Annotated in this window: 53 protein-coding genes (1 of these 53 running past the window's edge); 36 read left to right on the top strand and 17 right to left on the bottom strand. The window is 46.5% G+C overall.

Going from position 1 to position 57671, the window contains the following annotated elements:
• From ACODJP_RS04560 to ACODJP_RS04545, 4 genes are all read left to right on the top strand, one after another.
• Window positions 1–230, top strand: partial view of a sensory rhodopsin transducer gene (locus ACODJP_RS04560; protein WP_422478954.1) — the 3' portion only. Its footprint begins 145 nt before the window's first position; the window shows 230 of its 375 coding nt (coding positions 146–375); the start codon falls outside the window, past its left edge; the stop codon is at window positions 228–230.
• Between the two features lie 16 nt (window positions 231–246).
• A complete protein-coding gene (locus ACODJP_RS04555) occupies window positions 247–1038 on the top strand; it encodes an SDR family NAD(P)-dependent oxidoreductase (protein WP_422478952.1) in 792 nt (263 codons plus the stop codon).
• Window positions 1039–1047: 9 nt separating this feature from the next.
• On the top strand, window positions 1048–2112 hold the full coding sequence (locus ACODJP_RS04550) for a zinc-binding dehydrogenase (RefSeq protein ID WP_422478950.1): 1065 nt from the start codon (window positions 1048–1050) through the stop codon (window positions 2110–2112).
• Between the two features lie 120 nt (window positions 2113–2232).
• Window positions 2233–3249: a LacI family DNA-binding transcriptional regulator gene (locus ACODJP_RS04545; RefSeq protein WP_422478948.1), complete on the top strand. Its 1017-nt coding sequence runs from the start codon at window positions 2233–2235 to the stop codon at window positions 3247–3249.
• Here ACODJP_RS04545 and ACODJP_RS04540 read toward each other — a convergent pair.
• Window positions 3227–4243: a LacI family DNA-binding transcriptional regulator gene (locus ACODJP_RS04540; protein WP_422478946.1), complete on the bottom strand. Its 1017-nt coding sequence runs from the start codon at window positions 4241–4243 to the stop codon at window positions 3227–3229. The two genes, ACODJP_RS04545 and ACODJP_RS04540, sit on opposite strands and share 23 nt — an antisense overlap.
• Window positions 4244–4463: 220 nt before the next feature.
• On the opposite strand from ACODJP_RS04540, the gene ACODJP_RS04535 reads away from it, so the two are divergent.
• The 6 genes from ACODJP_RS04535 to ACODJP_RS04510 all read left to right on the top strand — a co-directional run bounded on the left by ACODJP_RS04535 (window position 4464) and on the right by ACODJP_RS04510 (window position 11067).
• Window positions 4464–5420, top strand: coding sequence for a sugar ABC transporter substrate-binding protein (locus ACODJP_RS04535; RefSeq protein WP_422478944.1), 957 nt, complete (start codon window positions 4464–4466; stop codon window positions 5418–5420).
• A gap of 80 nt (window positions 5421–5500) precedes the next feature.
• Complete coding sequence (locus tag ACODJP_RS04530; protein ID WP_422478942.1) at window positions 5501–6982, top strand: sugar ABC transporter ATP-binding protein; 1482 nt, start codon at window positions 5501–5503, stop codon at window positions 6980–6982.
• Between the two features lie 13 nt (window positions 6983–6995).
• Window positions 6996–7946 (top strand): ABC transporter permease, encoded by a 951-nt coding sequence (locus tag ACODJP_RS04525; RefSeq protein WP_422478940.1) that lies wholly within the window; start codon window positions 6996–6998, stop codon window positions 7944–7946.
• A gap of 33 nt (window positions 7947–7979) precedes the next feature.
• Complete coding sequence (locus tag ACODJP_RS04520) at window positions 7980–8651, top strand: D-lyxose/D-mannose family sugar isomerase (RefSeq protein ID WP_422478938.1); 672 nt, start codon at window positions 7980–7982, stop codon at window positions 8649–8651.
• A gap of 12 nt (window positions 8652–8663) precedes the next feature.
• On the top strand, window positions 8664–9560 hold the full coding sequence (locus ACODJP_RS04515; RefSeq protein WP_422478936.1) for a class II fructose-bisphosphate aldolase: 897 nt from the start codon (window positions 8664–8666) through the stop codon (window positions 9558–9560).
• Between the two features lie 4 nt (window positions 9561–9564).
• Window positions 9565–11067 carry an FGGY-family carbohydrate kinase gene (locus tag ACODJP_RS04510; protein ID WP_422478934.1) on the top strand — a complete coding sequence of 501 codons (1503 nt, stop codon included), beginning with the start codon at window positions 9565–9567 and terminating at the stop codon, window positions 11065–11067.
• Between the two features lie 85 nt (window positions 11068–11152).
• Here the strand turns inward: ACODJP_RS04510 and ACODJP_RS04505 are convergent, their stop codons facing one another.
• From ACODJP_RS04505 to ACODJP_RS04495, 3 genes are all read right to left on the bottom strand, one after another.
• The gene (locus tag ACODJP_RS04505; RefSeq protein WP_422478932.1) at window positions 11153–12160 is read right to left on the bottom strand and encodes an ABC transporter permease; all 1008 of its coding nucleotides are present in this window, start codon (window positions 12158–12160) and stop codon (window positions 11153–11155) included.
• A gap of 25 nt (window positions 12161–12185) precedes the next feature.
• Window positions 12186–13685 carry a sugar ABC transporter ATP-binding protein gene (locus ACODJP_RS04500; protein WP_422478930.1) on the bottom strand — a complete coding sequence of 500 codons (1500 nt, stop codon included), beginning with the start codon at window positions 13683–13685 and terminating at the stop codon, window positions 12186–12188.
• A 90-nt stretch (window positions 13686–13775) separates the two neighbouring features.
• The gene (locus ACODJP_RS04495; RefSeq protein WP_422478928.1) at window positions 13776–14711 is read right to left on the bottom strand and encodes a sugar ABC transporter substrate-binding protein; all 936 of its coding nucleotides are present in this window, start codon (window positions 14709–14711) and stop codon (window positions 13776–13778) included.
• 236 nt (window positions 14712–14947) lie between these two features.
• Here ACODJP_RS04495 and ACODJP_RS04490 point away from each other — a divergent pair, with 236 nt between their 5' ends.
• The 5 genes from ACODJP_RS04490 to ACODJP_RS04470 all read left to right on the top strand — a co-directional run bounded on the left by ACODJP_RS04490 (window position 14948) and on the right by ACODJP_RS04470 (window position 19782).
• Window positions 14948–16252, top strand: coding sequence for a sensor histidine kinase (locus ACODJP_RS04490; protein ID WP_422478926.1), 1305 nt, complete (start codon window positions 14948–14950; stop codon window positions 16250–16252).
• A complete protein-coding gene (locus ACODJP_RS04485) occupies window positions 16249–16932 on the top strand; it encodes a response regulator (RefSeq protein WP_422478924.1) in 684 nt (227 codons plus the stop codon). The genes ACODJP_RS04490 and ACODJP_RS04485 overlap by 4 nt, the downstream gene beginning before the upstream one ends.
• Window positions 16925–18274: an ABC transporter substrate-binding protein gene (locus ACODJP_RS04480; RefSeq protein ID WP_422478922.1), complete on the top strand. Its 1350-nt coding sequence runs from the start codon at window positions 16925–16927 to the stop codon at window positions 18272–18274. The genes ACODJP_RS04485 and ACODJP_RS04480 overlap by 8 nt, the downstream gene beginning before the upstream one ends.
• Window positions 18275–18339: 65 nt before the next feature.
• Window positions 18340–19056: a phosphatase PAP2 family protein gene (locus ACODJP_RS04475; protein ID WP_422478920.1), complete on the top strand. Its 717-nt coding sequence runs from the start codon at window positions 18340–18342 to the stop codon at window positions 19054–19056.
• A gap of 30 nt (window positions 19057–19086) precedes the next feature.
• Window positions 19087–19782, top strand: coding sequence for an L-ribulose-5-phosphate 4-epimerase (locus tag ACODJP_RS04470; RefSeq protein WP_422478918.1), 696 nt, complete (start codon window positions 19087–19089; stop codon window positions 19780–19782).
• Between the two features lie 49 nt (window positions 19783–19831).
• Here the strand turns inward: ACODJP_RS04470 and ACODJP_RS04465 are convergent, their stop codons facing one another.
• Together ACODJP_RS04465 and ACODJP_RS04460 are read right to left on the bottom strand one after the other, a co-directional pair.
• Window positions 19832–21016, bottom strand: coding sequence for a nucleoside-diphosphate kinase (locus ACODJP_RS04465; RefSeq protein WP_422479752.1), 1185 nt, complete (start codon window positions 21014–21016; stop codon window positions 19832–19834).
• 64 nt (window positions 21017–21080) lie between these two features.
• Window positions 21081–21986 (bottom strand): DMT family transporter, encoded by a 906-nt coding sequence (locus tag ACODJP_RS04460; protein WP_422478916.1) that lies wholly within the window; start codon window positions 21984–21986, stop codon window positions 21081–21083.
• A 117-nt stretch (window positions 21987–22103) separates the two neighbouring features.
• Here ACODJP_RS04460 and ACODJP_RS04455 point away from each other — a divergent pair, with 117 nt between their 5' ends.
• Both ACODJP_RS04455 and ACODJP_RS04450 read left to right on the top strand, forming a co-directional pair.
• Entirely contained in the window at window positions 22104–23972 is a 1869-nt protein-coding gene (locus ACODJP_RS04455; RefSeq protein WP_422478914.1) for a hypothetical protein, read from the top strand.
• Between the two features lie 71 nt (window positions 23973–24043).
• A complete protein-coding gene (locus ACODJP_RS04450; protein ID WP_422478912.1) occupies window positions 24044–24622 on the top strand; it encodes a DUF1349 domain-containing protein in 579 nt (192 codons plus the stop codon).
• 8 nt (window positions 24623–24630) lie between these two features.
• On the opposite strand, the gene ACODJP_RS04445 is transcribed toward ACODJP_RS04450, so the two are convergent.
• Genes ACODJP_RS04445 through ACODJP_RS04435 form a run of 3 tightly spaced genes read right to left on the bottom strand, consistent with a single transcriptional unit; the run spans window position 24631 to window position 27833 of the window.
• Window positions 24631–25833, bottom strand: a complete 1203-nt coding sequence (locus ACODJP_RS04445; protein WP_422478910.1) for a mannitol-1-phosphate 5-dehydrogenase — start codon at window positions 25831–25833, stop codon at window positions 24631–24633.
• 2 nt (window positions 25834–25835) lie between these two features.
• Window positions 25836–27017 (bottom strand): carbohydrate kinase family protein, encoded by a 1182-nt coding sequence (locus tag ACODJP_RS04440; protein ID WP_422478908.1) that lies wholly within the window; start codon window positions 27015–27017, stop codon window positions 25836–25838.
• Window positions 27018–27071: 54 nt separating this feature from the next.
• Window positions 27072–27833, bottom strand: coding sequence for a fumarylacetoacetate hydrolase family protein (locus tag ACODJP_RS04435; protein ID WP_422478906.1), 762 nt, complete (start codon window positions 27831–27833; stop codon window positions 27072–27074).
• Window positions 27834–27977: 144 nt separating this feature from the next.
• Here ACODJP_RS04435 and ACODJP_RS04430 point away from each other — a divergent pair, with 144 nt between their 5' ends.
• Together ACODJP_RS04430 and ACODJP_RS04425 are read left to right on the top strand one after the other, a co-directional pair.
• Window positions 27978–28457 carry a hypothetical protein gene (locus ACODJP_RS04430; RefSeq protein WP_422478904.1) on the top strand — a complete coding sequence of 160 codons (480 nt, stop codon included), beginning with the start codon at window positions 27978–27980 and terminating at the stop codon, window positions 28455–28457.
• 46 nt (window positions 28458–28503) lie between these two features.
• Window positions 28504–29154, top strand: a complete 651-nt coding sequence (locus ACODJP_RS04425; protein WP_422478902.1) for an HAD-IA family hydrolase — start codon at window positions 28504–28506, stop codon at window positions 29152–29154.
• Here the strand turns inward: ACODJP_RS04425 and ACODJP_RS04420 are convergent.
• Complete coding sequence (locus ACODJP_RS04420; protein WP_422478900.1) at window positions 29145–29645, bottom strand: gamma carbonic anhydrase family protein; 501 nt, start codon at window positions 29643–29645, stop codon at window positions 29145–29147. The two genes, ACODJP_RS04425 and ACODJP_RS04420, sit on opposite strands and share 10 nt — an antisense overlap.
• Window positions 29646–29746: 101 nt before the next feature.
• Here ACODJP_RS04420 and ACODJP_RS04415 point away from each other — a divergent pair, with 101 nt between their 5' ends.
• A complete protein-coding gene (locus ACODJP_RS04415) occupies window positions 29747–30964 on the top strand; it encodes an MFS transporter (RefSeq protein WP_422478898.1) in 1218 nt (405 codons plus the stop codon).
• A 32-nt stretch (window positions 30965–30996) separates the two neighbouring features.
• On the opposite strand, the gene yiaK is transcribed toward ACODJP_RS04415, so the two are convergent.
• Window positions 30997–31995, bottom strand: a complete 999-nt coding sequence (gene yiaK, locus ACODJP_RS04410) for a 3-dehydro-L-gulonate 2-dehydrogenase (protein ID WP_422478896.1) — start codon at window positions 31993–31995, stop codon at window positions 30997–30999.
• Between the two features lie 145 nt (window positions 31996–32140).
• On the opposite strand from yiaK, the gene ACODJP_RS04405 reads away from it, so the two are divergent.
• From ACODJP_RS04405 to udk, 5 genes are all read left to right on the top strand, one after another.
• Window positions 32141–33289, top strand: a complete 1149-nt coding sequence (locus ACODJP_RS04405; protein WP_422478894.1) for a substrate-binding domain-containing protein — start codon at window positions 32141–32143, stop codon at window positions 33287–33289.
• A gap of 22 nt (window positions 33290–33311) precedes the next feature.
• Complete coding sequence (locus tag ACODJP_RS04400) at window positions 33312–34679, top strand: sedoheptulokinase (protein ID WP_422478892.1); 1368 nt, start codon at window positions 33312–33314, stop codon at window positions 34677–34679.
• Between the two features lie 53 nt (window positions 34680–34732).
• Window positions 34733–35017 (top strand): hypothetical protein, encoded by a 285-nt coding sequence (locus ACODJP_RS04395; protein ID WP_422478890.1) that lies wholly within the window; start codon window positions 34733–34735, stop codon window positions 35015–35017.
• A gap of 137 nt (window positions 35018–35154) precedes the next feature.
• Window positions 35155–35553 carry a hypothetical protein gene (locus ACODJP_RS04390; protein WP_422478888.1) on the top strand — a complete coding sequence of 133 codons (399 nt, stop codon included), beginning with the start codon at window positions 35155–35157 and terminating at the stop codon, window positions 35551–35553.
• A 68-nt stretch (window positions 35554–35621) separates the two neighbouring features.
• Window positions 35622–36230, top strand: a complete 609-nt coding sequence (gene udk / locus ACODJP_RS04385; RefSeq protein ID WP_422478886.1) for a uridine kinase — start codon at window positions 35622–35624, stop codon at window positions 36228–36230.
• Between the two features lie 109 nt (window positions 36231–36339).
• Here udk and yidD read toward each other — a convergent pair whose 3' ends face one another.
• Window positions 36340–36666 carry a membrane protein insertion efficiency factor YidD gene (yidD, locus tag ACODJP_RS04380; protein ID WP_422478884.1) on the bottom strand — a complete coding sequence of 109 codons (327 nt, stop codon included), beginning with the start codon at window positions 36664–36666 and terminating at the stop codon, window positions 36340–36342.
• Window positions 36667–36798: 132 nt separating this feature from the next.
• Between yidD and ACODJP_RS04375 the strand changes: the two genes are divergently transcribed.
• The 8 genes from ACODJP_RS04375 (at window position 36799) to ACODJP_RS04340 (ending at window position 48686) form a co-directional block, all read left to right on the top strand.
• Window positions 36799–36969, top strand: coding sequence for a hypothetical protein (locus tag ACODJP_RS04375; RefSeq protein WP_422478882.1), 171 nt, complete (start codon window positions 36799–36801; stop codon window positions 36967–36969).
• Window positions 36970–37078: 109 nt separating this feature from the next.
• Window positions 37079–38332, top strand: a complete 1254-nt coding sequence (locus tag ACODJP_RS04370) for a class I SAM-dependent rRNA methyltransferase (protein ID WP_422478880.1) — start codon at window positions 37079–37081, stop codon at window positions 38330–38332.
• A gap of 127 nt (window positions 38333–38459) precedes the next feature.
• Window positions 38460–42206 carry a 5'-nucleotidase C-terminal domain-containing protein gene (locus tag ACODJP_RS04365; RefSeq protein WP_422478878.1) on the top strand — a complete coding sequence of 1249 codons (3747 nt, stop codon included), beginning with the start codon at window positions 38460–38462 and terminating at the stop codon, window positions 42204–42206.
• Between the two features lie 217 nt (window positions 42207–42423).
• Entirely contained in the window at window positions 42424–42852 is a 429-nt protein-coding gene (locus ACODJP_RS04360; protein ID WP_422478876.1) for a hypothetical protein, read from the top strand.
• Between the two features lie 91 nt (window positions 42853–42943).
• Window positions 42944–44263 carry a TolC family protein gene (locus tag ACODJP_RS04355; protein ID WP_422478874.1) on the top strand — a complete coding sequence of 440 codons (1320 nt, stop codon included), beginning with the start codon at window positions 42944–42946 and terminating at the stop codon, window positions 44261–44263.
• Between the two features lie 23 nt (window positions 44264–44286).
• Complete coding sequence (locus ACODJP_RS04350) at window positions 44287–45234, top strand: efflux RND transporter periplasmic adaptor subunit (RefSeq protein WP_422478872.1); 948 nt, start codon at window positions 44287–44289, stop codon at window positions 45232–45234.
• A 16-nt stretch (window positions 45235–45250) separates the two neighbouring features.
• On the top strand, window positions 45251–48421 hold the full coding sequence (locus ACODJP_RS04345) for an efflux RND transporter permease subunit (protein WP_422478870.1): 3171 nt from the start codon (window positions 45251–45253) through the stop codon (window positions 48419–48421).
• The gene (locus tag ACODJP_RS04340) at window positions 48414–48686 is read left to right on the top strand and encodes a PG0541 family transporter-associated protein (protein ID WP_422478868.1); all 273 of its coding nucleotides are present in this window, start codon (window positions 48414–48416) and stop codon (window positions 48684–48686) included. The genes ACODJP_RS04345 and ACODJP_RS04340 overlap by 8 nt, the downstream gene beginning before the upstream one ends.
• On the opposite strand, the gene speB is transcribed toward ACODJP_RS04340, so the two are convergent.
• From speB to speA, 4 genes are read right to left on the bottom strand one after another with little or no spacing between them, the layout of a single operon-like run.
• Window positions 48640–49554 (bottom strand): agmatinase, encoded by a 915-nt coding sequence (gene speB, locus ACODJP_RS04335; protein WP_422478866.1) that lies wholly within the window; start codon window positions 49552–49554, stop codon window positions 48640–48642. The genes ACODJP_RS04340 and speB overlap by 47 nt on opposite strands.
• A gap of 10 nt (window positions 49555–49564) precedes the next feature.
• Window positions 49565–50704 (bottom strand): carboxynorspermidine decarboxylase, encoded by a 1140-nt coding sequence (gene nspC, locus ACODJP_RS04330; protein WP_422478864.1) that lies wholly within the window; start codon window positions 50702–50704, stop codon window positions 49565–49567.
• Window positions 50705–50707: 3 nt separating this feature from the next.
• Window positions 50708–51916: a saccharopine dehydrogenase family protein gene (locus ACODJP_RS04325; protein WP_422478862.1), complete on the bottom strand. Its 1209-nt coding sequence runs from the start codon at window positions 51914–51916 to the stop codon at window positions 50708–50710.
• An 18-nt stretch (window positions 51917–51934) separates the two neighbouring features.
• Window positions 51935–53854 carry a biosynthetic arginine decarboxylase gene (gene speA / locus ACODJP_RS04320; RefSeq protein WP_422478860.1) on the bottom strand — a complete coding sequence of 640 codons (1920 nt, stop codon included), beginning with the start codon at window positions 53852–53854 and terminating at the stop codon, window positions 51935–51937.
• Window positions 53855–53976: 122 nt separating this feature from the next.
• Between speA and ACODJP_RS04315 the strand changes: the two genes are divergently transcribed.
• Window positions 53977–54540, top strand: coding sequence for a nitroreductase family protein (locus ACODJP_RS04315; RefSeq protein ID WP_422478858.1), 564 nt, complete (start codon window positions 53977–53979; stop codon window positions 54538–54540).
• An 87-nt stretch (window positions 54541–54627) separates the two neighbouring features.
• Here the strand turns inward: ACODJP_RS04315 and ACODJP_RS04310 are convergent, their stop codons facing one another.
• Complete coding sequence (locus ACODJP_RS04310; protein WP_422478856.1) at window positions 54628–55617, bottom strand: tocopherol cyclase family protein; 990 nt, start codon at window positions 55615–55617, stop codon at window positions 54628–54630.
• 570 nt (window positions 55618–56187) lie between these two features.
• On the opposite strand from ACODJP_RS04310, the gene ACODJP_RS04305 reads away from it, so the two are divergent.
• Together ACODJP_RS04305 and ACODJP_RS04300 are read left to right on the top strand one after the other, a co-directional pair.
• Window positions 56188–57315: an aminotransferase class I/II-fold pyridoxal phosphate-dependent enzyme gene (locus tag ACODJP_RS04305; RefSeq protein WP_422478854.1), complete on the top strand. Its 1128-nt coding sequence runs from the start codon at window positions 56188–56190 to the stop codon at window positions 57313–57315.
• Entirely contained in the window at window positions 57299–57604 is a 306-nt protein-coding gene (locus tag ACODJP_RS04300) for a hypothetical protein (RefSeq protein WP_422478852.1), read from the top strand. Before ACODJP_RS04305 ends, ACODJP_RS04300 begins: the two co-directional genes overlap by 17 nt.
• The last annotated feature ends 67 nt before the right edge of the window (window positions 57605–57671 follow it).

Below are 57671 nucleotides of genomic sequence, written 5' to 3'. Positions count from 1 at the left end.
ATGGGACAACTGGCGATTCTCGTGAACTTTCTCCATTTAATGTTTATCCTTTCCAGTCAATGCAATTGAGGATGGATAAATTGGAAAAATGGGGAATTGAGGTTCCAAGAAACTCTCCCTATTCGGCAATTATTAGAAGTTCGCGAAAAGTTGTAGTTGAATATGCTCGATTAAATTGGATTGATGGATTATATCAATCGTTCGGATTAATTCCTTACGGCGAAGATTAATATAGAGGAGTAACATATGACAGGGAAAAGAGTAGCTATAGTCACCGGTGGAACTCGGGGGATGGGGCAGGCAATCAGTCTGAGATTGGCAAAAGACGGAAATATTATTATTGCAGTGTATCGTTCCCATAAAGAACAGGCAGAAAAGACGCTTGAACTATTAAAGAAGGTTTCGCCGGAATCAGGAATTTATAAATGCGATCTCAATGATGAGAAAGCTGCTGCTAGTATGGTAGATGACATTGCCCAACAATTTGGCAGACTCGATATTCTCGTGAATAATGCAGGGATCTTTGACTTTAAGTTTTTAGAGGAGATGGATGGAGTTTATCTTCAAAAGGTCTTGGATGGAAACTTCAAGAGTCAATTCTATATGATGAGGGCTGTGGTTCCACACATGAAAAAGAATCACTATGGGCGAATCGCAAATGCTTCATCGATTTCGGGTAACTTTAGTGATGTAGGCCTGATCGCTTACGCAGCTAGCAAAGCGTGTGTGAATATGATGACCAAGATAAGTTCTGCTGAACTAGCTCCCTACCAAATAACGGTAAATGCGTATGCTCCTGGTATCATACATACCGATATGACAGACGCAATGATTCAAGAGAGAGGAGAAATTCAAGTAAAACAGATATCCTTGAATAGATTTGGAACCGGTGAAGATGTCGCATCTTTAGTCGGGTTTCTGGTCTCTCCAGAAGCAGGCTATGTGACAGGTGAGATTATTGGTGTCGATGGTGGTTTTTTCAAGGTTCAAAATGCTTATCGGGCATATGAATACGTAGAAGAAAATAAGAATAAGTGAGGTGGAAATATGAAAGGAACTATGAAGGCATTACGATCCTATGCCCCTTTTGATTATCGGTATGAGGACGTTCCAATTCCTACAGCTAGGTCTGGTGAAATACTTCTACGCGTGAAAGGTTGTGGAATTTGTGCCGGCGATATCAAATCTTTTCACGGAGGGATCCGAATTTGGGGTACCGATGAAAGCAATCGGTATATTGACGCCCCGGTTATTGGCGGGCATGAGTTTTATGGAGAAGTTGTTGAATTAGGGGAGGGTGTTCAAGATTTTAAAATTGGAGACATGGTAGTTACAGAACAAATTGTTCCCTGTGATGAATGTGAGTTTTGTCGTGCCGGAAAATATTGGATGTGCGTTGGTTCAGCAGTATACGGTTTTAAAGAACATGCTCAAGGTGGCTTTGCCGAGTATGTACTGCTGAACAGTCATAGTCGGACACATAAATTGCCTGATGGATTTTCTCCAGAACAGTCGGTAATGGTTGAACCTATCGCTTGTGGCATGCACGCTGTCGAGCTTGCCCAGATCGCCCATTCCGATGTAGTTGTAATTGCGGGATTAGGAGCAATAGGATCGGCTATTGTAAACATGGCGAAATTGGATCTACCAAAATTGATTATTGGAATCGATATCAAGCAACATAGATTGGATCTAGGAGAAAAATTTGGCGCAGATGTTGTTTTGAATGCTACTGAATGTGATGTAGTCCAAGAGATCAAAAAGCTAACAAATGGGATGGGCTGTGATGTCTATATCGAAGCTTCAGGTAGCCCAAAAAGTGTAACTCAAGGGCTTGAAGCTCTTAAAAATCATGGAAGATTCGTACAAATGGGAGTCTTTGCCGAGGAGGTGAAGGCTGACTGGAATGTTATCGGGGATGGAAAGGAACTACATATTATTGGCTCTCATCTTTCGGCTCTGACCTATCCTGCTGTAATAGAGGGGATTAGGACAGGAATGATCAAAACAGACGGGCTCATCAGCCATTCTTTCGCTATGAAGGACTGGGATAAAGCGTTCGATGAGGCAGAGAAAAACCCTGATGCAATGAAGATTATGTTGGTTCCATAACTTTCACAAGACATCCCAATTGAACGAGTAGACCGTATTAACATAGGAACAATAGGAATACGGTCTACTTTACCTCAGCTTTGATAATAGGGTATTATTGCGTGTTAATAAGGAATTCATGTGGCTGTTATAAAAGATGTAGCGAAACTCGCGGGAGTTTCAACAAGTACGGTATCCAAGTATCTGAATAATCCAAGTTCTTTGCGCGAGAAGAATCGGCTGTCAATCGAAAATGCCATTGAGAAGCTGAACTACTCTCCCAATATTTTTGCACGACATCTTCGTGTACAGAATTCCCACACTATCGCGGTAATTGCTCAAGAGATCACAAACCCTTTTCATGCAAAGTTATATAATTCTATCAGGAAAGTAGCTCTACAAGAGAAATATTCAGTAATACTTTATTCGATTAATGATGTGGATGGCAATTTGACTACACTTCTGGATTCCATGCCAATTAATTACTTCAGCGGGATTATTGTGTGCTATTTCCACGATATGGATAAATCTGTGGATTTTGCTCTCTCGAACAAAGCCCTTCCTTTTGTAATTATGAGTAATGTTCCTTACTATGGCAACTCTTCCAACATCAGGATAGTCTTTGGGGATTTCGGTGTCGGTATAGAAAAGATAACCGACTATATAGTCGGTCTGGGTAAGAAAAGTATAGCATACGTAGGTTGTATGACAAGATTTCCTGAAAATGAGCCGAAATTTTGCGGCTTCAAACGTGCTATGGATAAAGTTGGACTTGAACCCCATAGCGTTGTCAGATTACATAAGGAATATAAGGCCGAAACAGGTTATGAGTCTGCAAGGATAATCATGCAGCAAGAAGTGAAGCCCGATGCAATCTTAGTGGATAATGATATTATGGCGATGGGAGTCTTGCGGTACTTGGAAGATAATAATATAAGGATCCCAGAGGATATAATCGTTACAGGATTTGACGATATATCAATGGCTTCTTATTATTGTCCATCCTTGACGACTGCACACGTTCCTATAGAAGAAATGAGCACGAAAGCATTCAAGCTATTGCTTGATATGATGGAAGGGAAGCCTTCAGATAGTGAGATTCCTAGATTCATTCCCGAAGTAGTAATTCGAGAAACTACGACCTCTTCATCCCAGTAGTGTGACGGACGATCAACTCGGGCTGAACGAAAATCTGTTCAAGAGGTTTTTTAGGTTGTTTGATTCTCTGTAATAATAGGTCTACACTTCTCGAAGCAATCTCTTTGATATCCTGTTTCACTGTTGTTAGCGGCTTTTCTAGCAGCGATGCATACATGACATCGTCATATCCTGCGATGGAAATGTCATTTGGAACAAATAGATTCATATCCTCAGCTGCTTTCTTTGCTCCAAGAGCAAGTACGTCGTTGATAGCAATAATCGCATCAGGTAAATTTTTCTCTTGAAGAATTCTCCGAGAGGTTTGGTATCCTTCAAAAAAGACAGGTTGACTACATCTTGAGATATCCTTCGCATCTGGTTTTAGGTTAGCCTCTGAGAAAGCATCATAGTACCCTTTTAGTCGCTCTTTATTGATTGGAGCTTGTTCGTCGGCTCCTATAAGATAGGTGATTCTTCTATGCCCAAGCTCAAGAAGATATTTTGTTAGCAAATAGCTTCCTTTTGCGTAATCAGTCAATACTCTATCCGAATCAAACTCAGGATAATAGGAAACCGAGAATAATATAGGTACATTGTTTTTTCGATAGGCTTGGAACATTGAGTAATCTTCGGGAATTCTTTGTGTAGGAACGACGATTACACCATCTACCTTTCGGTTCAGAAAGACTTCAAGCGCTTCATTTTCTTTTTCAAAATCATCGTCACTTGTTGAAACAATTAATGAATAGCCTCTGTTCCTTGCTGCAACGCTAATATGGTGTACAAGACTACCAAAAAAGGGGTTTTCGATATCAGTAATCAATAAACCGATTGTACTCGTTTTCTTCAGTGCAAGGCTTCTCGCAATTGAATTTGGGATATACCCCATTTCTTTTGCAATTTTAAGTACTTTCTCGCGGGTGTTTTTATTAACTCCAGGGCGGTTATTTATTACTAATGATACCGTCGCTTCAGAGCATTGGGCTTTTCTAGCAACATCTTTTAATGTCATGTTTAATCCTTAAAATTTAATGCGTTTCAAATTATGAGGAATATTTTTATATCTGTCAATAAAAACTAAAAATAATACTCTAAATTATATTAATGTATGCATTAGCAAATGCCTTCGAAACGTTTCTTATCTCTATCAGAAAGATTTTTATTGACAAATCCATGAGCTGATGGTTCAATAAACTAAAGCGCTTTAAAAGATATCATATAGGAGGTATCAAATGAAAAAAAGGATTCTGTTCGTGTCGTTGATTGTCATAATCTGTTCGCTGTTTCCATTAGCTGCACAAGGTGGAGAAGAGGCTGAGCCTCAAATGCGTTTTGCTTTCTCAATCATGCAATTGGATAACCCGTACTTTATCGCAGTCAAACAAGGATTTGAGGATCGTTGTGAGGAATTGGGAGTTGAATCCATTATCGTGGATGCTCGTTACGACGTAGCTAAGCAGGTGAGCGATGTTGAAAACTTAATCATGCAAGGTGTCGACGGTATGATGATTGCACCGATTGACCAAAATGCACTACAACCATTGGTTGAAACTGCAAAGTCACAAGGGATCGCAGTTGTTGCCGAGGCTCAACCAATCGATAACGCCCACGGCATGCATATTGTCAATGAGTACGAATATGGTGTGGCTATTGGAACCAATGCAGCAAAATGGATTAACGAAAAGCTCGGCGGCAAAGCTGAAGTAATCATAATCAGCCAGGATAATGTAGAACCCGTGATTCAACGTGGAAACGGTATAGAAGACACAATCCTAAAATTGGCACCTAAATCTGTTATCGTAGCCAGACAAGCTGGTGATACACCTGAATTGGGAATGAAGATTGTCGAAAGCGTCCTTCAGACCCATCCAAATGTAAAAGTTATCACCGGAAACAATGATTCGGGCGCATTGGGCGGTTATGAGGCTGTTAAGGCACTAGGAAAAGCCACCGACGACTTCTATGTCGGAGGAGGAGATGCAACGGCAGAGGCATTGGCTAAAATGAAAGAGCCCAATTCTGTCTATAGGGCAACTGTCGACATCCTTCCTTATGAGACTGGTTCTGCTGTCGCCGATATGTTATATAGATTCAAGACAGAAGGTTTCCCGGAAGAACAAGAAGTTGTGTACTTCCCCATGTCACCAGTCTGGCAAGAAGATGTTATCAGTGGTGCTTACAGCAATTAAGTAGTTTCAAACTAATTTGTGCCGGGTGGAGAACGCTCCATCCTGGCACATCGCTTCATTGGTTGGTATGGGGAGAGACTATGGCCCGAGAATTATTGCAAATACAGAATCTAGAAAAAAACTATGGGGGTGTACATGCTCTCAGCGGAGTGTCATTTTCCATCAAGAAAGGGGAGACCCATGCATTAGTGGGAGAAAATGGGGCTGGCAAATCTACCTTGATAAAAATCCTTACTGGTGCGGAAATTCCAACAGCTGGCTCGATAGAATTCGATGGTACAACGTATGGAAGAATGGAACCAAAACAAGCATTGGATTTGGGCATCGTTGCAATTTATCAGGAACTGAATCTTATTCCATTCCTTTCTGTATCTGAAAATATCTTTTTCGGTTGTGAAATGATGAAAGGGTTATTTCGAGATACAGCGTCCATGAAAGCTGAGACAGTGAAATTGTGTTCGGAAATGGGTGTGGAGATTGATCCCGACCGGAAAATCCATGAACTGGGAATGGCTTACAAGCAAATAGTAGAGATTGTAAAAGCCATTTCGAAAAATGCCAAATTACTCATCATGGATGAACCCACGGCTCCTCTTACAGATACGGAGACCGAGGCTCTCTTTGAAATCGTAAGAAAATTGAAAGATCGTGGTGTTACCATCATTTTCATCACCCATAGGTTGGATGAAATCTTTACGGTTTGTGATCGTGTGACTGTGATGCGTGATGGTCTATACATCGATACACTACAGATTGAAGATACTGACAAGAACCATATCATGGAATTGATGGTCGGTAGGGAACTGTTTGATGATTATCCCAAACGGAAAGCTTTAATCGGTAAAGCAGTTCTTGAAGTAGAAGGCCTTTCAAATAGACATGTTGATGATGTCTCCTTCACTTTGCATGCTGGAGAGATATTGGGCTTCGGAGGACTTGTAGGAGCAGGAAGGACTGAAATGGCTTTGGCTCTTTTCGGAGTGGATAAGATTGATAAGGCTGCAATAACATTGAATGGAAAAAAATTATTGATAGATTCGCCAGAAAAAGCTTTAGCCAATGGGATTGGATTGATTCCAGAGGATCGAAAAAATCAAGGATTGGTATTATCCCTTCCCGTTGGAGTCAACATTTCGTTCAGTATCTTAAAACGATTGTCAAAATTATTGATGATTAGGGAATCTGAGGAACAGGAAGTATGCAATTCATTGAAAGACGATCTACAGATCAAAACACCTGATTTAAAGAATTTAGCAAAAAATCTGAGTGGCGGAAATCAACAAAAGGTTGTGCTCGCAAAATATCTCGCTACAGAATGTGAAATCTTGATATTTGACGAACCTACAAGAGGTATTGATGTCGGCGCTAAGCAAGAAATCTATAATCTGATGCGCAAGCTAACTGAAATGAATAAAAGTATCATCATGATTTCTTCAGAGATGCCAGAGCTCATAGGAATGTCTGATCGCATTCTCGTCATGAAGAATGGGAAAATTAATGGTGAATTACAGAAGTCCGAATTCTCACAAAAGAAGATTTTGGCCTATGCGTCACAAGAATAAACAGAGGGTTGAAATGGATAAAAAAACAATACAGCGAATGCTTTCCAATTATGGAATCTTAATGGTCTTGATAGTACTTTTCGTGTTCTTTTCAATTACTTCACCAAATTTTTTAAGACCGATGAATCTATTCAATATTCTGCGCCAAGTTTCGATTGTGGGAATAAGTGCTGTCGGAATGACTATGGTGCTGTTGACTGGTGGAATCGATCTTTCAGTTGGTTCGATAATTGGAGTAGCGGGTGTGGGTACAGCTGAATTGATGTTGATGGGAATCCATCCAGTCTTAGCTTGTTTGGTTATGTTGATTGTAAGTGGTTTGATTGGTATGTTGAATGGATTCTTCATCAATAGGATGGACGTTCCTCCTCTTATCACTACGTTGGGCATGATGACCAGTCTACGAGGATTAGCCTATATCATCACCGGAGGCTTACCGGTTTTCGGTTTTGTCGCCACCTTTGCCAAGTTGGGACAAGGATACGTCTGGATTATTCCCATTCCTGTGATTGTGATGGTAGTAATATTTATCTTTGGTATCTTGTTGCTTGTGAAAACTCGCTTCGGTAGGTATATTTATGGTGTTGGGGGAAACGAAGAGGCAACCCGGTTATCCGGTGTCAATATCAAGCGTGTCAAATACCTTGTCTATGGAATGAGTGGATTCTTGTCTGGACTGGCAGGTATTATCTTGCTCTCAAGGATCAATAGCGGTCAACCGAAAGCTGGGCAGGGGTACGAGATGGATATCATCACAGCGGTCGTTCTTGGTGGTGTCAGTATCAGTGGTGGGGAAGGGCGGTTGAGCATGGTAATCATCGGTGTACTCATCATGGGTGTACTTACAAATGGTATGATAATGATGAATGTCAATGACTATGTGCAACAACTGGTCAAAGGATTGGTGTTGATAGCTGCTGTGTCTTTTGATCGATATCAAGCTAGGAAGAGTATCAATAATTGATTCAAATGATAAAAATTCTTGGAGGAAAATAATATGAAAAGATCAGAAATCAATGCAATTATCGACGATTCGATCGAGTTCATCGAATCCCATGGATTCAAGTTACCCCCATTTGTCCGATGGACTCCAGCGGACTGGGAAAAAATGAAGGCGACAAGCCAGGAGATCAAGGACAATATGCTCGGTTGGGATATCACCGATTTCGGTAGTGGCGAATTCGGACGACGCGGTCTTATTATGTTGACTCTCCGCAATGGGAACCAGCACGATAAGAAAAAATATCCAAAGCCGTACGCAGAGAAGCTGCTTATCTCCGATGAAGATCAGGAGACACCGATCCATTTCCACTGGTCTAAGATGGAAGACATCATCAATAGGGGTGGGGGAGATCTCATCGTAGAGTTGTGGAATTCTGATGCCGATGAGAACAAGATCGATACCGATGTACAGGTGAGTATCGATGGCACGGTACATACCTTCAAAGCGGGTGAGAAAGTGACTATACGTCCGGGTGAGAGCATCAGTTTAGTGCCAGGATTGTACCACCGATTCTATGGCAAGGAAGGTACGGGTCGTGTATTGTTGGGTGAAGTCAGCTCTGTGAACGACGACAATGTCGACAACAGATTCTTTGAGGAATTACCCCGTTTCCCCGAAATAGAAGAAGATGTAGCTGCACGTTATGTGCTTATCACTGAATATTAGGAGTCTTACAGAATGAATGACATCAAAAGAATCATGGAAACCGCTTACGAGAAGCATATCATTATCCCGGCCTTCAATATGCCCCATCTGCCAATGATGAAACCGGTAGTAGAGGCGCTCCGAGAGAAGGATGCCTTCGCCCTTATTGCTGTTGCGAGACTGGAGTGGATGAAATTCTCCTCCAAGAGTATCGAGGCGGTTGCAGAGGAATATGCAAGAGTAGGGGATGCAGCGGTTACCCGACTTCATCTGGATCATGTTCCTGTCATAGACGAAGATCATTTGGAAGTGCCATATATGAGCGATATCAAGCGGGCTATCGATGCTGGATTCCAATCGGTCATGGTCGATGGTTCTCGCTTGAATCTCCAAGATAACATCAATGCAGTTAAAGAAGTCACTACCTATGCGCATAGCAAGGGAGTACCCGTTGAAGCTGAACTTGGAGCAGTGATGGGACACGAAGATGGTCCCATGCCGAGCTACGAGGAATTGTTTTCAACCGGAAAAGGTTTTACCAATGTCGAAGAGGCGAAGACTTTCGTGAAAGAGACCTCCTTGGATTGGCTCAGTGTGGCAGTCGGATCCGTTCATGGCGCAATTAGCCCCTCTGCCCGAGATAAGAAAAAAGTTACCGCACGGTTGCACATGGGGAGGCTAGCGGAGTTGGATGAAGCTCTCGGACTTCCGCTCGTACTGCACGGTGGATCGGGCATCGCTCTCTCCTATCTCTTGGATTCCTTTAAACACGGAATAGCGAAGTTGAATATTGGAACCGATATCCGACAAGCGTATGAATCCAACCTGACCGAATCGGTTGAAGCTGCCCAAAAAGCAGTTTACAAACGAGTGTTGGAAATTGTAGATGAATTGCAAATCGCCAATAGTGCTAGGTTCTTAATAGGGTAATCGTATGAGTTTGATGGGAATAGATATCGGCTCTTCCCGCTGTAAGGCAGCGGTATATACAACTGATGGACAATTGGTTTCAGCAACCGAATCTGCGTACGAGGTGAAGCGGGCAGAGGATGGTAGATTCGAACTCGATTGTTTTGCGGTAGAACATGCGTTATATACAGCAATCAGTGAAGCTGCCGATCGTAGCCGATGGGAACAGCGGTTCGTAGGCGATACCATCCAAGCAATCTCTGTAGGTTCGTTTGGAGAGGCCATGGTTCCTCTCGATCGAGATGGCAATATTCTTGGCCCAAGTATTTTCAGCCATGATCAACGGAGAAAAGAGACAGTATCCCGTCTGGAGGACTTCGGAGTTGACAATTTCTATCGGATAAACGGCAATATCCTCGGTTACAGCTATACCTTTCCAAAACTCGTCTGGTATCAGGAGGATGCTCCTGAGCTGCATGAGAAGATCTGGAAAGTCCTCTCATGGGCAGATTTCCTCGTGTATCGCCTATCCGGTAATGCCGCCACAAACTACTGCCACGCCAATAGGACACTGTTATTCGATCTTTGGAAGGAACGGTGGTCACCTGAATTGTTGGAAGCAGGGGGAATCGATGGCCGTATACTCGCCGAGGTAGTACCTCCGTCGACCGATATGGGGACAATCCTTCCCGATATGGCCACAAAATTAGGGCTGTCGAAGGATGTTCGCATCATCGTCGGTGGTCATGACCAGTGCATCAATGCCGTAGGCGCCGGTGCAGTGCATGGAGGAGATTCGGTAACCGGAATCGGAACAGTGGAGTGTACCACCGTAATATTCGATGGTATTCCCGATCCTCAGATGATGCTCTCACTCAATCTTGGGATAGAGCACCATGTCGTGGAGGGTAAATATGTCGCATTTATCCACAATCAGGCGGGCGCATTACAGACTTGGTTTTTGAAAGCATTCACCACAGAGTTGATGGCAAAAGGACTCTCCGAGAAGCAGATTCTGGATATCCTTACCAATGAGGCTCCAAATGAGCCGACAAATGCGATTTTCCTCCCCTTTGTAGAACCCTCGGGAGCACCTCTCTTCCTGCCTTCAGGAAATGGAGTGTATAGCGGGATTGGTGCAACCACGGGGAGGGGAGAACTCTATCGTGCATTGTTGGAGGGAGAGACCATGTTCTTCCTCGATGCATTCGAAAAACTGCATAAGCACGGGATCGTAATACATGACATTCTTGCTACTGGAGGGGGCAGCCGCTCTGACCTTTGGCTCCAGATTAAGGCCGATATGCTGCAAAGACCAGTCCGCAGGGCTCGTTATAGGGAGTCGGGAACAGCAGGAGCGGCTATAACCGCTGGTATTGCAAGCGGTATCTACTCCTCTGTGGATGAAGCTGTCCAGGCATTCAAAGGTACCGATAGGGACTTCATCCCCAATCCTCAGTTTGCAGCGCGTTACAACTCCTTATTCACACGTTATCGAGAGCTCGTAGAGCGAGTCCTACTCACCTGACTCCAACAGAGATTCTAAGGAGAGCACATAAAAAACAGGACCGGGAGAAAACTCCTAGTCCTGTGCTTTAATAAGTAGCTACGGTTCAGTTGGATTTTTTACCCTTCTTGAGGAAGTCTACATAGACAGCTATGAGGATAACCACACCCTTTACGATGTACTGCCAGAAGGAGTTGATTCCCAAAAGATTCAGTCCATTGCTCAGAACACCGATTATCAGAGCACCTATGACCGTACCACCAATTTTTCCTACACCACCGCTCATACTAGTTCCGCCAAGTACAACAGCTGCGATTGCATCCATTTCAGCACCTTGTCCTGCGGTTGGCTGACCACTGAACATACGGGAGGCTAGAACAATACCGGCAATAGCGGACATGAGCCCACTAAAGAGGTAGGCGAAGAAGAGTACCCGACTATTTTTAATACCGGAGAATTTGGCGGCGACAGGATTGCCTCCGACTGCATAGATATGTCGTCCAAGCCGAGACTTCGACATAATCAATATCGATATGATTACAATAATGATCAGGTAGATGATCGGCATTGGTATCTCACCAACATAACCGGAACCGATGAAGTTGAATGAGTCACTCATGACACGGATGGGTTGTCCACCGGTGTAGACGTATGAGGCTCCACGGGCGATATTCATAGTCGATAGCGTGACGATGAAAGGTGGAATTGTCGTTTTTGAGATCAAAAATCCATTGAAAGCTCCAACAACCACACCAACCAAAATTCCGGCTATTACCGCAACAACCAGTGATTGTCCTGAGAATGCGATCATACCGCCGGTAACTACGCCCGAGAGAGCCATAGTTGATCCAACAGAAAGGTCGATACCACCGAGGATAATAACCATAGTCATCGCACAAGCGATGTAGAGGTTGGTTGCAACCTGACGAAGAACATTCAGGATGTTGTTCTTAGAGAGAAATACCGGGGAGAAGATCGTCAAGATTACACAAAGGATGAGCAATCCAATTAGAATACCCAGATTCTCCCGCCCAAAATTATATAGGGGATTATGTTTTAGATTAAACTTTCTTTCAGCTTTGCTAGACGCTGCAACAGTGGTCTTTTCATTCATGGTCTATGGTCCTCCGCTCTTTGGTTCAGGTTGTGACAAATTGTGTCGCGTGGTGCATGATCTTTTCCTGCGTCAGACCCTCACGGGAGAGACAGCCGGTGATCCTACCGTTACTCATGACAACCACCCTATCGCTCATATTGATGACCTCGGGCAATTCGGATGAGATCATGATGATCGCAACGCCCTCTTTCACCAGTTCATTCATGATGGAATAGATTTCTGCTTTCGCACCGACATCGACACCACGGGTAGGTTCGTCGAGAATCAGAATCTTCGGTTTTGTGGCTAACCATCGGCCAATAACTACCTTCTGTTGATTGCCACCCGATAAATTCCCCACTACCTGTTTGTAAGAAGGGGTTTTTATCGCCATCTTGTCGACATATTCCCGCGTAATCTCATCTTCCTTCGCATTGTCTACACGAATTCCATGGATGAATTCCTCCAAGGCTTTAATGGTGATATTGTATTTCACCGTCTGGTCTAAAAACAAAGCCTCGCGCTTTCGACTCTCGGGAACAAGTGCGATGCCATGTTTCATGGCCTCCTCAGGATTCTTAATAACCACCGGTTCTCCATTGAGGACTATCTCTCCCGATTCGAAGGGGTCGACACCGAATATGCATTTCATTACTTCACTGCGTCCTGCACCAACAAGACCGGCGAAGCCGAGGATCTCACCACTGAACAGGTGGAATGAGACATCCTTGAGCAATCGGCCATCGCTGAGATTCTTAACCTCAAGGACTTTCTCAGTAGGATTACCGAATGTCCTGGTATAGTAATTGGTCAGTTGGCGACCTACCATCATGGCTATTAATTCATCGTTTGTCGTGGCATGGGTATCTTTCGTACCGATATATTCACCATCGCGGATAACCGTGATCTTATCGGCAATCTGCTTGAGTTCACTCATACGGTGTGATATGTAGATGATCCCTACATTTGACTTCTTCAACTTGCGGATATTGTCGAATAGGAAGTCGACATCCTTCTCCGATAGAGAGGAGGTCGGCTCATCCATGACTAGTATCTTCGCATTGAATGAGAGGGCTTTAATGATTTCCACCATCTGTTGCTGGGCGATTGTCAGATTGCTGATTTCCTCGTCCGGTCGAATATCGAGCTCGAACGAATCGAGCAATGCTTTCGCATCGTCGTTCATTTTCTTGAAATCAACAAACCGTCCCGATTTCTTGGGTTCCCTGCCGAGATAGATATTCTCTGCAACAGTCATATGTGGTACCAAGACCAATTCCTGGTGTATGACACTGATACCATACTTCTGCGCATCGTGTACCGAGTTGATATTCACCAACTCTCCATCTATGACGATCTCTCCCTCATCTCTCGTATAAATTCCGCCCAATATCTTGATCAGAGTCGATTTGCCGGCTCCATTCTCACCCAACAATGCATGGACCTCCCCAGCTTTCAGCTGAAGGGAGACATCCTTGAGCGCCAAGACTCCAGGGAATTCTTTACGGATATTTTTCATTTCCAAAAGAATTTGTTCACTCACCTGGGCTAATCCTCCACTAGTAATATTCGTCGAAAGGGGCCGAGTCTAGAATAGCCCGGCCCCATGTGGATTGTACAGTAGTAACTGCTCTTACTGCCAGCCGTCGGTACCATATTCGTCGACATTGTCGGCGTTGATCAGGAAGGTCTGGACAGGAACGCGTTCGTCATAGGGTTCGTCATTGAGGACCTTGTAGGCCAACTTGACGGACTCGACACCAATGCTGATCGGGCTCTGTGCACCGCTACCAACGAATTGGCCACCACTTGCAATCTCAGCCTTTGCTTCAGGAGATCCATCGACACCGTAGATGAGGATTTCGGTGCGGTTTGCTGCCTTACAAGCGGCGAGTGCACCAAGTGCTGTAGGATCGTTTCCACCCATGATTGCGTCAATCTGAGGATGAGCCTGGAGAATGTCTTCTGTGATTCTCATGGAAGTGGGGAGGTCACCCTTTGCATCCTGCTGAGCAAGAATGGTGAAACCCTTACCTTCAATGGCTTCCATGAATCCAGTGATACGGTCATTAACAGAGTTCATGGTAGGACTATCGAGAACAACGATATTTCCGCCATTGGGGAAGCGCTTGACTAAGTCAGCACCACAAACATAACCGGCGTTCTTGTTGTCGGAACCGGCATAAGCGGTGACATATTCCATATCCTTAACTTCTGTGTCGAAGTTAATGATGGGGATGTCAGCATCTTTCAAAGCTACCAATGCGGGGCGGATTCCTTCCCAGTCAACAGGGTTCAGGAAGATCGCGTCGATTCCCTGGGTGATCAAGTCTTCAATCTGGTTGATCTGCTTGATGACATCCATAGCAGGGTCCATGGTGATCAATTTGTCGCCATTAGCTTCAACTTCATCACGAATAGACTGCTCGAGAATGATGAAGAACGGGTTGTTCATCGTCATACAGGTGTAACCGAACGTGTATCCGCTGTCGGCTTCTTTTCCGCCCTGAGCGAATACGGATCCCAATGCGATGATCAGGATCAAGCTTACCATCAATGCTTTTTTCATAGTTCCTCCAATGAAATGGTGATATGGTGAGGGCAAGACTGGTACCGCTGTCTTTCCCTCATCCACATTCTATCCGCTCAAAATTTGGGACGCAAACAGTTTATTGTCACTACTTTTATGACAATTGTCATTATAAGTGATTACGGATGTGATATTCCGATAACACCTACAGTGCAGATCATTTCAGTATTCGTGCTTTACAATGAAACAGTGGTGCGATATCGTACAATACAACCATGGACAAACCTCTCGGATACGTATATGCCAGCATCCTCGTGTTGAATCTCGCCATTGTGAGTCTATTCTCTTTGGTCATGTACCAAACTACGTTCCTTGTTTGTGATGCTGACCAAGCGAGAAATTTTCTTGAACAGGCAAGGTATCTTCCCCACGTACCATGGCATGTTCCTGTCTATGCTATATCGAGTTTTCTCCTGCTGACTTGTTCTGGTTTGGTTAAGAGACGGATTAGTGAGTCGCAACCGGTGTTAACCTTTATGCTCTTCCTTTTGGATATCGCACTTACTTTTTTTATAGCCTATAATCTCAATTTCTCATATAAAGGTCTTTTTCTCTTTCTCGGTGTGGGAGCCTTTTTCTTTATTGCGAATCTTCCACTCAGATATCTAGCCATCGCTTTGGTTATGCTCGGTTATATCTTCAGTGACTTCGATATTATCTCGGTCCGGTGGAACCTCGTCTCTTTACAGGATTATATCGGTTTCTATGGAACCAGTGCCCAAATCCCACTGTATAGTATCCGTAGCACACTCGAATCACTCAATCTCATGATGGTAATCCTCTTTTTTCAGTTCCTTATCCAGAGCAAGATTCGGGAAAACAAAGAGTTCATCAAGGTGAACAATGAACTTTCGGACAAATTGCACCAGCTCGAGATTCTACAGGGAAAACTGGAAGAGTCTGCCCGTCTTAAGGAAAGAAACCGTCTGGCACACGAGATCCATGATATCCTCGGGCATTCACTGACCAGCATCTCCACCGGGCTTGAAGCCTGTATAGAACTCTCTCGTGCAGCAACGGGAGAACTCCATCGACGTCTGGTGAAGATAAAAAGCGTTACTGACAAAGGTCTTACCGATATTCGTCGTTCGGTACGAGAACTTAAAAGCGATGCTATCGAGAAATCCTCATTGCTCAGCGCAGTACAGGATCTTATTAATGATGCGAATGCTCTAGGGGATAGGAGCGTGGGTTTCATTATCATAGGCAATGCGGTAGGTATGGAAGATGATGAGGAGCAGACCGTCTATCGTCTGGTGCAAGAGAGTTTGACCAATTCATTCAAGCATTCTGCAAGCAAGAAGATCGATGTGACACTTCACTATACTAAGCAACAGTTGTCGGTCATTATTGCCGATGACGGAAAAGGTTGTGCAAAGGTTGTCAAACATTTTGGATTGGAACATATCGAAGAACAGATTGCACTTCTTGGTGGGAAGGTCCATTTCGATACAGGGGAGAACCAGGGTTTCAGGACCTTTGCGACCATCCCACTACGCAAAGGAGGGCAACATTCGTGATAACCGTATTGATTGCCGATGATCAGGAGCTTATCAGGGAGAGCTTGGAATTGCTTATCAGCAGCGATAGTCGATTCCAGGTAGTGGGTACGGCCAAGGATGGACGACAAGTGGTTGAAATGGCTCTCCGCCTGAGGCCAAATGTAATTCTCATGGACATCCGTATGCCCGAGATAAATGGCATCGAGTGCGTACGATTGATCAAACAACAGGATTGCTCGATCAAGATCATCATGCTCACCACCTTCGATGATGACCAATATGTCTACGATGCGGTAAAGAACTGTGCCGATGGATTCTTGCTCAAAGGTATTTCCAAGAGCGACCTGTTATCCAGTATTGTGACCGTCCACAGTGGCGGGACCAGTGTAGATCCACAGACTGCCCAGAAGATCTTTAGCCTCTTCGGGCGGTTGGCTAACTCACCATTTTGCACCTTGCAGGAATCGGACGAACAATTCAAATCGCTCTCTAGTCAGGAGTTGAGAATTATGCAACTGATAGGGAAGGGCTATTCGAACAAGGAGATCATGCAAGATGTGAACTTCTCCGAGGGTACAGTGCGTAATTATATCAGTAATATTCTCAAGAAGCTCGATCTCCGCGATCGAACCCAGATTGCGATATTTGCCATTCAATCCGGGCTCATGCTTAAAAATCTGGAGTCCATGGATGTCTGAACAACCTTTCTCCAGAAGATGGAAAATCTGGTTTATCCCTGCCATACTCCTCTTCGCGATACTATTACTCGTAGGGGTTTCCTGCTATAGGAGCAATACGGTAGTCCTAGAGTTGGCACTCTATTCGGGTAATAGCTGGGGCGTTCCTCAGAACTTCGCCTATGCAATCTACGACAAGGCTGTAGAGATGTTTGAAGAACAGTATGCCGATAGAGGCTATCGCGTGGTTCTTCGAACCGGTACCATGTACAAGGATTACTCGGAATGGTTCGCCCAGCTGGTCTTGAAGGGTAAAGAACCCGACATATTCCTCATTATCGAAGAGGATTTTACCACCTATGCGGCTATCGGATTATTGGAACCTTTGGATAAATACATAGAAAAGAGTGACCTCAGTCCCGATGTGTTCTTCAGTAATGCGCTTGAAGCAGGCCAGTACCAGGGATCGCAATATTCTGTCCCTATAGGAATCGTCCCCTCATTTTTAATCGTTAACAATGATCTGATAGAATCGTTGGGGTTGGAGCTCGACCTCTCCAGGTGGACATGGCAGCAATTCTATGAGATCTGTGAACAGATCACTGAAGACCTCGATGGAGATGGTGCTCCTGACCGCTTCGGAGTGGAGGGCTATGACTGGCACCACGCCTTCTATACAAACGATAACACCCTTTTCAATGCAGATAGCACCAAAGCTGGTTTCAATGCTGAGAGGATGGCACAGATGCTGAGCTTCCTAAAGGATATGCATGCATTGAATCAAGGTGTTCTGGTAAGGGAGGGGATGTTCGAGGATGGTAAGGTAGGCTTTAAGACCTTCAATCTCTCCGAATTCCGAGTCTATGGAAGCTATCCCTATAGGATTCTTCGATACGATGAATTCGATTGGGAAGCTATACCCTTTCCCTATGGACCCCATGGCAGTAGTAAAAGCAAACTCTATACCGTCCAGTTGGGCATGAGTAGTAGAAGTCGTCACAAGGATGTTGCCTTCGAATTTCTCAAATACATCTCCAGTGACGAGGCCTTCCAGTACCAGATATGGGAGTATTCAAACATGCTTCCGGTAAGTCGTACCGTGTTCGACCGTATTTACAAATCGGGTATTATGCAGAGGGATGGAATGCGTTCGTTGGATCGTGATTTCATCGAATCGGTGATCGCGAACTCTTATATCGACCCCGACTTCAAAAAGTATCCAGTAATCGATGAATATATTACACAGAGGATTTTCACTTTGATAGCACAGGATGAGGATATCGCCAAAGGAGTGGGCAACCTTAGCCAACTCATAAACGAGTTGCTTGAGGACGAATATTCGGTTCGAACCCAGAGCCGCTGATAAAAAGGTGCTTGTCCCACAAGGCGATTCACATTACACTTTGGCCACCAAAGAGGAGGTCTGTAGTGTCGTATAGAGATACCAAGAAAACCACAGCTGTCATACTCATCCTCGTTATGATTTCAACCCAGCTGAATGCTACGAGTGCAACACCTCCCTATGACGATCAAGAGGTGAATGTATTCGACAGGATGCTCATGTTCCCCTATTCGAAGGACCTCTCCCTTGTCAGCGATATTACACAATACTCGGCATTCCTTGCTCCTGCGAGTTTAGCTTTTGCTGCACCTCCATCAGATTGGTTCGGTATCTCATTAGCCTACGGTGCCGCTGCCGGGCTCTCATTCGGTACGAGAACATTCATGAAAATGGCTATTGAACGCAATCGCCCCTACATGTATTTTGACTGCTTACCTCCCACTACATCGAGTCTATACGAGGAACTGATCGCTGATCAGGATGATTCTTTCCCTTCGGGACACTCTATCATGGCTTTCACCGGAGCGGCCTTTACCCAAGCAGTGTATTCCCTACGATATCCTGACAGCCCCTATAAGCAGGCCTCTACGATTACTGCTTGGTCTCTGGCTGGAGTTACGGCGGCTCTCCGGATTGCCAGTGGTAACCATTTTATTACAGACGTACTTGCAGGAGCCGCGATAGGAACTCTGTTCGGCTATGGTGTGCCATACTTGGCTTGGAAAGTCTTCCCATCATGGAAAGGGGAGAAGGTCTCCGTAGCCGTCGGGCCTGCTATGTTCACCATGCATGTACAATTATGATGATACACAACACCAATCAGGAGGAATAACATGGGACGATACGACAAATTGAAAGAATCGGTATGGGAAGCGAATATGGAGATTCCCGCACGGAATCTCGCATTGTATACTTGGGGTAATGTATCTCAGATAGACCGCCATGCTGGAGTATTCGCAATCAAGCCATCGGGTGTTCCCTATGAGAAGCTACAGGTTGAGGATATTGTGGTCATGGATTTGCAGGGCGAGATCGTTGAAGGCTCTCTGCGTCCATCAAGTGACATGGCTACCCACCTTGTGCTCTACAAGACCTTCGAAAAGATTGGGGGTATCACCCATACCCACTCTCCTCATGCAGTCGCGTGGGCGCAGGCAGGAAAGTCGGTTCCGGTTTTCGGTACTACTCACGCCGACCATAGCCATCTTCCCATTCCATGTACACCAATGATGGCAAAAGAGCAGGTTACGGGTAACTATGAACATGAGACTGGAGTCCTTATAGCCAATGTTTTTGCCGACATCAATCCGGTTGAGCAGCCAATGGTGCTAGTCGCCGGACATGGCCCTTTTGCCTGGGGTAAAGATGCCGCCGCTTCGGTCTACAATGCTGTAGTGATGGAGGAGATCTGTCGTATGGCGTGGATTACCTTAGGTGTGAATCCCCAAGCCCAGCCGCTGCCCGACTATCTTACGGAGAAACACTATCAGAGAAAGCATGGTCCGAACGCCTACTACGGGCAGAAGTAGGCGTCTTACCTGACGAAGGATTCGGGTTGTCGTACGGCAGAGAGTATTATCAATGCAAATTGATGTATGATCGGATGAGATTCGCACAGGCGTTCTCGTGGAACCGTACGACGCCCATCTCCCGTATTGCGCTCTCGGGAGAATCTGATGCATGGGCGGTATTGACCATTACATTGCTGCCGAATTCCCTTCTTACTGTCCCTCCGGGAGCCTTCAGCGGGTCCGTAGGCCCTAGGACCTCACGGATCTTGCCTGTTGCGTTCTCTCCTTCATAGACCATGATCATACATTTGACCGAACCGGGCTCTATCATCTCCTCCAATGGACAGCAGGATGGGCGCTGCCCACTCATGAATTCGATTATCTGCTCGAATTGATCCAGAGCATACTCAGTCCCGAAACTCTCGGTAAGTACCTTTTCCGTATCTTCGGAGAGGTGAAGTTGCAACTCTGTTTCCAACACATCTTTCGCTTTTGCACCAAAGACCGGTCCCAACCTATTTTTCAGGGCTTCGCGAACCGGGCCGTAGAAATCGAGGGCTTCGGCAATAGACATACGGTGAACCTTTACCCCGACAATACGTAGTCCCGTTCTGCTAAACATATCGATGATCGTTCCAGGGCGGGAGGAGGCGAACTTCCAGTTGTCAGGCTTGATGATGACCAATGTACGTTGGATCTTCTTGGGATCGGGATACCGCATGTTCTCGATAATATTCGGTTGCCCAGGTAGCCACGATGAGAGTAGTTTCAATACCATATGGGCATTCTTCTGGTTCCTCGGCGTAAGTACGGCAGGTTCGAAATAGATCACCTTATTGGGATCCTCCGAATCTACAATCAAATCGGCATATGTATCACGAATAGTCTCGCCGGTGAGTGATTCCACACCGCGGTTTTCAGGATAGAGGGCGCCACAGATATCACTTAATTTCTTACAGGCATCCTTTCCCCTGAATAAGAGCATGAGCGAGCGATGGGGACGACCTCCCGAAGGACCCATGTTCTGTTCAACATAATCGCCCAATAGCGTAGCGGCACCTTTGTTGTTGGGATCATCCTGACTTCTGAGGATATCAGCATAGGTTTTTGCGAAATAATCGTCTGCCGCGATCATCTGTGCCCCCACGAGCTCTAGGTCCAGTCGGCTCAACAGTCGGCTGACCACGCCACCGGTACGGCTCTTAGCGATAGTGTAGGGGGTTACGAATACGTATGAGAGAGTGTTTTCCATGTCAGCTTCGCTCCTTGAGGGATAATCCATGATAAAACAGTAGCGGCTATTTGTCCATGACAACTCAGATGAAGAGTAGCACCGAACCAAAAACAGCCACGAATGTACCAACTGTGGCCATGGGAGGAATGTGGCGTTTCATTGCAAACCGTTCTAAGGGAAGCAGCATAACCGGAGTCAGCTGACTCAATGTGGTAACCACCCCCACAGGCGCAAGCTTCAATGCTTGGAGATTGAGGATAATTCCCAGCACTGGACCGACAATTGCTGCCGCGATGATAAGAAGTAGAGCTTTATGGCCGGCTTTTCCCGAAAACCGTGCGAAATCTTTAAGAAACGATTTCCGTGCTGTTGCAAATACGATAAGTGCTAAGAGCCCAAAGACAAGTCTGACCACATTAGCAGAGACCGCTGGTATAGCTTCAGTCATTCCGGCATCCGCCAATACATAGGCAATCGCTTGGGTTACACTTCCTCCCAATGCGATCGCTACACCCTTGACCATATGGCGTCGATTTCCACTGACTCCCGATGAACGGTCTGCATGGATTACCCAGGCAACTCCTACTAAAGTCACCACAACACCGGTAATTTGGATTCCTGTGAGGATCTCTCCACCGAAGATCCGTGCGAGCAGAGCGCTGAGAAGGGGACTGGTGGTCATAATAACCATAGTCTGTCGTGCTCCGATATGGACAAATGAGCTGAAAATGAATAGATCGGCTACACAGAATCCTAGAGCTCCCGATAATCCGATAAGGATCCAAGCCCGCATATCCATTCCCAAGGGGATAATAGTCCCTTCAAAGGCAAGATGGACGAGTAACATGAGCGGCAAGGCAATCCAGAGACGAATATGAGCTGTGGTATTGGAGCTTACCTGCGCTCCGACATGGGCATAGATCAGAGAATTCTGTGCCCAGCAGAGGGCTGTGACCACTGCCATCAATTGGCCTATCGTTTGTTCCATGGTGAAGACTATGGCACTTAATGGCATGTGTGTACAAGTATGGATTTACCGATTTTTGTCGTTGGTCAGTGTTCCACACTGTTGCATTATTGCCTTGGTGTTGCTATACACAGAGGTATGCAGAACGATCTTCGCTTGACCAAGTATCGAAAGAGTGTGAAAGTATTCGATTCCGTTGTGCCGATCATGATGGATTGGGCAGAGCATCGGGATGGATACTCACCGGTATTGGAGAGTATAGGAGCCATGGCATTCGATCCCGGGTCTCCCCGTTTCTTTCCCGAATGGTACACCAAGCGTCGAAACGAGTATGTCCTTTCACGTTTGCTCTGTGATCCCTTGGAGCTACAATCTTTTTTGGAAGATGTAGGTGATAACCTAGATCAGAGCCAAAGAAGTATGTTGGAACAAACGATCGAATATCCTGCCTTCTGGGCTTATGGAAACATACTTTTTGAAAACGATTTTCCCTTGGTTGAAATCAAGGTCGATGATCTGTCGCATAACCGTAAAGTAGTGTACCAGGAGCTTGAACATGCCGAGGAGAAGGGTATTGTCCCATATCGTCTGATCCTTGCTGTCCATAATGGCAGATTCTACCAATCGATCGGATATGCTCACTCCTTTAATACGCTCCATCCCGACGATCTTGCCTTTTTGGCTCATGCGCTCGACCAATCGATACATGAATCACGTTATTGGCTAACCCAAACTATTAACAATAATTACCTCGATTTTCTGCTCCTGGATTCGGTCTGCTACCATGGAGATGTATCGGTAGGCGATGAATATATTGAGATGATCTGGGAAACTTATTCATTGCCCGACAAATTTACCATGGATGGTTTGCCGGGCAAATGGAAGGACTATAAAAAGGGCGATGTATTCGCAAAGATCTATCGTGGTCCTGATCGGGATCTGCTTCGGAAACCTGTTCCTGCCTTCCTAGATTGCTCGGAAGAAGATGAAACCTATCGCCAAGAACCTTGGTTGTTTCCCGATTATCGATTGGCAGCTCTGTTCTTCGATCTCGAGCGACGTGAGGTTGCCATAATGGCGAACTCAGAGGTGGCATGGAGAACTATGTTGTTTCTGTTACCAAATGCGGTAGTAGACCATGAATCCATCGTCAGTGCACAACACATCGTTTCCCTGCCGATCTTCGGTGCAGTTCTCCAGATGGTGCATGTGCAACTGCCTTGGAGGGCTTGGTTTGATAGAATTCCTAAGAAGAGCAAGGATTTGATCGAGGAACTTGAGCTTGTAGCCAAGACCCGCTGCCTGTATGAGGAGTATAGCGAGGCAGAGGAGTTCGGTCTCCGATTTGCCTTGGATGCCAGATGTAAACGCGTCGGTGTGGCTATGTCCGTGATCGAGGAGACGAAGAACGCTGTCGAGGTAGCAACCAAGACACGGGGAGACTCGCAGGAGCCGATTTTTGGGGTTACCACGATCCCAGGAGAATTCGGCTTGGACGACCTGCCCCCTCTGACAAAATTGGAGTATGACAATCTTGTAGTTTCCCTAGAAGAGAATGAGTGTTTTACGATCAACACCCTAGATGGCTATCCCCTATTCGCTTCCCTCACGGGAGGGTCCTTTGTGGATATGGTGGATGTGGAGACCCTCACCAGTCATATTGAGGATCTTTTCTATTATTTTCTCGATGAGCGTGAAATGCTCTCCTTCATGATGATGAACTATCTTTTTAGGATTTTCCTTCACACGGCGAACAAGTGGACACCTGTGCGGACCTTCGGCATTGAGTTGCTCAAGTTGTTGTATCCCTATTTTGAGGAGATCGGTGAGGATGATACCGATGCCTTCCTTTCCCGATTCAGTGATTTTGTCTATACGCGACTACGGACAAGAGCATTGGTGGAAGTGAAGGAACGACCTACTGCGGACCAGCGATTCTGGGGCACGTATGATATCAAACCAACAGAGTTCTTCACTATCTTCGTAACGGAAAATTGCAATAAATAATAGTTTCATTTTCCCATTTCTTCCCTTACCATGCAATAAGACGGTTGTTATGGGTAAGGAGGAGTTTCTCCATGTTCGATGCAAGTAGAGCTTGGATCTGGTATCATGAACCCCAACATAGCTGGGATGGCGATGTCCTGACGGTCACCACGAATGGAGAGACCGATTTCTGGCAAGGTACCCACTATGGATTTAGAAGGGATAATGGGCATTGTCTGTTGACTAATGTAGAGAGTGATTTCTTATTGGTGGTGCGCTGTACCATGCAAGCGAATGCACAATATGACCAAGGTGGTGTAATGGTCCGTATCGATTCAGAGAATTGGGTAAAAGTCTCTGTAGAGGCGGAGACGAAATCCTATAGTCGGTTAGGTTCGGTCGTCACCAGCCATGGGTATTCCGATTGGGCAACGGTGGATATTGATGCATCGTTACAGACCATGTGGTATAGGGTACAGAGCAAGGCAGCCGATCTGCTCATAGAGTATTCTGAAAACGGAAAGAAGTGGCAACAGATGCGTATTGCCCATCTGCATGCCTTTCATGGAGCGCTAGCCGTAGGAATCTATGCCTGTTCACCGAAAGAGGGTGGTAGTTGCCAGATGGTGTTCGATCATGTGGAAGTCGGAGCCTCTACCTGGACAGATTAAGCACTCCTTTAATGACCGTTAGTATACCTGGGTATCAAGGCACAAGCTTGAGCTATGGTATGGCACAATTGATCTGGTAGATCACTTTCCGACCAACTGCTAGCAAGGCAGATAGCTTCATACAGAGGTAATCCCTCTAATTCGTCGATGAGTTCAACATCTGACTTAAAGGGGTTTCCCTCTTCATCGAGAGCTATGAATTCCATTGCTGCGAGATACGCTTGTCCGATCCTGTCCCAAGCCATGCCGATTTCCTGAGCTCGGATGATAATCCCCATCAACCTATCGTCGTACCGGAGTTTCCTTCTCAGATCCCTTCCAACTCTGAATACCGTATCGGCGAGAGCTCGATTGCCGAATCTCATGAGAAGATCATCAATATGTCGTTCTAGTTCCTTTCTGGTAAAGACTTTCGGATAGATATGAAGTAGGATTTCCATAGACTGGATCATAGTCTTCCGAACTTGCATGAATACGGATGGATCTTCGAGAACCTGAGCGATGCTCTGTTGTTCCGGATGTGCTTTGAACCCGATATACGCAGCTGTAGCATGGCCAAGATTGTGGATGAAGAGCTTCCTGTCTACATAGGCTGCTATTGGATGAACCGGATGAAGATCCGCAACGTCTGGAATAGGGTTGTGGAACCCTTTCTTATCGACGATCAGCTCATTATAGGGTTCAGCTCTCAGGACCAAAGGAGTATGTGCCTTCTGGATAGGCACCATCTTTCCAATACTGGTTTCAACCAACCCAACGTATGATGAGAGGGGGAAATGTTTCGGGAGGTATGGAATCAGTAATTGCGTTACAAAAGCTGCTCCATGGTGGATATTCTCGGCAAGTATGATATCGAGCGGAGAATCGGGTCTCCTCTTGTGACGTACGAGAATAGCATGTGCCAATTGTCTAGCTATATGAGGCCATACATTCTTTCCTACCGATACCCCCATAAGGTCGGCATCGGTGATTGCTGATTCTACTTCCTTATGCCAATCGGCATGTAACGCACTGACATCCTCGACTTGAAGCCTCTCCAGACCATCTCGTGACACTGCTTCCACGACATAGTGCTTGTGTTCATTCAGTGTCTCCACCAACTTGCTGTCGATATCGATGAATGTTACATGGTATCCGCTGCGGGAAAATACTTGTCCGATGAATGAACGGCCGATATTACCTCCACCCCATTGTACGAAAGTCGGTTTCACCTTTATGCTCCTGTGGAATCTTTGTATGCCTGAACTACCGGTTCGAGCAGTCTTGCTTTCTCTCCGGGGGATGATTCATGGAAAGTTCCACCATGATACGTACAGGTGAATCCACCTGAAGCGGCTCCCCAAGCACAGAGGTCGCCAATATCGATGTCCTGCTTTCCGCTCTTCATCTGCTTTGCCAAAGAAACGAGAACTCCGCCAACGAAGTTGTCCCCACAACCGGTGGTGTCTTTGCGTAGCGTTGGGTCTTTTGCCATCATATCATCCATATAGACGCTTACCGGCAAGTGTCCCATTTTCTGAGCTTTTATCGAAGTTCCACCAGACCAGACGAGCATATCCAGTGCTCCCCTGGTAATGATCAATGCTCCTATGCCGAATGCTATCAACTCCATAGCGGCTTCGTTCACATCGTCTTTACCGGTAAGGCGCAAAGCCTCCTCCTGATCCGTTATCAAGAGATCGATATATTGGTACGACGAGTGTTCTCCCAATGGCCATCGTTTATCGGGATTTGCCTTCTCATTGCGAAAATCATACACCGTACCTACCACGGTGAAACATCCACGTTCCTTCGCCTTAGCTAGGATCATATGGACACCTTCATGAAGTCGGGGCACCAATGCCGTTCCTCCCAAGAGAATAATATCGGCATCGTAAAAAGTCTCGGGTAGGTCTTCAGGGGTATAGTCCCATGCAGCTCCAATCGTATTGACGAACGACCGTTCTCCTTTGCCATTTCGTCTTGTCGGGTCATCAAAGACTTCGGTGGTAGGAGTGCCTTTGTCCATAACAGTCTTGAATTCATGCTTAAGTGGTGTCTTCTCTATGGTTGAGCGGACCATCTGTGCAAGGTGGTCGTTGCCCACAGCTCCATAAAACGTCACCTGGACCTGTAGGTCCCAAAGAATCTGGGCAGCATGTAATAGTGCCACCACCGCGGGGCCTCCAAGATTTTCAACATCGGGAGACCTGCCTTCGGTAATGTTTTCGATAATTTCTTTATGGGTCATGCCGGCATACTGTTCGAGGTCTTCGGTGAACACTAGGCCACCCTCTATAAGCCCTCCATCACCACGTCTTTTACTCCAAAGAGGGGCGAAAGCTTTATCGTCATAAGAGCAGTTCATATAAATAGTATCGATTAGACTGCAACCGGCTCCATGTATCTTCATCATGTTCTCTCCTTATTCTGTATCGTTCTGGGCAAAACCTCTGTGGTGAGGCAGATATCAAACCTGTTTTACGATGGTGTTTCCTAATATGCCTATGCCCTCTATCTCCACTTCAATGCTATCTCCAACCTGCATGGCACCGATACCAGACGGTGTGCCAGTCAGAATTACATCGCCGGGATAGAGAGTCATGATATGGGATAGGTAACTGACGAGATAGGGGATATCAAATATAAGATGAGAGGTGTTAGAACTCTGGCAGACCTTCCCATTCAATCGACTTTTAATCGCCACATCGGTTGGGTCTATCTCGTCGGTGATCACCGGTCCTAAAGGCAGGAAAGTGTCGAATCCCTTTGCTATGGTCCATTGGCCATCCTTAGCCTGAAGATCCCGTGCGGTGATATCGTTGGCACAGGTATATCCGAGAATATTTTCATGAGCATGCGATTTGGCGATTCGAGTGGTTGTTCTTCCGATTACGATCGCCAACTCGGCTTCATAGTCGAGCCTCTTGCTCTGTGGTGGATAGATGATAGTATCCTCTGGCCCGATCACACTGCTTGAAGGTTTGAGAAACACGACAGGAGATGTGGGTATGGGAATATCCACCTCCATTGCATGGTCTTTGTAGTTCAGCCCTATGCAGATAGCCTTGCTCGGTAGACAGGGAGAGAGCAACCGTACTTTTTCAATAGCAATGCTCTTTTCTGTTGTGGTGTATGTGTCGAATGGTGAACCTTCAATCGGTCTGACAAGTTGTCCTTCCAAGATTCCGTAGCCAATCTTTCCGTGGTAGCTATACCGGATGTAACGCATGGAGTTCTCCTTCGAATAATGGTGCATTCTTCTGCGTGTTGCGTATTACCATACCACGTGTGGAAGCAAATTGCCAACAACAAAGGGAGTGACAGAGAAAGAATCCCAGTTGCAGGCAGGACTCCCGTACGGTATGCTCTTCGTATGAAATTACGTCTACTGATGATCGCAATTCTCTATATAGCCATGCTTACTGATGGTTTTGGGATCCTCTCTGTCAATAGTAACCTTTTACTTGATCTTCGTCTTTTCGTATCTTCCGGAGAGTTCCATGAACTGATTGCAGCACAGGTGTCAGAGGGGCTTTCTTCATACTTGTGGTTCCATGGATTGGACTATCTTTTCATTGTATTGTTCTATCCCTTCCTCCGTTCTCTCGTACTCAAGGCAGCTATGGGAGGTCGTTTGTCTATCGTTGGAGGATGGGCTGCTGTTTTAGCGGGATTATTCGATTTAATAGAGAATGTGGGGGTGGATTGGGCATTGCTTTCCTATCCCCGACTACCATCCTGGATTGCTACGATGGTACCGATTGCCACACTTCTGAAATTTCTCGGAATCCTTGTCGCTTTGATTATTGTACTGCTGGCCTTGCCAAAACGACTCTCTAGGACCTTGGAGTAGTGGATACCTGCTTGAGCAAATCGGCAAAATAGCCTACTGTCGCAGCATGCACCAAATCATACTTTTCGATCTTGACGGTACCTTGTTGGACACTTCGCCGGGAATCTTCTCCACGGCCAATTATACGATGCGTGCTCTTGGACTGAAAGAGCAGAGCGATACTCAATTACGAAAGTTCGTGGGACCCCCCTTGGCAGCCTGCTTCAGAGTGGCCTGCGGTATGGATGAACAGACCATCCCCAAAGCATGTGATATCTACCGTGCTGAATACACCCGGTCGGGTTCTATGTTCAATGCAAGTATCTATGATGGCATACCCGAATTGCTCGAGACTTTACAAGGTCGAGGATATACGTTGGGAGTAGCAACCTTGAAGTTGGAGGATCTTGCGCAAACGATTTTAGCACATTTCGGTTTGGCCTCCCGATTTTCGGTGATTTCTGGAGCAGATCACTCAGGATCTCTTACAAAAGCCGATATCATAGAGCATGCCTTACGGCAGTTGGCATGGGAGGATCACTCACGTGTACTGATGGTAGGCGATACACCACACGATATGGATGGCGCGATCACGGCAAATGTCGATTTCGTAGGGGTTGATTGGGGATTCGGTTTTTCCCGTGGACATAATATGGAGCCTGAAGGAAAGGTCTTGGGCATGATCGATACCCCGAGCGCGCTGCTTTCCTACCTGTAGTTGTTTCCCATCTCAATATAATGTTTCCCATTTTCGCGGATATCCTGAATTTCTTCGTCGGTAAGGGTACGAACGGCTTTTGCAGGGGATCCGACAATCAGGGACCTCGGTGGGAATTGTTTTCTGGGAGTAACCAGCGCTCCAGCAGCCACGAGGCATTCATCACCAATAACCGCTTCATCTAGGATAATTGCTCCCATGCCGATCAGGCAATCGTTTCCGATCGTGCATGCGTGGATTATTGCACCATGTCCAACCGTTACACCTTTGCCAATCGAAGTGGGCATGCCGGTATTCACATGGACGACGGCATTGTCTTGGATGTTGGTTCCCTCTCCGATCTTGATTGATGCCATATCGCCTCTGACTGTGGCATTGAACCACACTGTTACATCCTTGGCCAGAAAGACTTCTCCTACGATGTCCGCACTGGGTGCAAGGAAATTGGCTCTCTCGACATCGGGTCTCTTTTCCAGATAGTTGGTCACCATGGCGATCCTCCGTAAAAAAACAGTATCCTTTCGGAGCCATTATTGCAACACGTTTGGTTCTCTTGAACCACAACGGCGGGTGGAGTAGACTGTTGCCCGTTGTGAAAAATTATCATCGTAATATAGGACTGAATTATCTATACACCTCAATCTCCTCCATCAATCTTACCCATGGGCTGTGGATGATCTACCTTGCCCTTCGAGGATTTTCTCTCTTAGAGTTGGGATTGTTGGAAGGGATCTACCATGTGACTAGTCTTTTCATGGAGGTCCCGACAGGAGTGGTAGCCGATCTATGGGGAAGAAAGGCGAGCCGCATAGCCGGTCGTTGTACCGCTGTATTCGCTCTGGTAATCATGTTTTTCTCGCAATCCTTTCTACTCCAAGCGATAGCTTTCATTGCGACTGCCTTGGGCAACAATCTGGAATCGGGAGCTGGAGATGCTCTGGTCTATGACTCCCTGCTAATGGATTCTCAAGAGGGTAGGTATATGCATGTCGCCGGACGTCAGGAATTGGTCTATCAGCTGACTGCGATTGTCGCATTTGCTATGGGAGGATTCATTGCGTTGGAGTCATATAGATTATTATTCGGACTATCGGCGTTGTTCGCTGCACTTGCAGCTGTAGTCGCTATTGGATTTCGTGAACCACCGGTTGGACACAGGGAGCAGCAGGAGGTTGGCACTAGACTTTTGATCCGCATTGGACGGTCTATGAAAAAACAGGTGTCGGAGAGTGTGGCTATCGTCTTGATGCAAAAAAGGATCTTCTTTTTTATAGTCTTTAGCGAATTGCTTTTCTGTTTTCTGACTGTACTCTTTTTCTATCTGCAGAATTACTGGATATCCCTAGGTTTCACTGAGTTCCATATCGGTATCATCTTTTCCGCCAACGCAATTGTCGCCGGACTCACCGCTTGGCGCTCTCCACAGATTGAACAGGCTATCGGTGAGCGGGGTGTCCTCAGCAGTATGCCGATTTTTGTACTATTCTGCCTTTGGGGTGTCGTGCTCGGGCCTTCTGGTTCTCTCTGCTTTATCCTCACCGGGTTCGTCGAAGGGATGTTGATTACTGCCATAGGCACCTATCTTAATAGACTCATTCCTAGTGCCCAGCGGGCAACTATCCTCTCCTTCCAAAGTATGGTCTTTAGCCTCTTTATGATAATCCTCTTTCCTCTTGTCGGACTGCTCTCCGATCGGGTATCGATTGCCAGCGGTTTCCAATTCATGGCCGTTCTAGCAACTATTCTCGTGGGGACTTATCTCTTAGTCTTGAAACCATGGAAGATTGGCAATTCCGACCAAGCCAAGTAATCTGTACCATTCACTCATGTCAACTCGGATATCTAGAGCTGGCGAACTTTGTCGAGCATCGACTGCTGTAGCTTAATTCCTTGTTCAAGAGACGCTCTCCTGCGCAACGCAGTATGCTCCCCTGGATAGGTGAATGTTTCTCCTTGGTCGGCACAACGGATTTTCATAGCTTTAATGGAGTGTCGTATGGATTGGATCCATTGATCTCTGTTTTCGTGATCACCTGGAGAGATTGCCAAGTAGAATTGGGAACAATTGTCTTCTTTTGTGGGAATATCGGGCGTGCTCGCGCCATCGGACAACATGGAGGCGAACAGATCAAGCATGATGGAGAGTCCAGATCCTTTCCACATTCCGATAGGTAATACTTGTGATGTCTGCAGGATTTTCTGAGGATCGGTGGTAAGCTTTCCCTCGCTATCGAACCCGCCAGGATATGCAAGTCGCTCTCCTTTGGCGGCAAGGGTCTCCAGTTTTCCATAGGAGTATTGGCTCATTGCCATATCGAGTACCACAGGATGATCAATTCCAGGAAGTGCCATCACCAATGGATTGTTGCCAATTGTGTGAGTGGATGAATTCCATGGACTCATGTTCGCTGTCGTATTTGTCCAACATATGGCTGCATACCCCTGTTCAGCTGCTAGATGTCCATACGTTCCCCCACGCATCCAGTGGGTAGTATTACGTAGTGCAACCATTCCTATGCCGAACTGATCTGCAAGAAGCATTGCCTGTTGCATGGATTTTGTCGCATTTAGTGGTCCTACTCCATGGTTTCCGTCCCACTGCTCCCATGCTCCGAATGATCGTACAAGTGTAGGTCTTGCATCTATATCGATCGAATGGTCACGAATCTGTTCTATAAATCGGGGAAAGCGATTTATCCCATGACTGATGATTCCATCTCTTGTATTGTCGGCAAAGATCGTAGCGAGTTGTCCTGCTGTCTGCTCGATGAATCCAACTGAAAGAAGTTTTTTCCTGAAGAGATCATACAAGCTATCGTAATTGATTGTTAACATATCCATGACAACGATACCTCTCTGTATAGTATTGTGGACCAGTGGTCTTATGCTGTCAACTTGACACTTTTGTAATGGAGAGAGATTACCTTTGGCTGGATTGGTAAAGATGTAAAATTCTATTTGACAAATATGGATACAGGTATCTAGTATGAAGAGTGAGGTACTGTTTGTGAAAGTGCAAAAGAGTGATATGGTCTATGAAAATCTGAAGGGACGGATCTATGCGGGTGAGTTCAATATCGCGAACCGTCTCCCTTCAGAGGTAGAGCTGGCACGTTACTATGGCTGTTCTCGTCCAACATTAAGAAAAGCTCTCGATGCATTGGAGAGCGCTCATATCATAGTACGTAAGCAAGGAAGTGGCTCATTCCTCTCATCGAAGGGGCTCGATGAACGAGACTCCCATGGAATTCCTGAGCGGAACAAAGGACTGTTTGGGATCATCTTTCCCAGTCTGGGAAGAAACTACGTCTTCGATATCATCTGTAGTGAGGTGACAAGGGTTCTGGCAACCTACGATTGTTCTTTGGTGTGGGGTGGCGTGGTGGTTCCCTCATCAGTAAATCTTATGGAAGATATCAAGCAGATCTGTAACAAGTATGTCCAGTTAGGGGTAGATGGGGTTTTTTTCGCTCCAATCGAGTACACGCCCCTCAGAGAGAGGGCGAACAACTATATTGAAGAAACCTTCAGGAATGCGGGTATACCACTTGTGTTGATAGACTCCGATCTCTATGAATTTCCCCAACGTAGCCGGTATGACTTAGTAAGTCTTGACCATATCGAGGCAGGCTACCTGTTGACCCGTCATATGGTGGAATCTCATGCACGCAATATTCATTTCCTTTCCCCTCCCATGTCTGCCTACACCATAAAATTGAGACAAATCGGCTACCGTGAAGCCCTTTACGATGCCGGCATTCCGGTTCGTGAGGAGAAAGTCCATGTGGGAAATCCCAAAGACAAGCGATTCGTCTCCACAGTCCTGGCATTTGAGCCGCAGGCGATTCTCTGTTCGAATGATGGGACTGCAATAGTTCTTCAAGAGACTTTGGAAGCGATGGGAATATCGGTTCCAAAGGATGTAGCTGTTGCAGGATTTGATAACCTGAGTTACCTTGCGCAGATACGGGTCCCCTTGACTAGCGTGTCCCAACCGACCGAAAGAATAAGCCGGGAGGCTGTGAAAATGATGATGGAGCGGCGTGATCATCCAGAACAACCATGTAGGACAATCCGGTTGTCGGGACATTTGGTGATGCGAAAGTCTACACGATTTGGCGATACGACGATATAAGATAGAAAGGTAGGATATGGATATGAATAAAGATAAGCGCGCTGTCCACGTAGGATTGGATATCGGGACGACTAACATTACTCTAGTCGCTTTGGATATGCTGCAACGGTCGATAGTCGATTATCGTAGTGTACCTAATGATCGCTATCTAAATGATGAGCCCTATGCCTATGCACAAGATCCTCAGGAAATAGAGCGGCAAGTTCGTCTCCTTTTGGAGGCCTTGGATTACCCCGTCGCTTCTATCTGTGTGACCGGTCAAGTCCATGGTATCCTCTATTATAATGGTAGGGGAGAGGCCGTATCACCACTGTATACGTGGTTGGATCAAAGAGGGATGGTGGAGATAGCTGGCAAAAGCAGTCAAGAAGCCCTCTTTGAACAGACCGGAACGCTCCTCCCTGCTGGATATGGGCTTCTCTGCCATTTTGCGAACCGGAGGATGGATAAGGTTCCAAAGGAGGCTGTTGGCTACTGTGGAATCCTAGAGTACATTACGGGAAGACTGATTGGCAGTCCGCTCCGATCTTCCGATCCCAGTTGTTTGGGTACCTATGGGGCATTCGATCCAGTCCTTTCTACATTCGATCCTGCAGTTCTTGCAGTGGTTAATGGAGATGATTCGTATCAATTTTTGGGTGCAAGTGAGCCGTTTACTGTAGCTGGATATGGTGAAGGGGGCATTCCGGTGGCGTATCCGGTTGGAGATAACCAGGCAGGTTTCTTCGGTATGGTTCCCGATTGGTCTGGTGCTGCCCTAGTAAGCATTGGGACGAGTGGTCAGATTTCCCTGTTCAGTAATCAAGGTGCCTGTCCTGAGTCGATGGAACTTCGTCCTTTCATGGGGCAGGGTTACCTACATGTCGGGGCTACCTTAACAGCTGGAAAGGCGTATGAAGTGCTCGAAAAACTTTTTGCCTCTGTAGTTGCGGAGTGTGGTCATCCGGTAGATCACCAGACCGTCTTCTCCATGATGCGTCGTGTTGGAGCTGAGAACAGCCAAATCGAACCACTGGAAATTGACACTCGTCTTACTGGAACAAGGCGCAATCCTCTCGTGCGTGGAAACATTGGGAATATAGGCATCGATAGTTTGACCATCGGTAATTTAGTGCGAGGAACCGTTCGTGGAATCATTGGCGAGCTGAAAGATTTTGTATCAGATAGTAACCACGCCATTGAATCGCTGGTCGCCATAGGTAGCTCAGTTAGACATAATGGATTGTTCCGCCAAGAGCTTGAGCGGCAGTTTGGTGTGTCTCCCATAGTACCTGAGGTATCCGACGGAGCTGGACTTGGAGCTGCACTAATTGGAGCGGTCTCTGTTGGAGAGCTCCTGATCAATGATGTACACCAGGTGGTTACCGAGATAGCCTACGCAAAAGAATAATGATCAATCCGTAATTGTCGTGTTATAATTGCGACAGATTGTGGAGGGTGCCGATGACACTACGTGATATCAGAAAACATTCGATTGAGCGGATGGATGCGGAAGTGGTTCGCTTAGAAAAGGATTTGCAGAAAATGCGGTCTGAACACGAGAGTCTTCAGCAATCGCTCTTCGATATCACAAAGAAGGCTAAAGACGCTCCTGATGCTCTTTCTGTGGTAAAAAAGAGTGAGGAGCTAAAGAAACGGATATCCGATTCCATGGTTGATATTCACCATCTTGATGCCAAGATCAGCAGGATCAAACATCGGGCAGAACGGTTACGGCGAAACGGTTGAGAAGGGGTTCTGCAAGCACTTAGTACATTTTTCGATACTTCTTTCAAACTTCTTACATTTTTTTCTCTCTTTCTGAATCATAACCGTGGTACACTGCGGGTAAAATCGGGCGGTCACCGCAATTCAGGGAGGATGTCGTGGAGAATCCAGACAGGTTTCAGATGGCAAAGATGTTCGGTGAACTGGGAATCTCTTTGCGAACGGTTTTTCCGGATCCTGAGGATAATATCAAACTATATGAGGGTCATCGGTGGATGGTGGTGCAAAAGAAGCCCTACCATATCATCCATGCAGTTCCCCAAGGCGACAGAATGGAGGCCTCCTTTTGGGAAGAGTGGTATTCGGTGGATGGCGGCCCAGTGATCCATCATATCCTCTTTTGTGACGAGCCTCCGATTCCATACCACGAGATTTATGAGCCACCTAAGAAGAGGGACGGGATTCATCCTGCGGAGATCTTCGGGAGAAATTGGTATATGGTCGAGGACCCGCTATTGCGGGCATGGGCTGTACAAGCACTTTTCCTGAAAAAATGAGCTGACCCCTTGTCCTGGTTCCCCCTAGGCGGTTACTATGGCTGCAGTTTTTGACAAGGGGTGTCGCAATGGATGTGAAGATCATTGGAATAACCGGAGGCTCGGGTTCAGGCAAATCTACGATAGTCAGGAAAATCAGCGAGGTGATTAGCGATTTCGTTTTCATCCCGCAGGACAACTACTACCACTCGGCAGAATATATCAGCAATGAGAATATTACAGCCTATAATTTTGATCATCCCGATGCCTTTGATACAGATCTTCTCTACCGCCAGCTGAGCGATCTGAAAGCGGGTAAGGCTATTGATATGCCACAGTACGACTTTGTTCATCACCGTAGAAGAGAGGAAAGGGTACATGTGGATCCTCGCCCATTGGTCATTATTGAAGGTCTTATGGTGCTCTACGACCCACAGATTAGGAATCTTCTCGATCTCAAGTTGTATGTGGATACTCCAGACGATATCAGGTTTATCAGGCGACTCAATAGGGATATGAGTGAACGGGGGAGAACGGTGGAATCGGTAGTACGCCAGTATATGGAGGTGGTGAGACCAGGTCATTTCAGTTTTATAGAACCTACGAAAGAATTTGCCGATATCGTAATTCCTGAGGGCGGACACAATGAGAATGCCCTTCGTGTACTGATCACCTTTGTAAAGGATATCACCAGCTAAGGCTACATTTCCCAACGAAGTGAGTGTAATGGAGCCATCAAATGGATACATTGCCGAGCGAGTGCAGGAAACGAAAGCTTGCTTGCATACCATTCATTCGGTTTATATCTTAATCTTCCTTGTGGGTATGCTTATGTTTTCGACGACGGAAGATCCTATACGGAGTCTTGATAGATTCGCAGGAGAACTCCTCGGGTACTGGATCAGGCCCTCCATAAAAAAAGGTATGGTGGCATCTGGCGATTCGGGCGAATCCCAGGGCAGTTCCCTTGAAAATTCCATGCCGACGGACCGATTCAACCATGTAGCTCGAACAGGTAGGGGTATAGATGCAGGAGGGTGGAAGCCAAGGTGAGATAATCAATCTATAGAGATGGGTAGGTAGCAATGCGATTTCCCGTATGATCTTTTTACCTGATATCCGTCTGTTATCCATGGGGTAGAGTGTAGGGTAAAGAGGATATCTTGACAATATTTGTCGATATGCCTTGCAGTACCTTTGACGAAAAATGTATGATTTGCTATAGTAGCTTGAGCTGATTGAAACGATTGATGGAGGGATACCCATATGGCAGGACCTATTTCAAAGAACGCCCGACGTGGCGGAGAGAAGACAATGACAAGTCGCTGGGGCGGCACGATCAAGATGAAGTCCGTTTTCGAAAACGGTAAGCTTCGTCACATGGCATATTGCGAGAAGAGCGGAAATACCGCACGCAAGCCCAAGGATTTGATGTAAACTATTTTCCTGGCATTGTCGAATTGAACCTGCACTGAATCGGTGCAGGTTTTTTTTACGTATTGTAAAGCCCTTGTGTTCCCCGATGAGTTGAGGTAGATTACAGAGTATGGGTTTGATTCACACAGATGGGCATCCCATCACTACAGTACGTATCCGTAATGGAAAAGAGAAGCAGATGGTGCGGCACCATCCTTGGGTCTTCAGTGGAGCCCTAGATGCCGAATCTAAGAAATCACTTCCTAACGATCCGGCGATCGTGCAGGTAGAGGACTGGGAAGGCCGTTTTATCGCTTTCGGTTGGTATGACGCACTCAGCCATATACCCATTCGACTTCTCAGCTGGGACAAATCGAAAATTCCCGATGCCACATGGTGGGTGGATACCTTGGGTGCTTCGGTCCAGAGGCGTTTGGATCTGTTCAAACAGACACATACGAATGCCTTCAGACTTGTCCATGGTGAGGCCGATTTCATTCCTGGACTGACTGTGGATCTCTATGGCGACCGCATTGTATGCATCGTGTCTGCAAGAGTTGCATGGACACATAGACTCCTCTTCGTACAGACATTGCAAAGAATGCTCAATCCATCGGTGATCATCGTATGGACAGATAGCTCTTTTGGTGGGATCGAACAACTGAAAGAATCCACTGAATATTATGTCGATGGGAAATTGATCGATGCCCCTGCTCCCGATCATATCCATTTCAAAGAGCATGATATCGTTTATGGTATCACTATCGGTAGTGGTCAAAAAAGTGGCTTCTTTTGTGACCAACGGGAAAATCGTGTGAGCGTTGCCGCTTATGCGAAGGGAAGGGATGTACTGGATGCCTTCTGTTATTCGGGTGCTTTTTCTTTGCACGCTCTGGCAAACGGCGCTAAATCGGTAACTTCTGTGGACAGTAGTGCTCCCGCTCTCGCGCAGTTGTCACAAAATATCAAACTGAATATTGGGAAAAATACGATTACCGAGGATTCGCTTTCGCATCTTAAGGCTATCCAGGCCGACGTCTTTCAGTATTTACGAGATATGGACTCCCAATTATATGATTTGATCATACTCGATCCACCCAAATTGGCACAGACAAAAGCTCAGGTGGATGGAGCCCTGCGCGCCTATAAGGATCTTAATCGATTGGCTATTCAGAAGATACGTGATGGAGGCATAATCGCTACATTCAGCTGTTCAGGTGGTGTTTCGCGTGAACAATTGCGAACTGTCTTAGCCTGGGCAGCAAAGGATGTAGGAAGAGAAGTGCAGATTTTGGAGACTTTGGGACAAGCTTTGGACCACCCAATAAGGCTCTCATTTCCCGAATCTGAGTATTTAAAAGGGTATATATACAGAGTATTGTAAGGTGAGGAGGTTGGTTTTTATCGACAACAAGGCAGATATTGACAAATTTTCTGTATCCAGAATTTACTGTGTGTGTTATAGTGATGATGTATAATGACTCAAAAGAATGTCCATGAGGAGGAAACACGTGAAACGTCTTTCAAGAAGTCTAATCACGACACTGCTGGTAGTATTGCTTGCATTCGCTTTTATTAGTTGCCGCACAACTGAAAAAGTCGAAGCCATAGAACCGGCAGCGCCAGTTGTAGAGCCAGTAGCACCACCCCCAGCTCCAGTAGTTGAGGAGGCACCGGCTCCAGTTGAGGAACCTGTGGTAACCCCACCGATGGAAGAGGTTGCGGCACCTGCCCCGGCAGTTGTAGAGCGCAAGGCTCCGACTGAGGATATGGTGGTTAAGTCGAACGACCGATTCACCGAATTCGATCTCTATATCGCCCACACTAACGATGTGCTCGGCGAATTGGAATCGGGTATCGGTTATGCGCGTTTGGCGACCGGAGTCAAGTTTGGCCGTTCATTGACCAACAAGACTTTGTTGCTCGATGCCGGTAATGTCGCAAGCGGAAGCGCGATGGTTGAGAAGTTCTACGGTGAACCCGCAGGCGCAATGCTCGACCTGCTCGGATACGACGCAGTGGCTCCCGGACCGGCCGATTTTGCATACGGAGCCGACTACCTCATTGAGGCAGCACGGTTTGCCCAAGCAAATACCGACCTTAAAGTCCTCAGTGCCAATGTGCTCAATTCCAAGGGCGAATGGGTCTTCCAACCCTACCAGCTCTACTACTACAACGGTTTTGTTGTTGCTGTAGCTGGTGTAACTGCACCCCCGGCAGATACCGAAGATCTCTCTTTCTTGCATCCTGCGGTTATCGAATCGGCCCAATATGCGGTTGATCAGGCCCGAAAGATGGCAGATTATGTTGTTCTGCTCGGAAATATCGGTAACGTAAACGGTATTACAAGCGAAGTAATTGCACAGAACATAAAGGGAATCGACCTTATTGTTGACGGCAAGGGCGCTATGGCTCCCGCCGGAGGAAAGAAGGTTGGAGATACTCTGATTGTTAATGCTGGTGAGAAGCTCTCCAGTGTCGGCGTGGTCGAAGTGCACGTCAAGAACAACAAAGTAACCCGAGAAAGTGCTCTTCGGATTAATGCTACCGATGTAGACAATCCTGCGAAATCTCCTATGGCACAGTGGGCTGGAATCAGCTATGTGCCCGCTGATGCTGAAGTCGCCGGTTATATCGACATGGTCAAGAGTGCCTATGCTAAGGTTACCGCTCCAAAAGAAGAGGTAGTCGAGGCTTGGGTTGCACCTGAAGTAGTTATCGAAGAGATCAAGCCAGTGGTTGCAGAGCGTAAGGCTCCTACCAAAGATATGGTGGTCAAGTCGAACGACCGTTACAATGACTTTGCCCTCTATATTGCTCATACTAACGATGTCTTGGGTCAACTCGATTCTGGTATCGGTTATGCTCGTCTAGCAACCGGTGTTAAATTCGGCCGTTCTTTGACCAACAAGACCTTGTTGCTCGATGCCGGTAATGTCGCCAGCGGAAGCCCAATCGTAGAAAAATTCTATGGTGAGCCTGCCGGTGCCATGCTCGACCTGCTCGGATATGATGCAGTGGCTCCGGGTCCTGCAGATTTCGCATACGGAAGTGACTACCTCATTGAGGCAGCTAGATTTGCCGAAGCGAACACCGATCTTAAGGTCCTTAGTGCCAATGTGCTCAATTCCAAGGGTGAATGGGTATTCCAACCCTACCAGCTCTACTACTACAACGATTTTGTTGTTGCAGTCGCTGGTCTCACCGCTCCCGTAGATGGAACACGTGGTCTTTCCTTCTTAAGCCAGGATATTATTGATAATGCCCAGTTCGCAGTCGATCAGGTCCGTGAAATCGCCGACTATGTCGTCGTTCTCGGAAATATCGGCAATGCAAATGGAATCACCAGTGAAGCTATTGCAAAGAACGTTAAGGGTATCGATCTGATCGTTGACGGTAAAGATGCTATGGCTCCCGCCGGTGGAAAGCGTGTCGGCGATACATTGATCGTCAATGCTGGAGAGAAACTCTCAAGTGTTGGTGTTGTAGAAGTTCAGGTGAAGAATGACGAAGTAACCAGTGTTACTCCTCTCCGCATCAATGCTACAGATGTTGACAATCCTTCAAGAAGCGCTATGGCAAGATGGGCTGGTATCAGCTATGTGCCCGCTGACGCTGAAGTAGCTGGATTTATCGACATGGTCAAGGGTGCCTATGCTAAGGTTACCGCTCCTAAACCCGCTCCTGCCGCTCCAAAGGCCGAAGCAGTTAAGGAAGAAGTTGCCAAAGCTCCAGCCCCAGCAGCCCCTGCAAAGCCTGATGTTGATGAAGATGTCATCGTCAAGTCTTTCGATGGACAAAAGAATTTCAATCTCTACGTGGTCCACACCAATGACGTGCACGGCCGTATCGAGGGAAGCGATAGCCAAGTCGGTTATGCCAAGCTCGCGACTTTGGTGAACATGGGTCGTTCAGTGACGAACAAGAATCTCTTGCTCGATGCTGGTGACGTCTCTCATGGTACGTTGCTCACCAACTTGTTCGAAGGTGAGACCAGTGCTGTGCTGCTCGATCTTCTCGGATACGATGCAGTTGTTCCCGGTAACCACGATTTCAACTATGGTAAAGATAGGTTGATCGAAGCTGCAAAGCTTGCTGAGCAGTATTCTGATCTCCGCGTTCTTGCCGCAAATATCATGGATGAGAATGGTAAGATGGTCTTCCAACCCTACCAGCTCTACTACTTCGACGGATTTACTGTTGGTGTAATCGGTGTATCAACACCCGATACTGAAACCAAGACTCATCCGAAGAATGTTGAGGGACTCTCCTTCATGAGTGATGCTGTTGTCTATGGAGCCCAAGCTCTTGTGAATGAGGTTCGCAATCGTGCAGATTATGTCATTGCACTTGCTCACCTCGGACTCGATGAGGATGGATCCTATGGCGTGACAAGCAAGATGCTTGCTGAAAATGTAAAGGGTATTGATCTGATCGTAGATGGCCACAGCCACTCAGTGCTTGAGAATGGTATGCAGGTCGGAGATACATTGATTGTCTCTGCCGGCGAATACATGAAGAGCGTTGGTCTGGTTGAGATTGCAGTTCGCAATGGCAAGGCTGCCGGAGAGACTGCTCTACTGATTCCTGCTTCCGATGTCGCAGATCCTTCACAGAACGACTATGCTAAGATGTTCGGTATTACCGAAGTCCCGGCCGATCCTACTGTGACTGCTTATGTCGAATCGCAGAAAGCCAAGTTGGACTCTATTACCAGCGAAATTGTTGCTTACACTCCCGTCAAGCTTGAAGGCGAGCGTCAGAACGTCAGAACTAAGCCGACCAATCTTGGTAACATGATTGCCAAGTCCATGGTTGAGGCTACTGGTGCAGATGCTGCTCTCACAAACGGTGGTGGAATTAGAGCTTCGATTGCCGCAGGCGATGTAAGTCGTGGTGACATCATTACTGTCTTGCCGTTCAACAATACCGTCGTGGTCGTTGAAGTTACCGGTCAGGATATCTATGATGCACTCGAATGGGGCTATTCCAGATTGCCCGAAGCTAATGGTGGCTTCCCGCAGACTGCCAATATGGCAATCATCTATAGCCGATTCAGCGATCCTGGTAGTAGGATCAAGAGAGTCCTTATCAATGGTAAGAGTATCGATCGTGACGCTACCTACAAGCTGGCTACGAATGACTTCATGGCCGCTGGTGGTGATGGATACACTATGCTCGACAAGCCGATCGTGATGTACGGTCCTGGTTTGGATGAGGTCTTTACCGACTATATGGTGAAGTACAACAGCAAGTAAGTACTTGTAACTGATTTTCCCAGCCGCCCAGTAACATGGGCGGCTGTTTTACATGTATTGTTTCCATTTGTGTATTTTCGTTACGTAGTGTACAATTGGAATTGAGATAGGATGGTCGTTTGACCCTTTTGCACATGCTTTACCTCTAGGTTGTGGGTTCGAAGAGCCGTTTTCTCGGTTAAGTTTGATACGCACAAAAATCAGGAGGCTTAGTATTATGGATGCATTGCTTAAGAAACCAGTTTTGTTGACTATAGGATTGGTAGTCGTACTTATTGTTATCCTCTTAATCTCTGGGGCGAACACCACGATGAATATTTTCGCCATCGTAGTTATTTTGGCTTTGATCGCTATGGTGTGGTTCAAATATTTACAGGAGAAGAATAGCAAAGACAGTTCTCCGGTCATCCCTCATGTCGAAGAAAGTGCTCCATTGAATGCTGAACCAGAAAAACAAGAGAAGACAGCCTTTCCTGAAGAGGATGAAGACATTCGTACAAAAACTGGTAGCCCCTGTGAAAAAGCAGGCGTATATGTTTGTAAGGACCACCCAAAGAGAACGGTAACCATGAAAGAGGGCAACCGCTTTCCTCCTTGTAGAGGTATAAAGAAAGGCCATTCAACAGTTTGGATTCTTAAAGAATAATGTAAAATCAGAAAAGTGTTTCATAATGGATACATTTCAATTGCTCCTTAATTATTGATTAAATTGCGAGTAAGTTTTACTGTAATTCATTATGAAAACTTTGCATTATCTTTACGCACTTCTTTTTCTATCGTGTTGTGCGATTTCGACCATACAGGCAGCTGAAATAACTGTAACACTCCCTGAAGCCATTGAGATGGCTCGTAAGAACAACATCAATCTTCAGTCGAGTGCGATTGACCTAAAGGGTGCCCAACGGGATGTAGATACCGCGTGGAATATTTTTCTACCCTCGGTTAACGCAACACTGAGTAATAGTGGTTCAGCAGTTGTTTTTCAGGATAATCCTATAATCAAAGCAGGAACCAATGGTAATAATGGTATTTCCGCAGGTTTATCTGTCCAGTTCCAATTGAATCCCGCTCTAAAGAACCAACTCGATTCCCATGGCTTAAACTATTCGATCCAACAGGTTTCCTACCAGCAGGCAATTTCGGAAGTTGAGCGAAATGTCACAAAGCTTTTCTACTATCTGTTAGCTGAAACGACCAACTTGGAACTCCAAGAGAAGAATATTGCATTAGCTGAAAAACAGTATGGGAAGGCTTTGGTAAACTTTGAAAGTGGTTATGCCTCTGAGATCGAAGTTCTTTCTGCCCAGTTGAGTGTTGAGCAACTTCGACCCTCTTTACAACAAAGCGAGAATGCCTATGAAGGTCAGCTGTTGGCATTCAAGGTGCTTCTTGGCCTCCCGCTCGAAGCAGAGGTTGCCGTGGAGGGTGAGTTGCCAGATGTAGAGCTCTCAACATCGGTTAATGATTTGAAGAAAAACATCGAAACTACCTATAGTATGGATTTAATGAGATTGAATCGGGAGGCTATGCAAAATTCCATGGCGCTCCAGAAGAAGGTTGACTTGATGCCTTCACTCATGCTTCAAGCCCAATATGGTTTAAACTTATGGAATTCGAGTACTAAAGATAGGTTCAACGAAATCTTTTCAGATTCTGCAACATATACCGTCTCCGTTTCCATACCACTCGATGGCCATATACCCGGAAGCCGAACCCAAGTCTCTCTGGCCAAAATAGAAGACAATCTAGCCAAACTAGAGCTCAATCGCCAACAAACGAAAGTACAGTTGGAACAGTCGATCATCACCCAGGTGAATACCCTGCAGAACCTAAAGGATCAGATGCAGGTAGCAAAGGCCAATCTGGAACTTGCACAGCGTGTATACCAGATGTACCTAACGCAGTATGAAGCTGGATATACCGACAACCTTACCGTAGAGGACGCACAGCAAGATGTGTTCTCCGTAGAACAGCAAATCGTCTATCTGCATTACCAGTATGCGAGTGCCTTGGTTGACCTCGCTTACGATCTGCAAATCGATATAGAACAATTGTAGTCGATACAAAGGAGTTTGCTTTTATGAGCAATCAACAGAAACCAAAAAAGAGCCGCATAGGCCTTATCATTATCTTGATTCTTATAGTCGCGGCGATTGTTGTCGCCGTAATCAATCCGTTTGAGAATTTATCCCAACTTCTTCCCGGTCAGGCCGAGAGTACTATTGAAGTAGAGGATGGAGCAAGCATACTCTCGGTAAGCGTTCACCCTGTAGAGAGAGACGACCTGCGCTCGTATATAAAAGCGAACGGAAATGTTGTTGATACCAAGACTGTGGATGTATATCCAGAGGTGGCGGGAAAACTCTCCTTCATTGATGTGCAAGTGGGAGATATTCTTACCGTCGATCAGGAATTCGCAAGAATCGACCCTTCACGACCGGGCATGAATTTTAGGGAGACTGTGGTGAAATCACCAGTGGATGGAACCGTTCTTGCTGTCAATTTTGCTTACGGAGCATCGGTATCGCCTCAAGCTGCATTGATCCGCCTTGGTATGCTCGATAGTCTGGAAGTCGAAGTAGCCATTGCCGAACGTCATATCGGACAGGTCGGTATCGGGACAGAGGCTACAGCTGAATTCAAAGCATATCCCGGGGAGCAGTTTTCCGGGACAGTGACACGATTGAGTCCCGTTTTGGATCCAGTGACAAGGACACGTGAAATTGGCATAACCTTGGATGATCCGGAGAAATTGATTAAGCCAGGTATGTTTCCCTCTGTAATCATCTATACCGAGAAAGTGGAAGATGCGATTGTAGTTGAAAGATCCAGCATTCTCTATGACGGTAACCAGGCCTACGTATACGTTGTAGATGAAAGCAATATTGCTAAGAGAAACGATATCACCCTAGGTCTTGTCGTGGATGAGAAGGCGGAGGTGGTCGAAGGCTTGGCCACAGGCACTATGGTCGTTGTTCAGGGACAGACATTGGTTACTGACGGAGCCTCTGTCCGGATTGTAGATTGAGTAAAGGGGATAGTACATGAGTCTTACCCATACCATTGTCCATAGACCTACCACCATCATAGTCATTTATATCCTGTTAACAGCACTTGCCCTCGTGGTTCTTCCCAACCTAGCGGTCGAGTTGTTTCCCGAGATTAATCTTCCCATGGTTGTCGTTTTCACCTCATACAGTGGGGCAAGTCCAGAAACAATGGAGGAGACGGTTACCAAGAGGATAGAGGGGGTAATCTCCAATGTCGGGGGAATCAATACCTTGACCTCCACATCTTCGGAAGGGTTCAGCATGGTGATGATACAGTTCGATTACGGTACAGATCTGGATGAAGCCACCCGATCAATCGATGACAACCTGAATCTCATAAACGACATTCTCCCCGATGGAGCATCGGCCCCAACTATTTTTAAGCTGAATACCAATATGATGCCTGTGATGAATATTGCGGTAATCGGTCGCTCTGGCCAGAGCGCCAACGATTTGCGACGCGTAGCACAGGATATCGTGCAGACCCGACTCGATCGTGTGTCCGGTGTCTCTACAACATCGGTCAGTGGTGGGCAGGATGCCTTTGTGAAGGTTGCTGTTGACCAGAATAGGTTGGAAGCCTATGGTGTGACCTTGTCACAGGTAGCACAGGTCCTCAATCCACAGAATTATCAGATCGGAAGTGGAACGATTACCGAAGGAAATATCGATTACCTCGTACGAACAAATGCCGAATTCACTAATCTGGATGAGATACGACAAACCATGGTGACTGCTGTACCGCAGATGAATGCCATGGGACAGGTCATTAATACAGCAGTGGTGACTGTAGGCGATCTGGCAGAGGTCTCCTTTGCATATAAGGAGGCGGAAAGCCAAGTCTATATAAACGGTGAACCGGGAGTATATATCTCTGTCTCCAAAGAGTCGGATGCGAACAGTGTCCAGGTAGCTGAAGCAGTACGAGAGGCGATTGCTGAATTGGAGAACGATCTTCCCGGATCTATCGGCCTTTATGTAACGGTAGATACCACAACAATGATCGACAGTACCATTAACACCGTCTATCAATCTCTCCTCTACGGAGTAGCTTTGGTCATGGTGGTGTTGTTCATCTTCCTCAGAAGCCTAAAGTCGACCTTTATCATCGGCATATCGATTCCTATATCGATGCTCATTACAGTTCTGGTAATGTTCTTCCTCGATTATTCTCTGAATCTGATGACACTCACCGGTCTTATACTTGGTCTTGGAATGACCGTCGACAGTTCGATCGTAGTGTTGGAAAATATTTTCCGATACCGAGAGCGTGGTTCCAAATTAAAGACCGCCGCATTGTTGGGGACAAAGGAGATGATTGTGGCGATTGCCGCATCGACCCTTACCACGGTATGTGTTTTTGTTCCCATTGTCCTCTTACGTAACAATCTGGAGATGTTGGGAGAGATCTTAACTCCTATGGCAGGTACGATCATCATCTCTCTGTTATCGTCTCTTGTAGTCTCAGTTACACTCATTCCAGTACTTACCAGTAGCTATGTGAAGATCTATACCAGGAAACAGAAGCCGCTCAGGCTCCGATTACTGCGTTGGATGGACTTCGGTATGGAATGGGCTTTCGAAGCCTTAGATAGGGGCTACAAACGTGTCCTAGCTGTATGTATCGATTACAAATGGCTCACCGTACTTTTTGTTGCGATCATTTTAGTAATCACATTCCAGGCGTTCAATGCCATGAATACCACATTGTATCCCACCATGAGCGAAACAAGCGTTTCTCTCCAAGTAACCTTACCTCAAGGTACGACCTTGGGAGCCACAGAGGCGGTATTGCGTGAAATTGAAGCCCATGCGAGAGAGGATATCCAAGGATTCAAGGATATCATTGTGACTACCGGTGGGGGAGGAATCTTCGGCAATGGAGGTACCAACAGTGGATCGATCCAGATAACGTTGGCTGAAGGTGATGACCAGATAGACGATATGCAGACGATCCAAGAGAAGCTGAGAGTCTATTTCGGTGGTTATCCTGCAGCATCATTCTCTTTCTCCTCCATGTCTATGGGATTAGGGAATATGAACCCTGTGGATGTGATCGTGAAGTCTGATGATTTACATGTCGCAGCTGCAACTGCACAAGAGATTCGGGATCTGATCGCTGAGAATCTGCCTCAGGTCACCGAAGTCAGGACCGACTTCGATGAAGGTCTTCCCCAGATGGAGATAGAGATCGACCGTGAACGTGCCTATGCCTATGGTTTGACTATGCAGGGCATCGCAGCAGAGGTGAGCAATAGCATTAACGGAATCACCGCTACACAGCTTAAAGCTGATGGAAGTGAGACCGATGTCATTGTGATGTTGCGACAGGAGGATCGTTCGGAACAGGTGGATCTGGAAAAGATTTTCGTAAGAAGCAGTACCGGACAGCGTGTCGCCCTCTCCAATTTCGCCTCCATCAGTCGGTCTACCGGTCCAGTCTCGATTAATCGGGAGGATGAGATGCGATCCGTCCACGTTGTCGGAGGTTTGGCAGATGGCTATTCGTCATCCGAGGCTGAAACCGCTATTCGAACGTTGATAGATGATAATCTGATCCATGATGATTCGGTATTCATAGAATTCGGTGGAGATTTTGCCGATATGAATGCGATGTTCCGGCATGTGGGTATCATCCTCGCATTGGCCGTCGTCCTCGTATTTGGTGTTATGGCTAGTCTCTTCGAATCATTTAGAAATCCGTTTATCATCTTGCTCTCCATGCCGCTCATGCTTATCGGTATCGTTGGCATATATCTGATCACTGGTGAAGCCTTCAGTCTGATTTCGGCTATCGGTACGGTTATTCTTGCAGGTATTGTGGTAAACAACGGAATCGTATTGATCGAGTATATCAATCTTCTGAGAAGGAGGGGGATGGATATCAGGACTGCGTGTATAGAGGCTGGTGGAAGCCGTCTGAAACCGATATTGATGACCAGTCTCACAACTATTTTCGGTATGGTCCCTTTGGCTTTCTTCGGAGGCCAAGGCGCCGAACAGATCCAGCCGATCGGACAGACCATCATTGGTGGTATGGCTGTTAGTACTGTGATGACCATTTTCCTCACTCCGACGCTCTACAGGCTGTTCAACCGTGACAAGGTAAAACGGGATATCGAGAATATCGCCAATCTGGTGGAAGAGGAGGCCTACGATGCGTAGAGTGGAAATTATGGCAGCCCAAGCGGTACAACAGGATATCTTGGATGCATTCGCCCTCTTCGAAGTGCCTGCACATTACACGATAATCCCTACCGCCCATGGTTGGGGAAATACGACGCCCAAGCTTGGCGATGCGGTATGGCCAGAGGAGAACTTTCTATTGATCATGTATTGCGAGGATCACGTTGTTCAGTTGATTGAGCGGGCGTTGGACTTGGTCAAGAAGAAATACGATCATGAGGGTATCGGTTTCTTTGTGCTATAAGCCCCATGAGAAAGTAGGTGAGTTTGGCTGCCGTATAATCACAATGGTGCAAGAGTCCGACCGGTGCCAGTTCAACAACATCGGCACCTAGTATCGTGCGTCCTTCGGTCAGTCGATAAAGTAGTTCTATAGCATCCCACCAAAAAAGACCGCCCGGGTCGGGGGTTCCAGTTGCACCCATGAGAGAGGCATCGAAACCGTCGACATCGAAGGTAATGTAGAGGTTTTTCGGGAAATCCGACGGTAGTCCAATTTGTGAAAGACCTTGATCCATTCTTGTGAGACGATAGATTTCGGAGGCATCATGATGCGATACTCCATAGGTCTCTCTTGCTCGTAACTCCTCTTCAGAAAAGTTCCTTATTCCTACCTGATGCAGCCGGATTCCACGTTCGACCGCTCTTCGCATGACACAGGCATGACTATCGGGTGTACCCTCATAGGTATCGCGTAAATCCATATGAGCATCGAACTGGAGTATTCCTACCGAATCGGTAACTCCTTCAGCCACCATGTGCTCAATTGCTCCATTGGTGATGCTGTGTTCTCCTCCTAAAAGGATCGGTACTCCTTGCTGATCTCTTACCTTTCTCATGAGCGTTGCAGTAGCTGAAAAGATCTCTTTCGGGGATTGCATGGGCGAACAATCGATAGCGGTGTGGGTGTGTATTCCAAGATCTCCTGGACTTCCCAGACCTTCCACCAATCGTTCCAGTTGGGAGGATGCTGCGATGATGGCAGCCGGCCCATTGGAGGTCCCGCCTTTGTAGGAGACAGTTCTCTCTAACGGTACCGAAATGATGTGAAAACGTGCATCTTTACTCGTTGTCTGGGGGAATTCTGATTCGAGAAAGCACGGATGCCGCATGTATGTCTCCTTATGAAAGTCGATATTTGTAGTTTTCGTAAGAGAAACGTTTTACTACACGGTAAGCGCCTTCTTCGAAAATAGCGATATCGGGAAGAGCTATCCCATTGAACATGGTTGTCTTGACCATGGTGTAGTGCATCATATCTTCAAACACTATCCTATCGCCGACTTGAGGAAGATTTTTGCAGATGTATTGGCCGACCCAATCTCCTGCAAGACAAGAGCTACCACCAAACTGGATTATCTGTTCATCATTAGCTGGTTTCTCATTAGCTTGGCGTATTCTCATTCCCCGCACTCGTGGCGTGTAGGGCATTTCCAGACAATCGGGCATATGGGCTGCGAATGATGTGTCCATCATGATCGATATGACCCCTTCATTCTCTACGATATCGAGAACCTCGGAGACTAATACCCCCGTTTCCCAGACGAAAGCAGCCCCTGGCTCAAGGATCAACTCGAGATGAGGATGGCGTTCATGGAAGTCGGTGAGTGTCTTGACCAGAAGGTTCTGGTTATAACCGTTACGGGTAACCAGGTGTCCTCCTCCCAGATTCAACCATGCGATATCCTCCAACAGATGTCCGTAGAGTCGTTCAATCTGTCCTAGGGTTCCTTGTAACTCTTCAGCTCCACTCTCGCAGAGGTTATGGGAGTGCAGTCCACTGATACCTTTAGGAAGGCTCTGTAGTTGGGATGCCGGAATTCCGAGTCGGGAGCCTGGGATACAAGGATTGTAGAGAGCGGTTTCTACGGTGGAATATTCGGGGTTGATGCGCAAGCCGGCTTTTGCCCTGCCAAGCCCGGTTTTATGGCGCTCGTACTGGGCTATACTGTTGAATGTGATGTGCTTAGCGATAGCTGCTATGAAGGGAAATTCCCGCGGATTGTAGGCTGGGCAATAGGCATGCACCTCACCAAAGTATTCTCCCGCCAACCGTGCCTCATTGAGTGAACTCGCGGTAGCACCAGAGGCGACCTTTGCGATCTCCTCGAATACTTCATACATGGCGAAGCCTTTGAGCGCAAGGAGAAAGCGCGCTGGAATGCGCTGTTGCAAGCTATCGATGAGTGCGAGGTTTTGTTTAAATCGATCGTACTCCAAGACGAATGCCGGAGTCCGTTCCACCATGGAACTATCTAGCATCGGCTACTCCTTGTGGTCAAAAGCGAGTTCTCCATCAATTTCGATCTCCCAAGGAAGGCCCAGTTTTCCCAATAGTTCCATGAACGGGTCGGGATCGAACTGTTCCATATTCCACACTCCTGGCTCAAGCCAAGTCCCGAGCGCCATCAGCCGTGCTCCTATTGAGGCGGGAACTCCGGTTGTGTAAGAGACAGCCTGTGCTTTGGTGTCCCGGTATGCCTCCTGGTGGCTACAGTTGTTGTAGATATAGACGGTACGTTCTTTACCATCCTTTATTCCCCGTAGCTGCACTCCGATACTGGTCTCTCCCTGATATCCCTCTCCAAGCGATGACGGTTCGGGAAGGACGGCTTTGAGGAATTGGAGCGGCTGGATCTGCATTCCTTGGAACTCGATGGGTTCGATACTGGTCATTCCCACATTCTGCAGTACCTGGAGGTGGGTGATGTATTGTTGTCCGAAGGTCATCCAAAAGCGAGCTTGTTTGATCGTGGGGAAGTGCTGTACCAGCGATTCGAGTTCCTCGTGATATAACAGGTATGACGGGCGTGCTCCGATTTGTGGGTATTCGATATCCTGGTGGATTTCTAAGGGTTTTGTCTTTATCCATGTGCCATCCTTCCAATAGCGCCCGTTCTGGGTAATCTCTCGGATGTTGATCTCGGGGTTGAAGTTTGTTGCGAAGGCTTTCCCATGGTCTCCAGCATTGCAATCTACGATATCGAGGTAGTGGATCTCATCGAAGTAGTGTTTTGCTGCATAGGCTGTGAATACATTGGTCACACCGGGGTCGAATCCACTTCCTAACAATGCGGTAAGTCCTGCTTTTTCGAATCGATCCTGATATGCCCACTGCCAAGAATACTCAAATTCAGCTTTATCCTTCGGTTCGTAGTTCGCGGTATCGAGGTAATGGATCTTTGTCTGTAGACAGGCCTGCATGATCGGTAGGTCTTGGTAGGGAAGGGCAACATTGATTAATAGGTCGGCTTTGAACTGCTTGATTAAGGTGACCATTTCTTCAACCGAATCGGCATCTACTGCGGCGGTCTTCATGGGTACCGGACCTGCTTCTGCGGCTATGGCATCGCACTTTGCTACGGTCCTACTGGCAAGGAGGATCTCTTCGTAGATATCGTCCATTCTTGCACACTTTTTTGCCACGACATTGCCGACTCCTCCGGCTCCAATTATGATTAGTCTTTTTTTCATACGCTTTTCCATTGTCGGTCAATCCTCCTGGTCGGTTTCGTAATAGGTGTATCCTCGCAATCCTGCGGTATAGGTGGTGATTATTTTTCTTCGTTGCTGGGGAGATATTCTTCCATCCCGTACTGCCGATTCGGCCTTATCTTTGATAAGCGCTTCCAATTTCTTTGGTTCATACTCTACATAGCTGAGTACATCGGCGACGGTATCGCCATCGAGTTCATTGTGGAGTTTGAACGTGCCGCTTTCGTCATAGGTTACGCTCACCACATTCGTATCTCCAAACAGGTTGTGCAGATCGCCGAGGGTTTCTTGGTAGGCTCCTACGAGAAATACGCCGAGTACGTAGTCGTCATCTTCAGGTGGTGCATGCAGCTCTAAGGTGTTCTGGATTTCCGATCTGCCAATGAATTCATCGATCTTCCCTTCGCAATCGCACGTAATGTCGCTGAGTATTGCATGACGAGTTGGTCTTTGATCGAGCAGATGGACTGGCATGATGGGGAAGAGTTGGTTTATTGCCCACACGTCGGGTAGTGATTGGAAGACGCTGAAGTTTCCATAGTAGATATCGGAGAGTTGGTGATCTAGGTTCATCAATTCGGGTGGTAGGTACTCTTGTCCTTTTGCTATTTCGGATATCTGTGCCATGATGGTCCAATACAGGTGTTCGGCGGCTGCTCTTTCGCGCATATCGACTTTTCCATAGAGGAATTTATTTCTGATCTCTTCGCGGTAGTAGTTCAGGTCGTTCAGGCATTCCTGGGTGTTCTTTTCATTGAGCATGTTCTTCACATACCGTAGGTTGTCCAATGCGGGCATCGGTTTTCCACTTTGGGTGTCCATGGGGTCGTAATCCATATTCGGTCGGAATACGTTGGTGTCCAATATGTTCATCAGCAATACGGAGTAGTAAGCTACGAGGGCTCTTCCCGATTCACTGATGATGGTAGGGTGAGGGATCTTTGTCTCGTTACAGATAGTCATGATCTCTTCAACCACATCGTCGCAGTATTCTTTCATGGAATAGTTCCTGCTGTTGCTGGAATTGCTGCTGCTGCCGTCGTAGTCTATGGCTAATCCTCCACCAATGTCGAGCAAGCCCATGGGTGCGCCCTCTTTTATCAGTCCGGCATAAAATCGGGAAGCTTCGGTCGCTCCTATGCGGATGTCGTGGATATTGGGGATCTGGGAGCCGAGGTGGTAGTGTAGGAGTTTCAGGCAGTCGAGCATTCCGGCTTCACGCAATTGGTCTACGACTTGTATGATCTGGGTGGTATTCAGGCCGAAGGAGCTTCTGTCGCCTCCGCTATCGGTCCAGTGTCCGCTTGCGACGGTCGAGGGTTTCATTCGGACGCCGATATTGGGTGTTATGTTGAGTTCTTTGGCTCTCTCTATGATTACGGTGACTTCTCCCGGCATTTCCACTACCAATACAGTCTGGATGCCGAGGAGTATTCCACGTAGGGCTAGGTCTATGTATTCTTCGTCTTTGTATCCGTTGCAGATGAGGTAGGCTTCGGGGTCATCCATGTAGGCTAGTGCGGCGATCAGTTCGGCTTTGCTGCCGGTTTCCAAGCCGTGGTGGTATTGTTTGCCGAAGTGGCAGATCTCTTCTATGACTTGTTGTTGTTGGTTTACCTTTATGGGATATACTCCGCGGTATACTCCTTGGTAGCCTGCTTCTGTTATGGATTGGGAGAAGCTTTCGTTGATGTATTTGATTCGGTCATCAAGGATGTCGCTGAATCGTAGCAATACGGGGAGTTTCATTCCTCTTTCTTGTAGTCCGCTCGCTATCTGTTTCAGGCTGATGGATGATTCGTTCGATTTTCCTTTCAATCGGACGTGTACTTCTCCGTCGTCATCGATATGAAAGTAGCCGTTTCCCCATTCGTCTATGCGGTAGAGTTCGTTGGCGTCTTCAATTGTCCAGTTCATACTTCCTCCAAGGTGCCAGGTTAAGTATATCAGTAACTGGCACGAATCGAAATAGGTGCCGATGAGCGAATTTTGCTGTATATTGTACATAATACAAATATGGAAAACAGGAGTAGAATCCCATGGCAATGCTACAAGCGATTGAGAAGAGAAGGGCTTACCGGGCAATCGGTCCAGAATCGGTTTCCGCCGATGTACTGAAGAGGTTGATTGAAGCTGCCCATACTGCGCCGTCGAGTGCCAACAACCAACCATGGAGAATGGTTACGGTAACCGACAAGAAGCAGCTGGAAGCACTAAAAGAGACGCTCTCGAAAGGAAATTATTGGGCTTTAGAGGCACCTGTGATTACTGCATTCGTGACCCATCCCGATTGGAGTATGCGTATTGGTGGTAGGGATCTCGCTTTTTTTGAACTAGGAATGGCGGCTATGGCATATCAGCTACAAGCGGTTGAAGAGGGCCTCTATGTACATCCAATCGTAGGCTTCAATGCCGATAAGGCTAAAGAGGTTCTTGGAATCGATGCTGAGTATGTCCTAGAGATCATGATGGTGGTTGGCCATCCTGGGGACATCGGATCCCTCAACGACAAACATAGAGAGAGTGAACTCTCATCCCGTATTAGAAAGCCCATTGATAAAATTGCCGAATACGATCAGTGGAGTGGCAATCTGGTACCTTAATCAGAAAAATCGAACATTATTATTGGTTTTGGTATCTACAAGACCCCTAGTTTCACATCAGTCTAACCGGGGGTTCTCTTCTTTGCTTTATATGCGGATTTCGTTGGTTCCAGAACTAATATACGGTGCCAGGCACAGCTCAATTCCGGCATGGCTACCTGTTTCTTGAATGATGGTAAAGCCTTTCCGATGGTCGATTACTTCCAAGTAGATAGACCCCTTTATGCTTTCTTGGATTTTGCGGTCCATCTTTCCTTGGCGTGGAGCTGCTAAATGGGCTGTTGGCCCCAGTTCTGCGAGAAACCGTATTGTATATTTCTTATCCTTTACTACTACCTCGGATTGTTTCCCATCGTTTTGAAGTTTTACGATCTTTGCGCCTGTATAGGTTCCGAATTGGATCAGACGGCCCTCTACGAATACGAAACCGAGGAAGCCTGTGAAGGTTTTTCCAAGGAATGGAATATTGGCTACCGATAGCATACACGCGTTTCCTTTAGAGGGGAAACAATTCGACTGCATCCATATCCAAGAACTGGGAAATGATGTTCCCCAATCCTTTTCAATGTATCCATCTCCTTGAGACCAATCGATCAGATCTCCATTCAAAAACAATGTTCCTTGTAGCGAGTGATGCATTGATACTACACCATGGAAGCATTCCATGAATGGGACATACGCATACCAGCCCATGATTCCAGGTTTCGTGATGGTAACCGGGTATGCTTTGATATTTTCATGGTTGACCTGTCCGGCAAGGCTAAGGTCCTCTGTTTCAATGTGAAGGGAGATGGAGTTGGTCGTGAAATGGTTCTCTCCAATTCTAATATCCAAGTTTCTCTTGTCGGCATGGAAGCTCTCGAAGGGGTAGGTAATGTACCAGCTTTTTTGTGAAGCACTACTGTAAACTTGGATGAACGCATGCCTATTCTTTCCCTCAGATTCCAAAGAGATTCCGGGAATGATAGCGAGTACTTGTCCATCTTTTACCATTTTAAAGTACCAGCCCTCGAAATAGGCCTTATTCTTTTTCCTTCCTTGGAACACAGGCGGATGAAATAGTGTGTATAGACTCATCAAGCCTCCCCTCTGGTGTTTTACGTAGGTTATACCATGGATGAGTATGAGGAGGTAGTAAAAAGTAAATCATTCGAAACACTGGCTCCAGTATGCGGATGAGGATTGATGTAAACAGAGGGTTTATCATGATTCTGTTATCACGTAAAATCAACAGTACCCGGTACCTGATAGGAGGAGGATTTTGGGTATACATAAGACAAGGGGTTTTCTCTATCGAGTTGCTCGAATACTTGGTGATATTCAAGCAGTCTCTTCGGGGAGTCCTAGAAAAATGGCGAAACGTGCAGGTAGGAAGGTCGTAGGTAGGGGTTTTGGGAAATTCATGAGACGACTTTTCAAATAGATTGGCCCGAATCCAATGTAAATTTATTGCTATGATAGGTAAATAATAGTTAAGAGCAATAGATTGATGTGAAGGTGTTTCATTAAAGAAACTAGAAGGGTTTATCATCTGCCAACTATCACTTAAAATGGAGATCAATACCATAGATATCGCTTTAGAGGCCGTTTACCACGGTCCCAAATCTGATATTTGGTACCAGGCACCTTGGTTTAAAGGAGGATTACGTGCGGAATTTTGAACTTGAGGTTTATTTAGCGCAGTGGGAATTTCGTGCTCGATATCATATGACAGCTTCCGATATCGAGAGTATGAGTATAGCACAGTTATTGGAAATGGCCTCGGTAGAACAAAAGGCTACTCTTGACGATCTTTGGCTCGGTTATACCGAGACTCTCGGTTCTCCAGCACTACGTGAAGAGATAGCCCATACATATGACGAGATCAATGCAAAGGACATCCTCTGCTTCGCTGGTGCCGAAGAGGGACTCTATACTGCAATGAAGGTGCTTCTGGACAAAGAGGATCACGCGATTGTGGTAGTTCCCAATTATCAGGCCTCGGAGACTATACCGATGGAGAGCTGTGAGGTTACCGGAGTAGCTCTCAGACCGGAGGATGGATGGCAACTGGATATCGATGAAATCAGAAATTCTCTACGGCCGAATACGAAATTGATATCGATCAACTTTCCACACAATCCCACCGGTGTCATCTTGGAGCGAAATCGATTAGATGACTTGGTGAATCTTTGCAGAGAACGAGGTCTCTACTTGTTCAGCGATGAGGTCTATCGACTTATTGAACGGGATTCTTCATTGCGGTTGCCTCAAGTCGCGGATATTTACGAAAAGGGGCTTTCGCTCAATGTCATGTCCAAAGCCTATGGATTGCCAGGCTTGCGAATCGGATGGATTGCTACCAAGGACCATAAACTTCTCGAGCGAATGGAACGGTATAAACACTACCTCTCGATCTGCAATTCTGCTCCAAGTGAATTTCTTGCGACTATTGCATTGAAAGCTAGGGATCGCATTCTTGAACGAAATAGAGCCCTTGTGGATCATAATGCCCAACTACTTGATGCTTTTTTTACGGAGTTTTCCGAGCTATTTTCATGGAAACGTCCTGACGGTGGTTGTGTTGGGTACCCTCTTTACAAAGGATTAGAGGGCGCTGACGCTTTCTGTGAGGATCTTCTCAAAAATAGCGGGGTACTGTTGCTTCCACCAAAAGTCTATCGTTCTCCGCTTGCCGAATCTCCAATAGATCGTTTTAGGATTGGTTTTGGGCGTAAGAACATGGAAGAAGGCCTGGAAGTCTTCCGACGGTACCTACATGGCGACCGTGGATAGTACTACTCGTGATTTGATACGTAAATCTTTGGGATCGACTCTACATAAGCTTACCAAAGCATCCAAAAGTGTGGGTGAGAAAAATAAGAACACAAGTCTTGTCAATAAAAGAAGAGATGCGATACGTATTGGATTAGAAAGTCTTGAGAATGAATGGGGAAATAAGGGTTTCGACTACCCTGCAGATATGTTGATATCTGCGAAGGATGAACTACAGCGCATGCTTTGCTCCGTTGAAAGTCACTTGATGCGGGTTAAGGAGGGCAGTGCGCAAAAGACGGCTCAGTGAGTTTTTCTGGGGTTGGGGGGGAAGAGCAGGTGAAATAGATATGGAAATGGCAGGTCCAATCCTGTAG

Origin of the sequence: Pleomorphochaeta sp. DL1XJH-081, assembly GCF_049310885.1 — a bacterium.
Classification (GTDB): Bacteria; Spirochaetota; Spirochaetia; order Sphaerochaetales; family Sphaerochaetaceae; genus CAYZJV01.
Note: the sequence above shows the minus strand (reverse complement) of the source record. Positions and strands in the feature narration are given on the sequence as shown.

Coding starts and splice junctions, on each gene's coding strand:
- ACODJP_RS04555 (WP_422478952.1), top strand. CDS start 247: ATGACAGGGAAAAGAGTAGCTATAGTCACCGGTGGAACTCGGGGGATG.
- ACODJP_RS04550 (WP_422478950.1), top strand. CDS start 1,048: ATGAAAGGAACTATGAAGGCATTACGATCCTATGCCCCTTTTGATTAT.
- ACODJP_RS04540 (WP_422478946.1), bottom strand. CDS start 4,243: ATGACATTAAAAGATGTTGCTAGAAAAGCCCAATGCTCTGAAGCGACG.
- ACODJP_RS04535 (WP_422478944.1), top strand. CDS start 4,464: ATGAAAAAAAGGATTCTGTTCGTGTCGTTGATTGTCATAATCTGTTCG.
- ACODJP_RS04530 (WP_422478942.1), top strand. CDS start 5,501: ATGGCCCGAGAATTATTGCAAATACAGAATCTAGAAAAAAACTATGGG.
- ACODJP_RS04525 (WP_422478940.1), top strand. CDS start 6,996: ATGGATAAAAAAACAATACAGCGAATGCTTTCCAATTATGGAATCTTA.
- ACODJP_RS04520 (WP_422478938.1), top strand. CDS start 7,980: ATGAAAAGATCAGAAATCAATGCAATTATCGACGATTCGATCGAGTTC.
- ACODJP_RS04515 (WP_422478936.1), top strand. CDS start 8,664: ATGAATGACATCAAAAGAATCATGGAAACCGCTTACGAGAAGCATATC.
- ACODJP_RS04510 (WP_422478934.1), top strand. CDS start 9,565: ATGAGTTTGATGGGAATAGATATCGGCTCTTCCCGCTGTAAGGCAGCG.
- ACODJP_RS04505 (WP_422478932.1), bottom strand. CDS start 12,160: ATGAATGAAAAGACCACTGTTGCAGCGTCTAGCAAAGCTGAAAGAAAG.
- ACODJP_RS04495 (WP_422478928.1), bottom strand. CDS start 14,711: ATGAAAAAAGCATTGATGGTAAGCTTGATCCTGATCATCGCATTGGGA.
- ACODJP_RS04490 (WP_422478926.1), top strand. CDS start 14,948: ATGGACAAACCTCTCGGATACGTATATGCCAGCATCCTCGTGTTGAAT.
- ACODJP_RS04480 (WP_422478922.1), top strand. CDS start 16,925: ATGTCTGAACAACCTTTCTCCAGAAGATGGAAAATCTGGTTTATCCCT.
- ACODJP_RS04470 (WP_422478918.1), top strand. CDS start 19,087: ATGGGACGATACGACAAATTGAAAGAATCGGTATGGGAAGCGAATATG.
- ACODJP_RS04465 (WP_422479752.1), bottom strand. CDS start 21,016: ATGGAAAACACTCTCTCATACGTATTCGTAACCCCCTACACTATCGCT.
- ACODJP_RS04460 (WP_422478916.1), bottom strand. CDS start 21,986: ATGGAACAAACGATAGGCCAATTGATGGCAGTGGTCACAGCCCTCTGC.
- ACODJP_RS04455 (WP_422478914.1), top strand. CDS start 22,104: ATGCAGAACGATCTTCGCTTGACCAAGTATCGAAAGAGTGTGAAAGTA.
- ACODJP_RS04450 (WP_422478912.1), top strand. CDS start 24,044: ATGTTCGATGCAAGTAGAGCTTGGATCTGGTATCATGAACCCCAACAT.
- ACODJP_RS04440 (WP_422478908.1), bottom strand. CDS start 27,017: ATGATGAAGATACATGGAGCCGGTTGCAGTCTAATCGATACTATTTAT.
- ACODJP_RS04435 (WP_422478906.1), bottom strand. CDS start 27,833: ATGCGTTACATCCGGTATAGCTACCACGGAAAGATTGGCTACGGAATC.
- ACODJP_RS04430 (WP_422478904.1), top strand. CDS start 27,978: ATGAAATTACGTCTACTGATGATCGCAATTCTCTATATAGCCATGCTT.
- ACODJP_RS04425 (WP_422478902.1), top strand. CDS start 28,504: ATGCACCAAATCATACTTTTCGATCTTGACGGTACCTTGTTGGACACT.
- ACODJP_RS04420 (WP_422478900.1), bottom strand. CDS start 29,645: ATGGTGACCAACTATCTGGAAAAGAGACCCGATGTCGAGAGAGCCAAT.
- yiaK (WP_422478896.1), bottom strand. CDS start 31,995: ATGGATATGTTAACAATCAATTACGATAGCTTGTATGATCTCTTCAGG.
- ACODJP_RS04405 (WP_422478894.1), top strand. CDS start 32,141: ATGAAGAGTGAGGTACTGTTTGTGAAAGTGCAAAAGAGTGATATGGTC.
- ACODJP_RS04400 (WP_422478892.1), top strand. CDS start 33,312: ATGAATAAAGATAAGCGCGCTGTCCACGTAGGATTGGATATCGGGACG.
- ACODJP_RS04395 (WP_422478890.1), top strand. CDS start 34,733: ATGACACTACGTGATATCAGAAAACATTCGATTGAGCGGATGGATGCG.
- udk (WP_422478886.1), top strand. CDS start 35,622: ATGGATGTGAAGATCATTGGAATAACCGGAGGCTCGGGTTCAGGCAAA.
- yidD (WP_422478884.1), bottom strand. CDS start 36,666: ATGGATAACAGACGGATATCAGGTAAAAAGATCATACGGGAAATCGCA.
- ACODJP_RS04375 (WP_422478882.1), top strand. CDS start 36,799: ATGGCAGGACCTATTTCAAAGAACGCCCGACGTGGCGGAGAGAAGACA.
- ACODJP_RS04370 (WP_422478880.1), top strand. CDS start 37,079: ATGGGTTTGATTCACACAGATGGGCATCCCATCACTACAGTACGTATC.
- ACODJP_RS04360 (WP_422478876.1), top strand. CDS start 42,424: ATGGATGCATTGCTTAAGAAACCAGTTTTGTTGACTATAGGATTGGTA.
- ACODJP_RS04355 (WP_422478874.1), top strand. CDS start 42,944: ATGAAAACTTTGCATTATCTTTACGCACTTCTTTTTCTATCGTGTTGT.
- ACODJP_RS04350 (WP_422478872.1), top strand. CDS start 44,287: ATGAGCAATCAACAGAAACCAAAAAAGAGCCGCATAGGCCTTATCATT.
- ACODJP_RS04345 (WP_422478870.1), top strand. CDS start 45,251: ATGAGTCTTACCCATACCATTGTCCATAGACCTACCACCATCATAGTC.
- ACODJP_RS04340 (WP_422478868.1), top strand. CDS start 48,414: ATGCGTAGAGTGGAAATTATGGCAGCCCAAGCGGTACAACAGGATATC.
- speB (WP_422478866.1), bottom strand. CDS start 49,554: ATGCGGCATCCGTGCTTTCTCGAATCAGAATTCCCCCAGACAACGAGT.
- nspC (WP_422478864.1), bottom strand. CDS start 50,704: ATGCTAGATAGTTCCATGGTGGAACGGACTCCGGCATTCGTCTTGGAG.
- ACODJP_RS04325 (WP_422478862.1), bottom strand. CDS start 51,916: ATGAAAAAAAGACTAATCATAATTGGAGCCGGAGGAGTCGGCAATGTC.
- speA (WP_422478860.1), bottom strand. CDS start 53,854: ATGAACTGGACAATTGAAGACGCCAACGAACTCTACCGCATAGACGAA.
- ACODJP_RS04315 (WP_422478858.1), top strand. CDS start 53,977: ATGGCAATGCTACAAGCGATTGAGAAGAGAAGGGCTTACCGGGCAATC.
- ACODJP_RS04310 (WP_422478856.1), bottom strand. CDS start 55,617: ATGAGTCTATACACACTATTTCATCCGCCTGTGTTCCAAGGAAGGAAA.
- ACODJP_RS04300 (WP_422478852.1), top strand. CDS start 57,299: ATGGCGACCGTGGATAGTACTACTCGTGATTTGATACGTAAATCTTTG.